The sequence below is a fragment of the Bacillus sp. FSL R9-9410 genome, assembly GCF_038050385.1.
Lineage (GTDB): Bacteria > Bacillota > Bacilli > Bacillales > Bacillaceae_G > Bacillus_A > Bacillus_A cereus_U.
On sequence record NZ_JBBOTV010000001.1, the window covers coordinates 3,571,507 to 3,629,177 of the forward strand.

Sequence of the window (57,671 nt, forward strand, 5' to 3'; positions counted from 1 at the left end):
AGCTCGTTCATGCCCATAACGGAACGATCTCCATTGATAGTGAACTTGGAAAAGGAACGACGATTATACTTGTGTTTCCCTTTAGTTCATAGAAAAAGGTGCTTTATAAAAGTACCTTTTCCTTTTCGGAGTAGCGTGCTAGTAAATGAAATTATATCGACCTAACTACAAAATACAACAATAGTAGCAACCTATTAATAAGAGAAGACCGTCCAAAAATACCTTTTGGACGGTCTTTCTTTCTATTATTTCTTCTTCACCGGTATCCAAAGTTCAATTTGAGCAAATTCACTTTTATCTGCATGGCAACGCTCATCGTATTGTTCAAATTCTGTAACTCCGCAATGTTCATATCCTGAATGTGGGAACCATTCTGAGAATACTGCATTCCATGTTTGATGAATAGACGATACCATTTCTTCATGAGGAACTTTCGGCGTTGTAAATACTGCATACGTTGCGGATGGGAATGTACGCTTTGCAATTGCATTTGGTACATTTTCAAAATCTGTAACTTCCATTCCAATAATATAAGTGAAGTCCCCTGTTTCTAAATTAAAATCAGTACATAATCCAAGCTCTACCCATTGGCTCGTATCTTTACGATTCGGAATCGTCGTTCCAAGATCCTTTTGTAAATATTCTTGCCAAAAGGCCGGGATATCTTGATGGTTTTTCCCTTCTTTACTCGTCGTCTTCAGCTCATAACCCGCCATTAAAAATTCTGGTTTATTTACAATACGATATTCCATTTGTATGCCCCCTAAATATGGATTTAATTTTCTTTGTTTTACATTCACTCTATAATACATTGGTGTTTCAATTTCTTGTTTTCGATATTCACTTGGTGTCATTTGAAATAATTTTTTAAAGGCTCTCGTGAACGTTTCGTGGGATTGAAAGCCATGTTCAAATGCGACATCAATAATTTTTTCATCCGTATGAGAAAGTTGATAAGCTGCCCGGGCTAACCTCCTCTTCCGAACATACTCCATTACTGTATCGCCTACTAACGCCTGGAATACACGATGAAAATGCGATTCTGAAAAACATGCAATGCGAGCTAAATTACGCAGCGTTTGTTTTTCCATTACATCCTCTTCAATATAATCAATTGCCCTTTGAATTTGAGTTTCATAGCTTTCCACCTCTGTTCACCCGCCTTATATGTATTATGATAAAAGAGAATCCTATCCAATTCTTGACGTTTTTTACTATAATTCCATAAAATTTGTAACTTTTTTATATGTATTTCGTTGTTATGTATGAAGGGAGGGAAATGTAGTGAAACAAAGTCAATCATTAGAAGACATTTACTCAGAGTACATGCAAGATTTATTTCGCTATCTTCTCTCCCTAACCGGAGATCCCCACTGTGCTGAAGATCTCATGCAAGAAACTTTCTACCGAATGCTCGTCCATATTGACTATTATAAAGGAGCAGAAATTAGGCCGTGGTTATTTACAATTGCCTACAACGCCTTTATCGATTGGTACCGAAAAGAAAAGAAGTATAAAACAACTACACTTGAAGAATTCCATTTACCAAACGTGCCAAGTACAGAGCACTCTTATTTCGTAAAACACGAGATTACTAGTTGGTTACAAAGCATATCCTCACTTCCGCTCGAAAGACGAAATGTGTTGCTACTACGAGATTACTACGGATTCTCCTATAAGGAAATAGCAGAAATGACCGGTCTCTCGTTAGCAAAAGTAAAAATTGAATTACACCGAGGACGAAAAGAAACACGAAGCATAAAGGAGTGATACAGATGGTTTGTGCAGAGTTTAAAAAACTGTGGGAGAAATATGAAAACGGAACACTCACACATGACGAACAAAAAAAGTTAGAAAGTCATATTGAGACTTGTGAAGAGTGTGAAGCTCATTTGGATGCATTATTAATAAAAACAGAACCCGTTAAGAAAAAGTTACCACCAAAAGATCTTAAAGTTCCTTTTTGGAGGATTAAATGGAAACATCGTTTACAAACGCTCGGTTTTATACTATCAATTTGCATCATTATATATATGATCGGCGGGGTATTGTCTGCCTTTTATTTTCAAGCTAATAATGATAAAAAACTAAAAGAAATAAGAGATGTTCCCTCTCTTGCACTTGAAGCAACTATCCCAAATAGCCGTGTTATGGGGGGCGGAACAAGTGTAGAAGCTTTCTTTCGTACGAACAGCCAATTTGATTTAGTGAAAACGATTGGTAAAAAAGAAATGCCACTCGGGACCGTAGAAACAAAGAGCTTCTTATCATCTTTAGATGTCACAAACAAGTCTTGGATGAATACATTCTATCAGCCAAAACTTTTCTTTGTTCATCCAAAAACGGAGCAGGGTGATTATTTAAAGGAATCTTCAAAAAAAGTATGGGATACACTTGCAAAAGTACATGATGGAACTGTTGCAGAAGTAGCAATTTCTTTTGACAAGGCTTACACTTTAAAAGAATTAGAACCACTTTTATATAGCGTATTTGAAGCACAAGAACTCCCTCCAACTCCTGTATGGTACGCTTTAGATACGGGCCAAGAAAAAACAACTGCAGGAGATTTCATCCTAACTGGTGGGAAAGCTATAGGATTTCCAGAACATGTAAGATTCCTTAATAGTGAAACAGACACGCAGAAAACACCAGAAGATAAAGTAATTGAAATGATGCGTATTCTTTCTACACATAAAAAAACTGTAAGTACAGTTGCTATGCTTCCTGAAAGCGAACTAAACTTAGATAAACGTTATAAATATGTAAAAGATAACGGAGTAAAAGTATACGGCATTGTCATTACTGGACCGTCAAAAGAATTATTAAAATTACAAAACTCGCCTCACATACGTTATGCGACTCTTGGAGATATTGCGGTTTGGAATTGGTTTGATTGATAATGAAAACGGTAACTTTCAAAATCTTAATGATGGTCATTAATGCTACATTCACTAGCGTAATACCGATTAATAAAAGTGCGACCATAAATTCGCCCATTCCGTTATTATATAGAAAAAGAGAATAACAACTAATGGCTAATATGGCTGAAATAATTGCTGGCATACCTGTAATAATTTTTTCTGGTGTGATTTTTTAGAAAGGATTATTGTTGCGATTAAAGTTATGGGGAAGAAGAAATATAGAATGATTGAGAAGATCACTTGCTCACCTCCTTATAAGTTAAATTATACAACCTTCCATTTATTGTATGTAGTTGTTTTTATTAAAAATAAAAGGTTACCTTACTAGTAATAACTACTTTCAAGGTAACCTCTGCATTAATTAGAAATCACTTTCACATACATCCCTCTCACCGCTTTTTCATAAGCGACATCACTCATCTGTCTTATTTTTTCTGATATAACAGACGACTGAACGATTTTCCCTTCACGAAGTAACGGCGGGTCAATGAGACGCACTTTATTTTTTTGATGTAAATCATAATCTTTTCTATCTTCTTTTACTTCTATACTTGGATGAACTTTTCTTAATAAAGCTTCCACTTCTGGATCGTTACATAGCTGTAATTTCGATATAAGCGAATCATCTTCAAGAAGAAAGTCATCTGGATGGATTATCTTTTTATGAAGAGCTAACTTTAACGTTTTGGCTAACATATCATTTCCATAAATATTAAGTGGTTTCATAAAGAAGTCGATTACTTCTTTGTAATACGTCTTCGTAAACCATTCAGCAATCTCGATATTTTGAAGAACCATTTTTCCATTCACTGCGATTAAATCATCTAAAAAATTTTGAGCTTCTTCTAAAGAAATGTATCCATATGTATACATATCTCTCAATGTATAATCCACTCGGTCTGCACATAATTCTGGCGCGGATCTTTCAAGCAATGTCCACTTCGAATCATCTAACAAAATATCTTCATAGTTATAACCATGTTTTGAAAGAAGCGCCGGGATTTCCGAGTTTTTAACGACAGAACTAAATATTTCTTCATGATAACTTTCATTTTCGTTATCAAAAACATAATCAATCACATGAGAAAAAGCAGTGTGCGATACATCATGCAGTAAACCAGCAATTTGTTCTTCTACTGAACCACCAAGTTTTTTAATTAACAACATAGCACCAACTGAATGATCAAAGCGCGTTACATTCCATTTCTCATTCATTAAGTAACTTGCTCCGGCCTGATGAACCCCTTTCAGCCTTTGCACAGGTTTACTTAAAATTAATTCTTCTAACACTTTATCTACTTTAAACTCACTGTATATTACATCTGATATGATCACTTATAATCCCCCTTTTCAAGCAGAGTCTTCTTATAGTATCTCTTTTTTCAGAGAGTAAATAAAGAACTTCACTCGAATATTTTGTACCTTTAAATTAAAAAATAGAGAGCACTCAGCTCTCTATTTCACATACCTATTCAAACGTAACTTCCACCTGCACAATCTCAGATCTACTTCCAAGTCTAAGCGGTGGTCCCCAAAATCCAAATCCAGAAGAAACAATTGCGTGGAATGCACCTTTTTGTGCGTATCCCCAGTCTAATTCGTACATTCTTCTCGTCACAATATGATTCGGCGCCATTTGTCCACGGTGCGTGTGACCGGATAATAGCAAATCGACGCCAGCATCCGCTGCTTGTTTTAATTCAAATGGCTGGTGATCCATCGCGATAACAGGAAGCGATAAATCCACCGTACTCATTAAACTTTCAAAGCTTTGACGATCACGCTCTGTTTTATCCCTTCTTCCAACGAGATAAAAATGATCTTCAATTGTAATGACTTCATCTAAAAGAATACGAATATCAATCTTATCCATCTCTTGTAAAAACTCAGGAACAGCTCTGCCGTAATATTCATGGTTTCCTAACACACCATATACGCCTAATGGAGCTTTCATCTGTTTCATGATTGGTCCCATATTTTTTTGAATGAATACACCTGGATGATCATCGATAATATCACCCGGCAGTAAAATAATATCTGGTTTCATTTCATTTACGTGACGAACAAGTCTCTTTAAATGAGCAACACCAGACAGTTTACCGAAATGCATATCAGAAGCCATCGCAATGCGTAAACTTTTACGCCCTTCTACCTTTTTCGGTATGTGCACTTCGTATTTTCTTACTACTGGACTATATGCATTAAATACCCCATATGCGAAGATAAAAACGAACACGAGTAAAACGACCGTTCCTGTCCAAATAATTGCCGTCTCTTTCTCCACTGAAAACTGTAATAATAAGACGGCAATATCGGCTAACGGCAATAACATAATCGCGTATTGTATAACTGCAAACCAAATTGAACCGACCGTTCGCAGGAAAGGAAGGAATTTAAACACTTGTACGAGAATGTACGCATATGAAATAAATCCGACTATGAAAGCGTAATACCCCCAAGATTCCCAGCCAAATACCGTACTGAGCCAAACCCATCCGTTCCAGCCGATGTAAAACATGAGTAGTGTGTATACAATTAACATAGTAAATATATTGAAATAACGAAGATTCTTCACAGCCAGCCTCCTTATTGATTTCTTCTATTATATCTTGTTATGTGCCAATAACGTAAATATTAAGCACATCAATCTTCACAATAAAAACCCCTAATTGCTAGATGCAAACCTAACAATTAGAGGTGCAATTCATTCTGCATTTATAGAAATGTTAATTGCAGATGGTTTTGACGAAATTACAGTAAAAAACATTACGGAAAAAGCAAATATCGGGAGAAAAACCTTCTACCTTCACTACCTAGATAAATACAATTTATTAGACAAAATTGTGGACGACCATTTAAATCAATTAAGAGAAATATGCGATATGAAACAAACTAAAGGTTATATAGAAGGAACCATCATATCGTTTGAATACTTCAAAGAACATAAACCATTTTTCGCAACGTTATTTAGAAGTAACAGCACATTATCATTTCAGAAGAAGTTACTAACTTTTATCATGGGTGAACTAGAGAAAAAACTAAATACGAATACGTCAGTAAATAAAAACATTGATAAACACATCGTTTTAAAATTTTTAGGTACTGCTGTAATGGGCATTTTAGAATCTTACGTATTAGACGAAATTGATAATGATATTGAATATGTTGCGGCGCAGGTTGGGGAATTGATGAGGAGGAATATATAAAGGTTATGTTTTGTGGCTTTTATTCTAATCTATAATACTCTTTCATATAGCATCAGAAGCACACATAAGGTTTGCTGTTTATTTAAAATAAAAAAGTGTATCTCAAATCAAACTATCTGTTTAGATTTTAAGATACACTGAATCGACTTTACTTTTCTTTTTCAAAAATACCAGCTAAAAACAAACTAATTCCTAGAAAAATAAATATCAATATGTTAATTTTGTAACTCAAGAGCGACATATATGAAGTAAAACTTATTAGAACGGCATATATTAGACTTACTACTAACACTGTTACCACTTTATATTGTCTCTTTTTTAACATAAACACCTATACAGCTACAATTAAAACAATATTATATACACCAATCATTATATGTGTCGTCTCCATTTTACTAATTACCTCCCCCTTTTCTTAGAATTAGTTTTTTTCAGTCTATAATCCGTATATCCTTTTTTATACCCCTTATAATATCTATCTACAAAAAACGCCGCGTCCGGAATCAGTCCTATTGCCCCAACAGCTTTAGTACCAACGAATAGTATTCCTTTAGCCGCTGATTTCACTGTGTTTTTATTATTTTCACTTAATTCTAAGAACTACTTTTCTTTTATAAAATCCCACTGGCTATATCCACACACATACATAGAAAAACAGTCCGTAAGAACGATAAGTGGTGAGTAGTTCACTAACCAGAAGTTTCATAATCAAACATAATACATGATAGCATTATCAAAAATACTACACCACCATATTGTATTGTAAGAGGAATACTATTTAAAACAGACGCTAATATGTCTGTAAATGTAATAATAAAAAGTAGTGTAAGTATCGTTAACATAAGTGCGGCTGAAAAGAAGAAACCTTGTTTGATACATTTAAAAATCCAGCCGATTCCAATACATATTAAAATTATACGTACTGGATACTTTAAAAGTATCGAAAATAAATTATCTACACTATTAAAACTCATCATCATATTCACCAAGATCCCTTTCTAGATTTTTTATTATCTACATCATACCTAATTGTTTATATAAAATATATGTAGAAAAAGAAGAGCCGATATCAGCTCTTCTTTCAACAAATCCATTATGCACCCGAACCATTAAGGAAGTAAATCCCCAAATATATCAATCAATTTCTCTAAATCCCTACCAAAATCATTAATATTATCTTGTTCATCAAAGCCTTTTTCAATTAATTCATCTGCTAGGATCTCTCTCAACTCATGTATCGTTTCAATTTCTAATATACGAAAGTCCTTACAATTTACAATCCATAATAAATCAGGTTGCCTCCCCTTTAATATCCTTTGCAATAATACTTGCATATCGCTATCAAATTTACCCACGTCTAGCTTCTCCACCAAATCTTTAATAATTTTCTTCCACCGCTATGCAAAACGAGATGCTACATTTTTAAGTATTATCTCAGTATATTTTTTATAACAGAACCCGAGTCCCTAAAATCCCTGCTTATTATAACGTTTTCTCAATATATTACTTATTTTTTCTTGATCTCTTGTAACTAAAAGCGTACAAAATTCATTACAAACTATTAAAAGATTACCTACTTCACTTTTCAGTAGAATTCCCGTTCCACATTTAGCCGTATACAATACTTTTTTTAAAGAGAGATCCACCTCTTGATCTTCTTCCATTAATAGTTCACATTGTATATTCCCTTTAATATTAAAAAATGTTTCAAAAACCTTTTTCTTTTCAGGATTTCCACTTGTTATAAATGGAACCTCTTTATCTAGCGTCATCTGAAGGTACTCCACCTCATCCTGATAATTCATATCAGTTCTATCAACAGATATATTTAAATACAAATCACTTCTTAATTTAATAGATATATCTGAACTTATTATCGTTTGATTCATATCATTTTCTGATACAACTGGTGTTACGCTTAGTACATTTATATCTTTCTCCTTCGTTAAAGTATCTATTGCATAGGGATGAACCTGTACTGGAATTGTATAATGCGGTATTCCTATCATCTTTTACGCCTCCTCAGAATTTAAATAAAACATTATTAAAAATGAATATCTTCATAATCTTCATTTGGAAAAACCACATTTAAAATCAAAATTCCGAATTATAATCATTTAAATCCCTAGCGTCTTTAAAGTAATTTCTAAATTTATCATCAATATTTATATCGTTGCTCAATAGCAACATCAAACTGGAATCCCAACAAACAATTTCAAGTGTTGCTTGAGGATGTTGAATATTTGGACTTGGTACCCAGAGTCCTTCGTTTCCATTTGCATAGGGTTCTACAAGCAAATTATTAATATCAATGTTTATAGACTTATCAAACGCAGATAGTACTCCCCAAATAAATTGAGGATTATATTTTTTTACGAGATTTGAAAGATCTTCACCTGCTATCCAGACTATTGGATGAGACATTTTAGGATAATCTCGTATAAGTTTCTCATCCTGAAGTGTGGCAATCTCCAGGTCTGTTATAAGCCAATTAAATTCTTTTTCCCTACCTTGAAATGAGTCAAAAATGGAAGCTAAAACTGTATGTTCAGATCCATGTAAAATGAAGTTCATACAATCCCTCCAATTAGTAATAATCGATAAATATCCATCGATGGTTTAACGCATTAATATAAACTATATTTTTATTATCTTCATTACTACTCGTACCAAATACTTGTTTGAACACGGCCCATCTCTCCTTATTATATCTATAACAAACTTCCCACTACATTTCACATAAGAAAAAACTATCACAACAAACAAAGAGGAAGTCTCCCAAAATATATGTTAGGGGACTTCCTCTTATTAATAGATTGCTAATATGAGCGCTTTTCACTGTTAATTCAAGTGAATTTCAGCTCTCTTAAATAACAAAATCCTCCGGAATAAACACCTTCACTTCTCTCGGATGTACGTATACAAACTCACCCGTTTGAATGCCTAGTTGTCTAAACTGTTCTTTACTAATTTCCGCCTCTAAATACTCATCTGTTCCGTCGCGCTTCAATTCTACATATACGACAGGGCCAACTGCATGTGAGTATGTTACTTTCGCCGGGATGGCATCTATACTTTGTTTCGTACGATCGATTGATAGGTGATGTGGTCTTACGTATCCCACTCCGTCTACGTTTGAAACGTGCTTATGCTCTGGTGCTTCTAGTTCCACCGATCCTACATTTAGTTTACCTTTATGAACGCGGCCGTGAAATAAATTCACGTTTCCTAAAAAGTCATATACGAACGGACTTGCTGGTTTTTCATATACTTCTTCCGGCGTTCCCATTTGTTCAATGCGTCCTTCATTCATTACAACAATGCGGTCCGCAACGTCTAACGCTTCTTCTTGATCATGCGTTACGAATACGCTCGTAATTTGAAATTCGTCATGTAGTTTCCGGAGCCATCTTCGCAATTCTTTCCGTACTTTTGCATCAAGTGCACCGAACGGTTCATCTAACAATAAAATTTTCGGCTCGACTGCAAGCGCCCTGGCTAGTGCGATACGTTGGCGTTGTCCGCCAGATAATTGCGCTGGATAACGTTTTGCGAAACCATCCATTTTTACTAGTTTCAATAGTTCTGTTACTTTTTCTTTTATTACTTCAGCTGAAGGTCTTACACTTTTCCTTCTTACTTTTAAACCGAAAGCGACATTTTCAAATACATTCATATGTTTAAAAAGTGCATAGTGCTGGAAGACGAAACCGACTTGCCGGTTTTTCACGTGAATATCAGTTAAATCTTCTCCATCAAATGAAATGGAGCCTCCATCCGCTTCTTCTAGTCCTGCAATAATTCGTAATAACGTCGTCTTCCCAGAACCTGATGGGCCTAATAAAGCGACCAGTTCACCTTTTGGAATATCCAAATGAATGTCTGTCAGCGCTTGAAATGTACCATATTGTTTTGATACATTTTGAATTTGAATACTCACCGCACTCACTCCTTATTGTCGTTTTTCCATTCTCCATTCAATCCAGTTTTTTATAACGAGCGTAAAAACTGCGATGAGTGACATTAAAGTCGCCACAGCGAACGCTGCTGAAAATTGATATTCATTGTACAAAATTTCAATATGAAGCGGCATTGTATTTGTCATGCCGCGCACGTGACCAGACACAACGGAAACTGCTCCGAATTCACCAATGGCCCGGGCATTACATAAAATCATACCGTATAATAGACCCCATTTTATATTTGGCAATGTGACGCGCCAAAACATTTTCCAGCCGCTTGCGCCAAGTGATAGAGCTGCTTCTTCTTCACTTTTCCCTTGCGCCTGCATAACCGGGATTAATTCACGCGCAACGAATGGAAACGTAACAAATATCGTCGCAATGATAATGCCAGGGACAGAGAAGATGAGCTTTATCCCGTGTTCCATTAACCATCCGCCAAGAGCAGCACGAGGTGTGAAAAGTAAAACGAATACTAATCCTGCGATAACTGGTGATACAGCAAACGGCAGTTCAATAAGAGATAATAATACTTGCTTTCCTTTAAACTGAAACTTCGTAATAAGCCAAGCTGCTGCTATTCCGAATATCGTATTCAGCGGCACAACAATTACTGCAACGAGAAGCGTTAACCTGATTGCCAAAAATGCTTCTTGATCTGTTACAGCGGCAATATATACATCAATTCCTCGTTCGAACGCTTTCATAAAAATTGTCACGAGCGGCAGTAATAGAAAGAGAGATAAAAATAAAATTGTTATCGTAATGAATAGAATTGGTACAAACTTAGATTCTTTTTTAACTGATACGCTTTTTACTATTTTCTTTTCTAATAATGTTGGTTCCATTTTCTCCCCTCCTATTCGCTTTTCAATTCATGCCTTCTGCTCCAAGTTTGAATCATATTAATAAATAGTAGGAAAAGGAGAGAAATAATAAGCATCACAGCCGCTACAGCTGTTGCGCCTGCATAATCATATTGTTCTAGTTTCGTCATAATCATAAGCGGTGCAATTTCTGTTTTCATCGGCATATTACCTGCAATGAACACGACAGATCCATATTCCCCTAACGCCCTCGCAAAGGCGAGTGAAAAACCAGCAAGTAGAGCCGGGAATATTTCTGGCAAAATGATTTTCACAAATATTTGAAAGCGTGATGCCCCTAAACTAGAAGCTGCTTCTTCTACTTCTTTATCAATACTTTGCAGCACTGGTTGCACCATTCGAACGACAAATGGTAAGCCAATAAACGTAAGTGCAACAATAATTCCTAGCTGGGTAAAAGCTACTTTTATATGAAACACACTAAATATTTTTCCAATAAAGCCATTTTCCGCATAAAGCGTCGTCAGTGTAATACCTGCTACAGCAGTCGGAAGAGCGAATGGTAAATCGATTAGTCCGTCTAATAACCGTTTCCCTGGAAATGTGTAGCGAACGAGCACCCAAGCAATTAATAAACCGAAAATGGCATTTACGATTGCCGCTACAAGTGAAGTTGTGAAACTTACTTGATAGGAATGCAACACGCGCTCACTCGTTATAACTTGTGCGAACTTCTTCCAGCCTAGCTGCGAAGTTTGAATAAACACGATAGAAAGTGGTATAAGTACGAATAAACTCATATACAGCATTGTAAATCCAAGAGATAATCCAAACCCTGGTAATACGCGCCTCTTCCTCATATAACGTCACCTCATCCCCCCTTATTTTTTATACATTTGATCGAATACGCCGCCATCATTAAAATGCTTTTCTTGCGCTTTTTTCCAGCCTCCAAATAGTTCATCTACTGTAAATAATTGAACTTTCGGAAATTGTGACGCGTACTTTTCTGCTACTTTTTCATTACGAGGGCGATAAAAGTTTTTCGCCGCAATTTCTTGCCCTTTTTCTGAATACAAATACTCAAGATATCCTTCTGCTACTTTTTTCGTTCCTTTTTTATCAACGACTTTATCTACAACGGCTACTGGCGGTTCTGCAAGTATACTAATCGAAGGCGTTACAATTTCGAATTTATCTTTTCCAAGTTCTTTTTGTGATAATAATGCTTCATTTTCCCAAGCGATTAACACATCACCAATTCCTTTTTCAACGAAAGTCGTCGTTGCCCCGCGTGCACCAGAATCAAGCACTTCTACGTTTTTATAAATTTGGCCGACAAACTCTTTCGCTTTATCTTCACTATTGTTATATTTCTTTAGTGCGTATCCCCAAGCTCCTAAATAGTTCCACCGTGCTCCTCCAGATGTTTTTGGATTCGGTGTAATGACAGACACACCTTTTTTCGTTAAATCATCCCAGTCTTTAATCCCTTTCGGATTTCCTTTTCTCACAAGAAATACAATCGTTGATGTGTACGGAGTAGAATTATCCGCAAGTCGCTTCTGCCAATCTTCTGCTAGTTGTTTCTTCTTACTAATTGCGTCAATATCATAAGCGAGCGCTAATGTTACAACGTCTGCTTCTAAGCCGTCAATAACGGAGCGTGCCTGACTTCCAGATCCCCCGTGTGATTGCTTTACATTTACTGTTTGACCATGCTTCTCTTTCCAATACTTCGCAAAGTCTTTATTAAAATCTTGATACAACTCACGCGTTGGGTCATAGGAAACATTTAAAAGTTCAACTGTCTTCTTATCCCCGCCTCCTTCAGAATTACTAGTGGATGTTGCCGAACCACACCCCGATAAAAGAACAAATGCTGACAATAAGACACCTGTACTTTTCATAAGCGCTGTCTTACCCCACTGTTTCATATATAAAGCCCCCTTAGTTTGTACAATAGAAAAAGGCACACAATCTATTCACAAAAGTGAACGTTGTGCGCCTTCAGTTTCTCTGATGAGCTTCTATTGTATTCTGTTTGATTTCTTTTCATTTTAATTCCGTAATTCATATGTGTCAACTTGGAATTTGTTTTTTCTTAATAAACAAAAATCAGTGAGGATAATCCCCCACTGATTAAAGTTTCACTTTATTTCTTCAACTTATCTGTCTTCGCAATAAATTGAGCTGCTTCCGCGCGGCTTACCGCTTTATCTGGAGCCCAACCATTATCTGTTCCAACTGAAATATTTTCTTGGATTAAAATATTGGCATACTTCGCGCCCCAATGATTTTTTAAGTCCGCAAACTCTTTTGGTAGTTTAATATTTTCATTTCTTTCTAATTTATATGCATTTACTAGCATAGTAGCCATTGATGCACGGTTAATTAGTCCGCTCGGATTGAAGTTACCCTGCTCATCACCCTTTACAATACCAGCTTTTTCAACTGCTGCGATGTATGGTGTAGCCCAATGATTTTGCGCATCCGGGAATGATGGCTTCGCATCTTTATTAATTTCTAATCCTAAAACAGTAGCTAATATTTTTGCTGCTGAACCACGATCGATATTTTCAGCTGGTGCAAATGTACCATCTGGCTTACCGTGTACTGCCTCTTTATCTACTAAATATTGAACTGACTCTTGTGCCCAAGTCGGTACATCTGAGAACTTAGATTTCTTTTCAATTGCACTCGCATCGATTTCAAACTGCACTTGATATTTATGATCATATTTAATTGCTGGAATTAATATATGCATTTGCATATTATATTTTTTCGAGAACTCATCGATTTCAAATTGAATAACTTTCGTACCATTATTTGTTTTATCTTCAGAGATCACTTTCACATCATGGAACGTCCCTAATTTATTAGTATCTTCTACTTTAAGATATTGGAAATAGCTACTATCTTGAACTGTTAACGTAACGATTTTTTTGTCACCTTGAATTGTTACTTTTGCATTTTTTAAATATGTAGAAGCAACAGATGTTTCATTCGTTTGATCTTTATAAGTTTTTAAAGTAACGTCATATGTGCCATCTGCAAGTTTACTAGCTGCCTTCATCTCGATCACATCTGCTTTTGCAATTGGTGCATTGAAACCACTTAGTGGAACTGCTAAAGTTGCTGCTATAACGAATGCATTAATATATTTTTTCTTAATCATTATCAACATGACATCTCCCTTTATATAAATATACCCAACATAACTATCATATTGATAATGATTATCAATGTCAAATAAAAAATTAAACGAGTACTACCTACTTATTACATAAATATGCTTTCCGATCATTTTTAAACAATAAATAATGAGCAGTATGCACTTTTCTCTCTAAATAGTCTAATGAATACGTACCCGATGGATCCACTAAATCCCCAATCGCTCCTGAAAGGTGATCAATTACTTTTTGCAATGTTTCTAAGTTCTTCTTTTCATTCTCCATATTCATTTCATCCATAATGTCACAAATCAGATATTGCACTTTCCGTAAGCGTAATTCCTTCTGCTCCACGTATATCGCCTCCTTATTATTCATATTACGGTTTAAATATATGGGCTTATAGCTTAGCCAATTCTAAAAAATAAAGTGAAACTTTAATCAGTAGGGATTTTGTCCATCCACACGAATTGAGCTTTTACAGGACAAAAAGATATCCATCTCTAAACATGTAGTCATAGAGATGGATATCTTTTTTTTATACTTGCAATGCCTTCTCTCTCAAAGCTCTTCTTAACAATTTACCAGTTGTATTCTTCGGCAATTCTGTTAAAAACTCAATACTCATTGGCACTTTATATTTCGCTAAATGTAACGTGCAGTAATGCGTAAGCTCTTCTTCTGTTACGCTCTTTTGTTTCAGAACGACGTAAGCTCGCACTGCTTCTCCTAAGTTTTCATCAGGAACACCGATTACGACAACTTCAGCTACCGAATCGTGAGTATATAATACTTCCTCTACTTCACGAGGATATACGTTATAACCGCCAACTAAAACAATATCTTTTTTGCGATCGACGATATAGAAGTAACCTTCTTCATCCATTTTCGCTAAGTCTCCTGTATATAGCCAGCCATCTTTAATTGTCGCCGCAGTATCTTCTGGCGCATTGTAATAACCTTTCATAACGTTAGGTCCGCGAACAATTAACTCCCCAACTGCACCAACAGGTACTTCTTCCCCAAGTTCATTCACAATTTTATTTTCTACGTGCCAAATATTCGTGCCAATTGATCCTGGTTTACGAGGACGGTCTAACGGGTTAAAACAAGTAACTGGTGATGCTTCTGATAAACCGTACCCTTCTGAAACGATAACGTCAAAACGTTTTTCAAAGTTTTTTAGAAGCGCAACAGGCATCGATGCACCACCTGAAATACAAAGGCGAAGTGTCTTCACATCTTCTGCGCTCGCTTCTTCAAATAAATATAAGTAATTATACATTGTCGGTACACCCGCAAAAATCGTTGGTTCATACGTACGACAAATGCGAAATACTTCTTTCGGACTAAACTTCGGTAACATTAAAATTGTTGCCCCGTTCACAATCGGCGCATTTACCGCAACCGTTAAACAGAACACATGGAACATCGGCAGTGCCGCAACGACGCGATCATCCGCAGTATATCGTAAATACGACGCCACATCGCTAGCATTACTATATAAATTTTTATGCGTTAACATAGCGCCTTTTGGCTTTCCAGTTGTACCTGAAGTGTATAAAATAACAGCTACATCTTCTTCATCTAGTTCAGGACCTTCGTAAGTTACATCTCCAGTTCCTATAAAACTAGTAAACGTTTTCATTTTTTCGGTTTCTATATGGTTAAAATCTGATGAGGTTTCGCATATGATGATATTTTCAAGTGAAGGAAGTCTTGTTGTAAGAGATTGTATAACAGGTAGAAGGACGTCGAGTACGATGATTGTTTTTACATCTCCATTTTGTAATATGTAATGTATTTCGTCTGCTGTATAAATTGGATTAATCGGAATGACAGTTGCTCCGGCTTTCATTGTTCCGTATAAACCGACTAAAAAATGTGGTGAATTGCCTACAGCTAATGCGACATTGTCCCCTTTTCCAATGCCCATTTTTGCTAAATTACTAGAAAACCTAGTGACCATTTTGTTTAATTGGTCATACGAGACCGACTGATCCATAAATATGTACGCCGGTTTATTCCCCTTCGTTTTTGCCGTTTCAGCCAAAGATTGAACGAGATTCACACAAACCCCACCTTTATAAAATTTAGAATATTTAAAAATTCTAAATTAATTATATTAAAAGAAAATTAAAGTAGCAAGTGATATTCTATTAATCGAATATAGAGTAACCACTTTCTTCCAGAATACTTTAGTAAGATACGAGAATTGCATGTGAAAGAAACAGGTACAAACATATAGTTAAACTGTAGCTAAAATCATTGTAGGATAATATGCACTCATCTTTCCGCTAAGTTTTTCAACTTCCTCTTTATTTAAAGCCGCGTCCGCTCCATTTTCATGAACGTACACTGTAACATATAATGTCGGTAATCCCTTATTGTCTTCATCTATCGACAAGACAACATCTGGCGTTTTACCAACGCTACTAAACGTTTCATTTCTTTTCCATTTCTTATTTTGAAACATAGTTTGTATATCATTTATTTTTTGTTTGTTATCTGTATGCGTATAATATATGACATTATCCTCCGCTGGCTTTCCAATAGACAAAGTCGTACGGTTTGAAGAAGTTTCATCGTTACAAGCTGTCATTCCGATGACGAAGCTGAGCAATAATACAACGTACATTACTCTTTTCATTTTGATTCGCCTCCTTTTATCATATATATTCCTTTATAAGGAGCAGATGTCCTGTGAATATACGTTTTTCGGTAAGTGAAATTATATCGGCGATTTTTCGAATATATCGACCGTAAACCAATTTATATCAGCGATTCTTGAAATATATCGATTTACCGACAAAACCTGACAATCTATATACAAAGAAAGAGGCTGCCATTTGACAGCCTCTTCTGTTTAGAAGAATAAATGCAAGAAATCTTCTGTTGTAATATTACCGAAATAGCGTGCGATATCTACGCCTTCTAAAGCTACAGTGAATGTATCTTTATCAAATTGTACGCCTGTTAGACGTTCTTCAATGTCATGAACATCTAGTGATCCGAAGAAATCACCGTAAATTTTACATTCTGTTACTGTTCCTTTTTTCACTTCAAGACGAACATCAACTTGTCCAACTGGGAAGCGGTGTGAATGTTGTAAGTTGAACTTCGGAGACTTCCCGTAGTTCCAGTCCCAATTGCGGTAACGTTCTTCAGAAATTTTATAAATCTCTTTCCAATCAGCTTCTGTTAATTCGTACGTTGGAATTTCTGTTCCTCCTTCGAAAATTGTTTCTAGAAGAAGTTGTCTAAACTCTTCTGTCGTCATTTTTTCGTTTAAGAACTCTGTAATATTCGCAACGCGGCTACGGATTGATTTAATTCCTTTTGATTGAATCTTATCCATTTTTACTTTTAGTGCTGATACAACGTGATCGATTTCAGAATCAAATAGTAACGTACCGTGACTAAACATACGACCTTTCGTTGAGAACTGCGCGTTACCTGAAATTTTTCTACCTTCAGCTAAAATATCGTTACGACCACTTAACTCTGCATTTACGCCTAATTTACCAAGCGCTTTCGTTACAGGTTCTGTGAATTTTTTGAAGTTGCTGAAACTATCTCCATCATCTTTCGTAATAAAGCTGAAGTTTAAGTTTCCTAAATCATGATATACTGCGCCCCCGCCTGATAAACGACGAACGACATGAATGCCTTTTTCTTTTACGTAATCTGCATTAATTTCTTCCACTGTGTTTTGGTTTTTACCAATGATAATCGAAGGCTCATTAATGTAGAACAGTAAATATGTTTCGTTAATATCTAAATTTTTAACACAATATTCTTCAATCGCTAAGTTTATCGTAGGATCTGTAATCCCTTTATTATCAATAAATAACATCGTATCACCTCATGAATTCCAAACGTAACCACTATGCGCAAGCGTAATATGGCCACTGAAAATTTGTTTTGCTTCTGTTACTAAATCAGATGGATTGCCTGTATGCGGCAAATGCGTTAATAAAAGTTCTTTTACATTCGCAGTTTTCGCAATACTTGCTACTTCTGTACTATTCATATGCCCTGCTTTGGCAGCCTCTTGATTTGCATACATATTACATTCACAAATGAAAAGATCAGCATCTTTTGTGAACGGAATAAATTCAGGAATATAACTTGAATCTGCACTGTATACAACAACATCATCGCCAGCTGTAATACGCATCGCAAAGCATGTAACAGGATGAACAGTTTTTAAGAATGAAATGGAGAACGGTCCAATTTGAAGTGTTTCTTCTGGATTGTACGCGATTCCTTTCGTATGCGGTTCATGCGTTAAAGAATGGAATCCATTCTCATCAAACGAATGACCGTATATTGGTAACTCCGGTAGTTGTCCTTTTGTCACACTCGTAATTAATCTTGCATATTGCAATACTCCAATATCGGCAACATGATCGTGATGATAGTGCGACAATACAACTGCATCTATATCAGATGGTGTTATATATTTTTGAAGCTGTGCTAGTACACCACTACCACAGTCTACAAGTAAACGAAAACCATCGTGTTCAAACAAATACCCCGACGTTGCTTCTCCCGCTTCTGGAAAGCCGCCCCAAAAGCCGACAACAGTCATCTTCATATGTATCCATCCTTTCTAAAACCGTGTAGGAATGCCGTTTTTCTCCGTACTTGAGAAAGTTTTTTACTTACATCCTACATTGTTAACTATAATCCATTTCCTAAACTTTTTCATTAATTTTCAATTTTGTTATAAAACAGTTGTTGACTTTTGTTTTTTGTACTAATACAATGATAGTAAGAAATGGAAATGGAGGGATTGACATGATTGATCAACCAATGGAGTTTTTCCGAAATTTACCGACGAAAACTTGTGCACACTGCGGGAAGGAAATTGATGAGCAACACGAAGCATACCATAACAAATGTGACGATTGCGTTCACGAAGAATAGTAGTTTGTGAACATAAAAAAACCTAGCAGACATAGTCTACTAGGCTAATAACATCGTATCCTTCATCGTTGAACCTTTCACCAAGAGCTCCAGTTCAAACTCATACAATTCTTTTTGTCGATAATTTTTCGTATGGATTTTATCCATCATTAATTCAACAACTTTTCGGGCCATCTCGTCGATTGGCTGTTCAATTGTCGTAATACCTGGCTCTGTAATCTGCGCTAAAATTTGATTATCAAAACCGATCACAGCGAGATCTTCTGGAATACTCCAACCATGGCTTTTCGCCTCTGAGATAATTCCAGCTGCAACCTCGTCGCCTCCTGCCAAAATCGCGGTAGGATTTTTTTTGTCCTTTAATACTTCATGGAATATTCGTTTTCCATCGTCCCAAGAGAAAGCGTTTTCAAGAAAATCGATTGCTTCCACTTCTCTACTCTTTTCAGTAATCGCGCGTAAAAAGCCCATTTTTCGCTGTTGGCTCACTACTTTCGTTTCGTTACCACGGCAAAAAATAAGATTACGATATCCTTGTTCTAATACATGATTGGCAGCTATGTATGCTCCCTGTGCATGATCAAATTTCACTGTTGGAACATTTGCTTCCTCAATATATTCATTACATAACACGATTGGACCGTGTTGCAAGTATGGCTCCACATTCTCCCATGGATTTTCTAGTGAACATAGAATAATCCCATCTACTTGTTTCGTAGATAATAATTGTAAATACTCCATCTCTTTTTCCGGTAAATATCTTGTTTGACAAATAATCAGTTTATATTTATGTTCAGAAGCAGCAATCTCGATTGCTTCAATAAATCTACTAAAAAAAGGATTTGTAATCCTTGGAACAAGCACCGCAATTGTTTCTGTTTTTTGTTTACGAAGCCTTCTCGCCGCAGAATTAGGAACGAAGCCTAAATGCTTCATTGCTAATTGAACCCTTTTCTTCTTCTCATCTGAAACATATGGATGATTATTGATCACCCTAGAAACCGTTGTTCTTGATAACCCCGCTAATTTCGCCACGTCCTCGATAGTCGACACGAAATTTCCCCCTTTGCATGAAAACGTTTTCTTATCCTGATTATATAGTATATTATTGGAAACTGCAATATAGGTTCTTATGATTTTACTATATTAATATTATACATAGGGAAAAGTCTGTTAATGGCAGGAAATTACACACTACTTTTAGAATTTCACAATGGGCATATGAAAAAAGATGTACATACCATAACGTATATACACCTTCTTAATTAATAAGAATTCTATTCAATATAAAAACCCATCAATACGTCGTCTCCATATGATCCATCTTCATATTTAATTTGCTTTCTTTGCCTTCCTTCTTCTACAAAGCCCATACGTTTATACACTTTAATTGCCCTATCATTAATAGAAACTACGCCTAAGCAAATTTTCTCTAAACCATTCTGCCCTTTAGCCCAGCTAATAAGAAATTCAATTAGCTTCGTACCAATGCCTTGATTACAGTACGCCTCTCTAATCCCCATTCCCATTGTGCCTGCATGTCGTAAGCGTTCTAGTTCATATCGATTGAAAAGTAAAAAGCCAACGACCTTACTATCTACTTCATAAACTATGTAAAGATTGCCTTTCTCACTACTTTTCCGTATCTTTTCTCTTTCTAAATCAATATCATTTGGTAATTTATTTGGAGATACTACAAAAAATTTTGTAGTAGTTTCCGATAATATAATTTCTTTTCTAATATCCATCATTGATTCCGCATCAACCTCTTTTGCTAATCGTATCACCGAATCACCTCGTACCTTTTTCTTTTAAAAATAATATTGGAACTATCAAACTAAGAATCTCTAAAACGCTCAATATGCAACATTGCATATTGAGCATCTTTTCACTTTTGATACAATATCCTTACATCTATATAAAAGGAATGTATACAATGAATCCAATTTTAACAGCCGCAAAACAACTATTACATAACGAAGAAGTTATTGTAACTCTTCCCACTTCTTCCATACTTCTCTCCCGTTTATTTGGTATATATTATCCTCTCGATCCATAAACCCATGCACGATAAAGTGAAACTTTAATCAGTGGGGTTTTATTCATCCCCCACTGATTATTAGCCCTCACCAATCGGGCTTTTACGGGCAGCCCGACTCCCACCTATCCTTACGGTTTAGATATTTCCTGCATAAACCCAGCCATGCTCGCTAATAAACTAGTGAACACGAAAAGTACAATAATAAGAGGGATAAGTTTATCTTTATTTAAATTCGTAATCGTTTTCAAACCTATTCCTAATAAAACGTAATACCAAATATTAAATATATCTATTCTTTGAGCAATTGTATGCAGAATCATATTATCTGTCGCTATTGCACCTAAACCTGTATAAGATATCTCATATCCACTTAGAGAAAATGCAATTAATCCGTTTAAAATCATCCCTATCCTTAATACAAACGAAGCATAAATAATTACCGGGAATGTTTCTTTATAGTTAATATCAACTCCAAAAAAAATCATAATATTCTTGTAGAATATAGGGGCAAAAAATATAGCTACGATTCCACTAACTGCGGATATTCCAAATGTGGTAAAGAAAGTTATGTATTTTGGAACAGTAAATCCTGTTTTATCATGAAACATACTAAGTGCAGGATTGTTTAAAGTATTCCAAGACATTAAAGAACTTGAAATTATAATAAGTACCATTAAAAGAGCTAGTGGAAACAATATATTTCTTTGATTCTTCATCCTTTTGAATTGTAGTGTTGGCGAAGTAAATATCCCCAAAATCGATGGTTTTCCAGAAATCTCTTCATGCATAAGACTACTAGCTTGCAAGAAAATCCCCCTTCCTCATTACATTTATAACTCTTCCCATTTCCTCCATACTTCTCTCTCATTTATACGATACACATTATCCTCCCGATCCATAAATCCATGCACGATAAACTCTCGTCTAATCGTACAAAAATCATCATGATATTGTTTTATGAATGTATTAATTTCTTTTTCCGTATACTGATTTTCAGCGTTTAATTTGCTAATCAAATGCTCTAACAATACTAGTTTTTTCTTCTTTTGACCTGGAATCGATTTTAAGCGGTCCTCTTTATCAAAAAAGTTACGAATGGTTGTATCACGAAATTTCATTTCACTTTCGGTCATTTTGTTGCCCTCCATCAGTTTTTATGTAATAAAACCTTATTGTTTGTCCTTACCATTTTTCTTCATTCTTTCACTTACAACATCCATAAAGTAATACCCACTAATTAGCACATAGTAGACTAAAAGTATTCCTAGTGCATCTTTCATATTTATATATTTTTTCTTTATGAAACAAGATAGGTGAAAGGGCGTAAACAAGAAAGATGATTAGCGGATTTACGATAAAATAATAAGTAAGATTTCCTTTCATCATATCAACTCCTCTATTCTAGTTTTCTCTGTAAATTGTTGTAATTCCTTTTCACTTTTACTCCTCTCATCCACACTTTTTTAATTTATTTATCACCCTTATATTTGTAACTTATTATTCAAATTAATAATTCCATATGGTAAATTATGTTACAATCCATTTATACATACTTTGGAGGGTACATAGTGAAAAAAGCTATTATAGTATTAAGCATCCTATATCTTATTTTAACTGTACATACAGGAGCTGTTCTTTTAGGAAAAAAAGATTATAGAAGTGCTATCAATACATTACAAGAAACGAAAGAAGTCTCTTCTTTTCAATCTGCAAAAGATGGTGTAATTTTATTAAAAGGGACGTTAACTACTGCGCAACCTATTACAGAAGAAAAATTTCAAAATAAAGAATTCGCACTCCTTGAAATTAATACTTATAAACATCGAAAGGCAAATTGGATAAACATTGATACTGAGCAGCATATTGCAAAGCAACTCTTATTAAACAATGAGACTCTTCCTGCATTAAAAGAAATCCGTTTTTCAATGGAGCCAATTACACTGTTAGGAAAAGATATTTCCACCGAAGATTACTCACTAAAAAAGGATGATACTCAATTAACAATTAAAGGTAAGGGATACCGATATACAGGAATAGAAAACAAATCAGATACTCTTATTTTTGGTATAAAAAAAGGAGATACACTTGAAGGGTATAGTGGCTCAAAAATTCTAATAGGAAAAACAAAAGAGGACATTGCCAGTAACATGAAACTATATACTTTTGCTGAAAGATATGGTCCATTTGTTTGGATTGTAGCAACAATTATTCTTATAAGTATTGTTATATACTTGTTCCGTAAAAATAGAAAAACAAATGAACTTTCTCAACCAATAAAACAAGACCAATAAAAAAGGCACCATTTCGGTGCCTTTTTTTATTGGTCTTATTTAAGCTTCAACCGATTGATTCTCAGCAATATTTTTAAACTGTCGCTTATGCATCCAAGTTAATGAAGCAATTGTTCCAAGTGATAATAAAACGATAAAGATCATGAGTATCCCTATATTTTGCCACATGAAGTTAAAATCACCGCTTGATACGACTGCTTTAAATCCTGATACAGAGTATGTCATCGGTAGCCAAGCATTAAATGGTTGTAAATACTTCGGAATTAACTCTAGCGGGAATGTTCCAGCGCTTGTTGTAAGCTGTATAATTAATGTTAAGATCGCAATGAAACGGCCCGCATCACCGAATGCTGTTACTAAACATTGAATTAATGCGATGAATGCTAGACTTGTAACGATGCTAAAGAGTATGAAGTATGGAATGCTTTGTACTTCTACACCTAATCCAAACAGTAATATGACATCTGCTACTATTGCTTGAATAATACCGACTGATAATAAAACACCAAACTTACTAATAAACCAACTAAATCCTGATTTTGGAACGCCGACTGTATCGCGTAATGGGTATACGATAGATAATAGTAATGCCCCAACGAATAAACCGAGCGATAAGAAATACGGTGTGAATCCTGTTCCGTAGTTTGGAACTTCCGCCATTTTCTCCGTCTTCACTTTTACAGGACTTGCAAACATATCATACGTTTTATCCGTCCCTTTCACTTCACCAGTTTTCTCTGCCCCTTCACCAAGTTTCTCAGCAAGTTCACCTGAACCGTCGTTTACTTTTACGAGGCCATCTGTTACTTTACCAGATCCGTCTGCTAGTTTATTTACGCCGTCGATTAGCTGGGTTGAGCCAGTTGACAATGTACTTAATCCTGTTGTTACTTGGCCAGAGCCATTTGCTAATTGCGTTATTCCGCCTGACATTTGGCCCGCTCCTGCAGATAATGTACCTAAGCCGCCTGTTACTTGGTTTGACCCGTCTGCTAATTGATTTACTCCTACAGATAATGTACCTAAACCGCCTGTTACTTGGTTTGAGCCATCTGCTAATTGATTTACTCCTACAGATAATTGACCTAATCCTGCTGTCACTTTTCCAGATCCGCTTTGTAATTGCGTTACTCCATCAATTAATTGAACTGATCCATCTTTTAATTTATCGGCACCTATTTTTGCATTATCTAATCCCTCACCAAATCCATGAAATTTACTAACAAATTCATTTTGTACATTCGTTAGTTTCTCAATACCACCTGCTAGCGTTTTCACTCCTTCTGAATTTGGTAATTTGTTTTGCAGTCCATTTGTTGTTTGATGTATTTCGCCTTTTAATTGTTTTACTTCTTCATTTAATTTATTCGTTCCACCTGCTACTCCGACAGCTTTTTGCTGAACTGTCGCTGTACTTTTTACAGCACTTGTTATGAATGGTTGTAATTGCTCTTGATATTCTTTCGGTAAACTTTCAATTTGCTTTTGTAAATTCGCTACCTCTTGCGCTGCATTTTTTGCATCTCCTGCTGTTGATTGCGTAAGTTCATTTAACTGCTTTACATTCGCCCCAGCTCCATCTATTTTCTCATTTACTGTATTCAATATAGAAGGGCCTTTTGACTGCATTTCCTCTAAACCTGCAGCAGAACTTTTCACTTTACTATTTAAATCTTGCAATCCCTTTTGAATCGCTTGAGAACCTTTCTCTAATTGACTTTGCCCTTCAACAAGTTTCCCCATACCATTTGATAGGTCAGTTGTTCCTGTTTGTAATTCACCGGATTTACTTACTAGTTTGTTCAAGCCACCGGTCACTTTCTCAGATCCATCACGCAATTCACCCGTTTTGCTATTTAACGTATTTAAACCGTTCGTTACTTTTCCGGAGCCGTCTACTAATTTCCCAATACCCGCATTGCTATTTAGTACATGTAAACCATCTGTTACTTTTCCGGATCCATCTACTAATTTTCCGATACCTATTTGCATCTCACCTGTTTTACTATTTAACGTATTTAAACCTGCTGTTACTTTCCCAGATCCATCAAATAGTTTCCCTACACCTGTCTGTATCTCCCCAGACTTCCCTTGAAGTGTATGGAGCCCATCCGTCACTTTACTTGATCCATCATGCAACTCACTAGCTCCATCATGTAACTTATTTGCTCCATCCGCTCCATCTGCTAATCCTTTTGAGACGTCTTTAATGGAATCAAACATTTTCTCTGCATATGTTTTCGTTAACGTGCTTGATACTTCACCTTTAATTTTTTCAATGGCTGTTCCGCCAATTTGTGAAGATAAGAAGTTTAAACTTTCATTTGGAATATATTCTAAGTTCAATGGTTTCGGATCGTCTTTTAATAACGTTGTAGCGTTACTTGAGAAGTCATCTGGAATACGTACTAACATGTAATACTTTCTGCCTTCCATTCCCTCTTTCGCTTCTTTTTCACTTACAAATTCCCATTTAAAACTTTTATTATCTTTTAAGTTATCAACGAGCCCTTTCCCGACCTCAATTGGTTTCCCATCAAGTTCTGCACCTTTATCTAAATTGACTACCGCAACTGGCAAGTCATCTAGCTGTTCATACGGATCCCAAAAGGCCCATAAAAACATACCCGCATATAAAATCGGTACAAATAAAACCGCAATGATTGGGATTAATATTTTTTTACTTTTTATAATCTCTACAAATTCTTTACTAAGCAACTTATGCCATTTCATAATTTATCCCCCTTTTTAAAAATGACCAAAATTGATTTATGGTCATTTTTACCCAAATAAAAAGGCTATATCTGTTCATACATATGCCTTATCCCCGAATTTATACTATGCACATTTTCATCTACATGATTATATTTAACCATCCTCCTTATACGATTGACCAATTTGTTCAATTAGTCATTTTTTATAATATTAAAAGGATTATCTTAATTTGACAATCCTTTTAGTAAATAAAGTTCGAATAATTCCGATATTTTTTCTTTTTCTAACGGTTCATGATTTTTTTCCCAATCAAAAATAAGCGATACGTATAGGCGAAGCATAATAAACGCTGTAATTTCTGGATTACATTTGCTAATTTCACCCTTTTCAATCGCAATTTCTAAATACGATTGAATAACAGAAACGATTTCCACATCTACTTGTTGCATCACTTCTTGTACTTCTTTCGTTCCCATATCGCGCTCTTCTTGAATTAATTTAATCATGAGCTGATGTTCTTTTCTAAATTCTAATATGCTATATAATGCTCTATGTACATTTTCAAAAAATGAAATATCTGAACGAATTGCATTTTCTGCAACTTGCTTCATCTCTGTAATTAAATTAGAAATAATTTCACCAAATAGCTCTTCTTTATTTTTGAAAAAAGTATAAATCGTTCCTTTTCCTACATTCGCTAACTTCGCAACTTGATCCATCGTTGTTGCTTTATAACCGAACGCTGAAAAAGACTTTGTTGCAGCTTCAATAATAGAACGTTTTCGATCTATCGCCACATCGTCACCTCCAAAAATGACCAATTGGATAATATAGTCAATCAGTACATCTTTGATATTACCACACGCTTACATTCTATACAAGTTCTCTTTTTTATTATTTCCAGTATAAAAAATTCCAGTCAAGTTATATCATACTGTCCATAGTGTATCAAAAAGTATACTTGTATGGAAAGCAAGAATATATTCATAATAATTGCTGGCTAAATCACACTAGAAATCTAATTAAATAGACAGTGTTCTTAAAACCAAAAGTTTAAGAACACTGTCTTTTATTTTGACATAGAAAGTAATATTTTCTCCATCTCTTTCTTAGTTAGCTCATCATCGATTATCTCTTCGTATATCTTTGTATCTCTTGTAAAAATATCATTCACTATGACAATTTGATACTCACTATTCTTACCTTGTGCTGGTACAAACATTTTGATCCCTTTTAACTTACCCTCTCCATGAGAAGATTTATTATAGACCATTCCTTTCCCGTCTAAACTATAACTTTCTAAATTATCTTCTCCAGGCATCATATAGTGTAGTGGATCCTTATTACCACCTACATACATCCTTGACTGATAAATTGTAAAACCATATTTCCCTTTTGTATATTCTGATTTAATAACTAATTCTACATCTCTTCCAAAATATGAGTCAGCCCATTCTCTCTTTAACTCATAACCTTCAGTTATATAAGTCGGCTGCTTAATTTGAAATGGTACATGATCTTTCGCTTCTTCTATAGTATATGTTAAAGACTTCTCCAGCTTATCTCCAAGCGGTTTTAATTTCTTCTCAATAGTAGCTAGTCTTTCTTGATCAGCTTTCTTCAAACGTTCAGGTTTAAATTCCTTTGTATCTCCATCATAATTCTCAGGCACATTTTTCTTAACCATTGCTTTTTTATGAATTTCTTTTGCTTCCTTAAAGAATTGAACATACTCATCAAATTCTTCTTTTGTAAAATTCTTTTCTGCCAAATACAAAAAATCTGTATCTCTTTTATATGACTTTATTGACATACCCCATTCTCTACTTGCATTCTCTGGTGTACCTAATACTGTTTCTATCGCTTTTTCAAATGCTGCTTTAGATTGCTTTTTTTCTACAACCTTTTCTTTCTGTCTTTCATCTCCCTCAGTTATCCTTGCATTTAATAAGAATCCTCCTGCTATAGCAGCTATAGCAATAATCCCGAGTAAAGAAAGACGATACGATTTCTTTTGGAACTTTTTAATCATAACGATTCTCCTTTTTAGTGTTCGTTTATTTCTACTTAAATTTGCTAAGCTTGGTACTTGATAGGAATAATGTTCTAAAAGGGTAATAATTGTATGACCGTATGCAATTTGCTCCTCTTTATCTATAAAAGTAAGCGCATATGCATCACAGGCTAATTCTTGATCTTCTCGCATACAGAAATAAGCATACCAAAGAATAGGATTGAACCAGTTTAATATGAGTAAACTGTACATAATCCAATTTACAGCTACATCTTTTCTCTTAATATGGGCTAACTCATGATAAAAGACATATTGTAATTGTTGCTCAGTTAATACTTTCATATGTTTTTTTGATAGTAATAATTTTGGACGAAAGAAACTAAACACAGTCGGACTCGAAATCTTTCCTGCTAGACGTAATGAAACTGCCTTCTTCATTTTCATAGACTGCTTGCAGCGATTAAATACTTTAACGACCTGTTCATCCGTAATATCCGGTTGTTTCTTTATGTACGAATATAAACGTCTATTTGTAATAAACGTTATGAATGCTAATACGATTACCCCAGCTAGCCAAACATATAGAGCCAGTTTGTATAAAGAAAATGTAGTATGTTGTTCCACACTCGTACTTACTTTATGTTCACTATTTTTTGGCACAGTTTCAGAATTTGATTTCAATTCCACTGTATGGTCGCTTTCTATGTTCACTATATTCTCAGGAGACGGCGTATTTTGTTGAATAACTTCCGATACACTAGAACTATAGGAAAGTAATGAATAAATACTATACGAGCTATCTGGTGACCATGGCAAAAGAAGTCTTATCATTAATACGATCCACAGCATATATTGCCACCGGGGTGTTAACTTATTTCTAAATAGAACTTTTATACATAAAATAAATCCAACTAATATGCTAGCCATAAGTGATGTTTCTATAAGCCAATCAAAAAAATGAGGAAGGTATACATTTATAAGCATGTCTATCATTTTTATCTATCCTTCCTCTTATTCTCCTCTGTCTTCTCGTCTAAAATGCGTTTTAGTTCATTAATATCTTCTGAAGACAATTTTTCTTCTTTTAAGAAATTGACAAGTAACGGCTTAAACGCCGCGCCGCAAAAACGCTTTAGTAAAGATTTCGTTTCAACTTGTAAATAGTTATCTTGTGATACTAACGGATAATACGCGTACATACGCCCTTTATCTTGATGGTAAGAAACAGCTTCCTTTTGTACTAACCGATTAATTAATGTACGAATTGTTTTCGGTTTCCAGTCCATCGCATCTTCCAGTTCTTCTATAATTTCATTCGCTGTTTGTGGAGAATTCGACCACAACACTTTCATAATTTCTAATTCTGCTTCAGATATTTTAGGTAATTTATTTGTCATATTGTTTTCCACCCCTCGTATTACATTTGTAATCTACTTTTAAGATTACAAATGTAATACTTAATTGTCAACCATATTTTAGAAAAAACAACTTTTGTAAGTCTTGTATTGAAACCTTACCTGACAACACTTAAATTTCTCGTTTTCTAATAAACAAATAAAAAAACAAGAAAATCCTTACATTTAATAGTAATATAGAAAGTAGACAGATTTATAAAAATAGTGGAGGCTTTTTCAGTCATGATGCGTGCGCTTCGTTTAAATATAAGGCAAGCTTTTTGTAATCGTGTTTCTTTAATTATTATGTTTAGTGGATTAGCTCTTATTTCTATTTATCATTATTATTATGTAATTCGTTATTCAGGAGACACAGCGAATGGGGCTATAGCAACTGCTTTTAAATGGATCGGGTTTCGTAATAATGAAATGGAGATTTATTTATTATTAATGCCTGTTATTGCAAGTTTACCATTTAGTACGAGTTATAATTCCGATAAATCCGATGGTTTCAAAACTTTTATAAGTAAGGAAATTTCCCTATTCTCGTATTCCTTTACAAAGTATATCGTTACATTTTTCTGCGGGGGATTTCTTTATACTTTACCGTTCATTCTTTCTTTATTACTTTGCAAATTAACAATTCCAAATGGAGATCCAACCGTCGGTACTAGCATGATAAATGGCAACGGAATGTTCGCAGAGTTATATTTCTCTTCTCCCATCACTTATATTTATCTATATATTGGGATTAATTTTTTATTCGCTGGTTTAATGGCCCTCTTAGGTTTAGCAGCGTCCACATGGTCACAAAAGGATTACATGGCACTTCTATTCCCATTGGCAGTTACTTCCATTCCCTTCGTCCTGCTAAATACAATATTCCCTACAATAGGCGGAGCACCTATTCACTTATATGATCCAAAACAACCATTACACGGGATGTCACCGTACATTTTACAATGTACATTTTTCTTCCTTGTCAGCTTATTCATGTACATAAAAGGATTACAACGGGACAAAAAAAGATATATGAGAAGACTTCAAAAACGAGATCGATGTAGAAAGGCTTTTCAGCCATTATAAAGTGAAACTTTAATCAGTGGGGGTTTTATCCATCCCCCACTGATTATTAGCCTTCACTAATCGGGCTTTTACGGACAGTTATCTCCCACCTAACTTCTTTGCTCCAACTGAATTTTGAGGTGGGAGTTTTACTGCCCGGCGAATAGCGGGATAAAAACCTAATTTCCTCACGTTATCTTGGAAATTAGTTTTTTTTATATTCATTTACGGCGTACCAGCCAATCCCCACAAAATAACAACAGCCGCGAAGTAAATTGCTTTAATAGCTACCACTAAACATAATGAAATAATTGCATATTTACTTAATTCTCTTCTTGCACCGATTAAAGTAAAAATAACCGCCAAACTAAACGTTATATAGGAAGTTGCTGTATTTAGTAAGTAATACATACTATCTAGATTCTGTGTAAGCCCTGTTATATCAGCTACAAACTGAAGCATGACGATCGTACTAAAAAAAATTGCAAGCTGATTCATTAATTTTCCGTTTATTCGGGCTACCATATGTCTACACCTCCCTTGTATTAAAGAATGAATATTCAATCTATTTTACCATAAGAATTCCTAATAATGTAAAAGAACGCTTAGTATATTTCTAAGCGTTCTTTCTCTACTATTTAAGAAGCCTTCTTCAAATCAATTTGAGCAAGTACTGGATCGTGGTCACTTACACGTCCATGTTCTTTCATAATGTTTGAGTTTAAGTGTACTGGGTCTACAATTGTGTGCGGTGCAATGTTATTTGTTACTAAAATATGATCTAGCACTTGTGCGTTACCTTCATGAATGTACGTGTAACGATTCTCTTTCGGCACTGTGTTTAACATATCTTTTAATATCGTTCCCTCTAGTGCTTCTAAAGGTTTAGAGAATTCAAAGTCATTCATATCACCTAATACAACAACTGGTGCATTTGTATTCTTTTTCTGAATATCTTGTACGAAATGATTCACTTCTTGTGCTAATTGAACTCGTTTTTCTTCACTCTTTAATACGAGCGGCTGTACTTTTCCAAATGGCGTTGCATCTCCTATTTTTGAGTTTAAGTGATTTGCAACGACAACAACGTTTTGTCCTTGGAACGTAAATTCTGCCGCTAACGGTTTACGTGTACTTTCAAATAATGAATTTTCGTCTCCGATACGAACAACATTTTTATCAAGTAACTTCGGTACTGCTGCTAGTTTCACACGTGATGGGTTATAGAAGAAACCGACGCGAATGTTAGCTCCTGGTGCTCCTCCGTCTTGATTGTTGTTTGGAGCGATTTCTACATACTCATACTTCGGACCACGAATTTCTACCACTGCATCAATGATACGTTTTGCGCTTAATGAAGCATCTGTTGTACCGTCATTAAGCGATCCGTTATTATCTTGCATTTCCTCTACACCGATAATATCAGGCATTTTCAAGTTATATTTAATAGAATAAGCTAACGCTTTTACCTTTTCATCTGTTGTTTCTTTTTTGTTCGCTGAGAAGTTTTCAATATTATATGTAGCCACTGTTAACTTATCAAGACGCGGCTGAATATTTGCCCCTACTTGCTTAAACCCACCGTCCACTACAGATGGTAATTCCGTTACTGGCGAAATGCGGAACGCACCGTAGTCATATCCTACTACGCCTGTTATATTACCAGTGAACGTATCTCCTACTTTCGCGACATAATCACGAGGTACTTTTACAGAAAGACGCTCTGGGTTTAATTGCTCTTTATCTAATAGCGGTGTACCATACTTCGTTATAACTTTATCCCCACCATTTTTTACTGTTACATATAGGTTACCATTTTTCTGAGGAGCGATAATTTTTGGTGTTGGCATCGTAACGCGCATGCCTTCTACACTCTCATAAAAATCAATTGCATCTTCGTTCGGATCAAATAGACCAAATCCATCATTATCAATAATTTGATCTGGGATTTTCACTCCGTTTTCTCCTAATACAATCGCTTCTGGTAAAGTCTGATTTTTTGCGATTATACCAATGCGACTCGCTTTAATTTCTGTCGTCGTTAAGTCTGTTTCAAATCGTTCTGCATATCCAGGTCCAACATATTCTTCTACTGCTCCATCAACTTGAATAAGATCTCCTACTGCTACATTCGCATCTTTTTTGTATACGTAAATACCTTCTGAAGTAGCTGGATCATTATCTGGCTGATTATCTTCTATATAAAAACCATTTTTATCAAGCGTTGTGACAACGCCTTCCACATTGTTTACTTTCTTCCCATTGTAAGGAGAAATATGTGATTTCCCTTGAATATCATGAATACGAACTGGTTCATTGTTTACGATAATAAATGAAAATGTTGAAATCGCTGAAGAAGTAAGCCCTTCTTTTTCTGCGATTGCTTTCACTACACTATTTTCATTCACTACAATTTGTCCGTTATAACGAACACTTTTATTTGTAGGATTAGAGCCATCTAACGTATAGTAGATTGTTGCTCCTTCTGTGTTCGTTGTTAAAGTTACCGCTGTTCCTTTTGCAACTTCCCCGCCATTTGGTGATGCCACTACATCGCTAACACGGTTTTGTTCTTCTCCTTGAAACTTATGAGCTGTTACTGATTTTAAACCTGGGCTACCGAAATATAACTCAAGCGTCCCTGTTAACCTAACTTTCTTCCCGATATTTTCAGGATGGTCTTTCACATTTACAGCCGATCTCACATCACCTTTTGGCAACTGAACAGGCATGATCTTGTCTGGATTTGTTTCGTTTGGCGAATCGGCAATTGCCACGTTTGTGTCGTCAAACTTAGCCGGATCTTTCGTGTATTTAGAAGGACTTTGCGTATACCCAACGATATATCCTTCCACTATCCCCTTCGTTTTCCCTTGCTGCTTGAATACTTGAATTGCTTTTTCTACTGACATAGAAGTAGTTTCTTCCGCTTGTGCTAAAGTTCCAGTAAATGAAAGCAATAGCAAGAATGATAAAAAGACACTTAACAATTTCTTCACAGCCATCTCCCTCTCCCTATTTCATATTTTCTCAGCAAGTCTATCATATCAAATGATTCGTTATATAGAACTATATTTCGACAACTTTTACACAAAATTCATCTAATTTACAAGTTTTCAAACTATAATACAAAATAATAATTTTACAGCTTCTACGAATGCGCTCTATAATGTTAGGGAGAGAAAACAGAAAATACCGAATTTTTTATTAGCATGTAAAATGTATTCATTTGAATTGGAGTTGATTGGATGGAAGTACAAACAGAAACATACCGTGCAGCTATGAATGGAACATTAGAACGGCATTTTTCAGATATGATTGCTGTTATACCAACTAGAATTACAATTGATCAGCTAAAACAGCGGCTAGAAACTCTCTCTACTAAAGTTGATGAATTAAAAATTGTTTATAGTGATGAGACAAGCCTTATTGTTGAGTTACATATGGATGAAAAAGTCATACCGTATGAACTGCATATTGATGAAACGAATGATCCAGAAGAATATAAAATGTACAATAGACAAGATTCCACAATAATAGACCGTACTTTTGAAGATGCGGCTTTCGGCACTGAAATTTTCACTCGTACGCTATTTGTAGGCGATGTACTCAGCTGCTTTTTCCAGCAGGTACAATTTTTATGGCACCTCGCACCAGATTTGTTATTTGTAATTGATTCAAGTGCAGCAATGAAAGTGATATCTAGAAACTATATTGAATATCACGTTGAAAATGAGTTGTTACCTGACATTCCTGACTTATACGTTATTCATTCCGTTTATGAAGACGATACAGAAGACGAGCCCACACAATATTGGTTTCATACACACGGCCTTTTAAGAGCAGGCGTAACAGAAATAGAATTAATTATTCCAAATCGTATTTCTTCCTACTACGGCATTGGCAATCTTTTTCAAACATTTGCTAATAATGCCGTTGAGAATGGCCAAGTCCCAATGAATGAGCCTATCGTTATCGCACATAGTCAGCAAGGTTCCATACATACAGTAGCTGTTCCGTGGGAAAAAGGTTTATCTTATATTGGACGTAAAACGAGTATGGATCAATTATCTTCAATTAAAGATGAAGAAGTGAAATTACAACCAATAGATGCACAAAACGTATTCCTTGGCGGGATGGATGCCCGAGATGAGTACCATCAATCTCCATCTGTTCTCTTGTTCCAATATAATACTTCCGGAGAATATATAGAAAGCTTTTTCAAAGAACATGAAGAAGCTACAGGGCTCATGTTCTATAAAACAAATAGTGAAACGGCTCGTATGGCTTATAATGCAAAAAATACTTTCGGGTATTTCAGCAACATTTTTCAAATTGAACAATCAAATGAAGATTTCCGTTTCCTCGCTAAGTTTGGTGTCTCTTACGAAGAAGGGAAAAGTGAACATATGTGGTTTGAAATGCAAGACCTTACGGAAGATCTCATTCAAGGAATACTCATTAATGAACCGTATTTTATAGAAGAGATGCATGAAGGGAATTCTTATCATTTAGATTTTGACAACTTAACAGAGTGGGTTATTTATGCGGGAGATGCCGTTATAAAGCCAAATAACTTATATATGTTTATTGGTTAATAAGTATTTTATATAATAAACGAAACACCTTCAATATGATTGAAGGCGTTTTGTTTGAAATATTTTATTGTGCTACTAATTCATTCTCTATAACTTTCTCAAAATGAGATAACACACACTTCGCCGCTAACTCACCTTGCTCAATACAAGCCGGAAGACCAGAACCAGCGTAAGAACTACCTGCCAAATACACACCTGGCAACTCATTCTCCATAAATGTTGTGAGCTTCTTCATTCGCTCTTTATGGCCAACTGTATATTGAGGCATCGCTTCTTTCCAGCGGCTTACAATTGTAAACTCTGGATCCTCTGTAATATCCATTGTCTTTTGTAAGTCTTCGAGTACAAGCTGCACAATTTCTTCGTCAGTTTGTTCAACAATCGCTTCATCACCTGGGCGTCCGACGTAACAGCGAAGAAGCGTTTTTCCTTCTGGCGTTGTATGTGGCCATTTTTTATGTGTCCACGTACACGCTGTAATCGTGTAATCACTATTTCTTGATACGACAAATCCCGTGCCTTCAATATCACGCTGAATTGCAGACTTCGGGAAAGCAAGTGCCACGTTTGCAACAGATGTAGACGGAATGTTACGGAAGAAACGAAACTGCTTGTACTGCGCAAACATAGACGGCAATACTTTATGCGGTGCTGTAACTACAATCGCGTCTGCTTCCATTTCTTTTCCGTTACTAAGAGTAATCGTATAACTATCACCAAGTTTTATAACTTTTTCAATACGAGTTCCCTTCATTACCATATCATTAGGAATCTTCACTTCAAGAGATTCTACTATAGATTCTAAACCGGTTTTCACAGTTTTAAAGATTCCCTTTTTCAATTCAGCCTTCTCTTTCTTTGGAGCGAGCGTACGCATACCGAGTGAAATGCTACGGTGCTCCTGTTCAATTTGATAAATTTGAGGGAATGTTGACATTAAACTCATTTCATCAATATCCCCTGCATAAATACCAGATAATAATGGCTCAATTAAATTTTCAACGACTTCATTTCCAAGACGATGCCTGAAAAACTGCCCGAGTGATTGATCAGATACTGTTTTTGATCTAGGCATTAACAGATCAAAACCAGCTCTTAATTTACCAATTGGGGAGAACAATCCGGAAAATAGAAACGGCGTAATTTGCGTTGGAATTCCCATCATTGAACCGCTCGGCATTTTATGTAACCGATTGTTTACAAGGATAAATGATTGACCGGCCTTATTATTTACAAGTTCATCGCCAAGTCCTAATTCTTTCACTAATTTAGCTGCACTCTCTTTTCTTGTTAAGAAAGAATCAGGGCCACGTTCAATTGTAAATCCATCTTTTTGAACGGTTTGAATTTTCCCGCCAAGTTTACCGGACGCTTCTATAAGCAATGCATCTATCGGCAAGTTTTTTTCACGAATTTCTTTTTGTAAGTTATACATTGTTGTTAATCCTGTGATGCCACCGCCGATGATCACAACTTTTTTCCTCAAGTAAGCTCCCCCTTTCTACTTACATTACAGATTCTTTTTTCTTTAATACAACATCTGCTAAACAGTCGATAAATGCGTCCGATGCGTTTGGCATTTCTGGACGATAATATTTCGCGCCAATTTCATCCGTTACAACTTTACACTCAAAGTCATTGTCATATAAAACTTCTAAATGTTCCGCAACAAATCCAACTGGTGCATATACGAATGAACTGTAGCCGTACTTTTCATTTAGTTCTCTCGTTAAATCTTGTACATCTGGACCAATCCAAGGATCTGGTGTATTTCCGGCACTTTGCCAGCCAACTGCATAATTTGCTACTTCAGCACCGCGTGCAATATAGTCAGCTGTTTCATTTAATTGATCTGGATATGGATCGCCAAGTGCGATAATTTTTTCTGGTAAGCTATGTGCAGATACGATTAACACAGCTTTTTCACGTTCTGCTTCTGACATACCGTTATATATACCTTTCACTGCATCAACCCAATACTGAATAAATTTCGGTTCTTTATACCAGCTATCGATGCCGTGAATTGTTAAGTTTCCAAGTTTTTCTGCTTCTTCTTGCGCTCGTCCTACATACGACTTCACGCTAAAAGTAGAATAGTGAGGGGCAAGAACGAGTGCAATTGCATCTTCTATTCCATCTTTATGCATAGCTTGTACTGCATCTTCAATGAACGGTTCAATATGTTTTAAACCAAGGTACATGTGGTACTCTACTTCATCTTGCATTTCATTTAAACGCGTCTCTAACTTTTTAGCTTGCTCTAATGTAATAGTAGCTAAAGGAGAAATACCACCAATTGCACGGTAACGCTCTGTTAAATCTTCTAGCATTTCAGGACTTGGTTTTCTTCCTCTGCGAATATGTGTATAGTAACGTTCAATATCTTCTTCTTTATATGGCGTTCCGTATGCCATTACAAGCAAACCAATTTTCTTTTTCATACAGACAATCTCCTTTACTTCGCTAACTGTTCTTTAGAGTACTCATGAATAAATGTAGTTAAGCGTTTTAATGTATCTGGATTTACTTCTGGGAATACGCCGTGACCTAAGTTAAAGATATAACCTGGCTGCTTCATCCCTTGATCTAAAATACCTTTTACATGTTCTTCAATAACAGGCCAAGGTGCTAGTAAGAACGAAGGGTCCATATTTCCTTGTACCGCCTTATGAACGCCGCGCGCACGTGCTTCTTCGATCGGTAAGCGCCAATCTAAACCTACTACATCAAGAGGCAAGTCGTGCCATTCATTCACTAAGTGTGCAGCACCAACACCGTGCATAATCATTGGAACACCCATCGTGCGAACTTCTGCAAAAATACGTTCCATCGCTGGTTTAATAAATATGCGGTAATCCGCTACATTTACTGTTCCAACCCAAGAATCGAAAATTTGAACAGCTTTTACTCCTGCGTTAATTTGCGCTTTTAAATATGTAATAACCATATCTGCAAGCTTATCCATTAAAGCGAACCAAGCTTTCGGCTCTGCATACATAAACGCTTTCGTATTATGATAGTTACGAGAAGGACCGCCTTCAATCATATAGCTCGCTAACGTAAATGGAGCTCCTGAAAAACCGATTAACGGTACATCTAACATTTCTGTCGTTAATAAACGAATTGTATCTAATATGTAAGGTACATCATCTTCTGGACTGATTTCCCCTAATTTTTCTACGTCTTGTAAAGAACGGATTGGCTTATCGATAACTGGACCAATGCCAGATTTAATTTCCACATCAACACCAATTGCAGGTAGTGGTGACATAATATCTTTATAAAGAATTGCTGCGTCTACGTTATATTGATCAACTGGCAACTTCGTAACGTAAGCGCACAACTCTGGATTATGTGTAATTTCAAATAAAGAATAGTTCTCTTTTATCTTTCTATATTCCGGCTGTGAACGACCTGCTTGACGCATATACCATGCTGGTACATACTCTGTACGTTCCCCCCTACATGCTTTTAAAAATGTCTCATTTATAGTTCTTACCAAGACCCTAGCTCCCTTCCTTACCAATGCTTTTTCTTTAAATATGCTCTATTCCAATATTTATCTTTTTTTACTATACAGCTTGTAAAAACAAAATGCATAACATTATGTACGTTGTTCATTAAATTGACACAAACGTTCGTAAAACCGTTTACTATTTTCACAACATTCTTATTATAGCACAGAGAAAAACTACGGTTTAGCTACTTTTGACTTTTCTCCTTCACGGTTCGTTTGTGTGTTATATGGCACAACGTAAAAACTTGGTTTTGAGAATATATTAATAAACTTTTCCTCATATTTACCTGTTCCTTTTACCGTTCCAACGTGCGTATGAATTCCTTTTTCAACTTTATAAATCCGGTACATAATTCTCTCATCAGAAAGCGGCGTCCAGCTTAGTTTCATCGCAAATAAACCGAAAGGACTAAATGCTAGTTTTGCTTCCACGTTTTGAATCTTATCTAAACGAATTGGCAGTCCAATTGTTTCAACACCTTTTGGCCTATGAAAACTCGCTTTATCTTGTATATTTGCTTTCGTTAAAATCTTTTTAAATAACATCGTTGCAGATGCATTTCCATCTTGTAATTGATGCTCTTTATCGGTGCGGTCATAGCCAATCCAAACTGCACCTACTAAATTCGGTGTATATCCAACAAACCACATATCACGCGCTCCCCGGTCATCATTCGGCAGTGAAGTTGTGCCTGTTTTTCCAGCTAAAGCTCCATTATATACACCAGCTTTCGCCGTACCTTCTTTCACAACTCCTTCAAGCATCTTTGTCATATACCATGCCGTTTGCTTCGAAAAGACTTTCGTTTCAGCTTTTGATGATTCTCCAATGACTGCCCCGTGTCTATTTAACACTTTATCGATAACGTGCGGTTCGATAATATTCCCGTTTGCTAAAAAAGATCGGTACATTTTGACAAGATCAAATGGAGAAACACCATTTTTTAGCCCGCCAAGTGCTGTGCTTAAACCTGAGTCCGCAATATGAACATTCCCTTTCTCTAAATATTGCTTTCCCTCATCTACCCCTAATTCATTTAATAAAGATACAGCTGGCACATTTGCTGATTCTAATACCGCATCGTACATCGTCATCTCTTGCGTATACTCATGATTATAATTTCGAGGTTCATAACCTTCAAACGAACTTTTTTCATTCGTTAATAAAGAATATGGATTATATTTCTTCGTCTCGAGTGCTGGTCCGTATACGATAAGCGGCTTTAAAACAGAACCCGGCTGCCGCTTTGCAAAAACACGATTAAGCCCTCTCGGAACATACTCTCTTCCGCCAATCGCGGCTTTAATTCCGCCAGTCTGGTTATCCATTAATAAAAATGCACCTTGCGCCCCGTTTTCTTTACCAGGGAAATTTTTCGCATCTTGAAACTGGTTATATGCTACCTTTTGAACTTTTTCATCCATCGGTACGACAAACGTATATCCTCCGCGTAGTACCTCTTGATGCGATAAACCATATAAACGTGCTGCTTCATCTATAACCATATCGATATACGGCATATATGCGAGTTCACGTTCATCTGCATTTTTATAAAGAGCGATTGTTTTTCCTTGGTAACGAACGCTATCTTCCGCTGTTAAATAGCCTTGTTTATGCATTAGTGACAAAACAAGATCACGGCGTTCCTTACTCTTCTCAGGAGATAAGTACGGTGAATAGCCATTTGGCGCTTTCGGAAGCCCTGCAAGCATCGCCCCCTCTTCCACTGTTAAATCCTCTACATTTTTATTAAAATACAATTTAGCCGCCGCTTGAATACCATATGCCCCGTGACCAAAATAAATATGGTTCATATACATTTCAAGAATTTGCTGCTTCGTATATTTTTGCTCTAATTGAAGAGAAATTGCGACCTCTTTCAATTTACGCGTAAATGTTTTTTCGCGAGTTAAAAAGACATTTTTAGCTAGTTGCTGCGTAATCGTACTACCGCCTTCTACCTTCTCTCCAGCTAACGCGTCTTTATAAAGCGCCCGAAATATAGAAGGATAATCAATTCCTTGATGCTCATAAAAACGAGAATCTTCCACAGCAATAAATGCTTGCTGCACATACTTTGGAATTTCTTCGATCGGCACGAGCTCTCTATTTTCTACATATAACTTCGTAATTTCTTTTCCTTTCTGGTCAACGATACGTGATGAAGAGTGGAAAACAAGCTGCTTTTCATCCATCATATAGCCACCAGTTAACACAATAAGTTTATAGAGTACAATCGCTACTACGAACGTTGCTACCCCGCCTAATAAAGTCCACTTTGCTTTCTTCATACATCGGCCTTCTTTCCAAATGATGGTACATTTATTATTTGAAAAAGAAGTATCTTTATGTATATAATCTTCGAAGTTTTTCACAAGAGTTGATATAATAGAGACAAACCATAAAGGGGGCATTAAAATGAAGGCTATTATTTCATACGAAACACCTCTAGAACAAGCGCATTTCACTGCAAAAAATAACGAAAAAGATATGTTTTATAAAGAAAACACTGAAGAATCTGTAGAATCCACACTTCAGTATGACGTATTAGACGCTGTTGGAGAATTTAAAGGACAACCTGGCTACATCGTTTGTAACAACATTTCTGTAACAGACGAAGGTCGCCCTGTATTTGAAAACCGCTTTAAAAACCGCGCTGGCCTTATTGAAAACGAACCAGGTTTCCAGGCAATCCGCGTTCTTCGCCCATTAAGTAACGATACATATGTCATTTTAACGATGTGGGAAACAGAGCAAAACTTTAAAGACTGGACAGAATCACGTTCATTCGAAAACGCTCATAAAAAACGCCCTGCACAAGCAGAAGGACAAGCAAAAGCACAGGCGCATCCACATGCAGAACAGCAAAAAAGCATTTTCTCTCGCCCGTCGTTCGTGACTACTTTTGATGTGTTAGTTTAGGTTTCTTGTGGTTCCTCCAGGGCTACGGTACATGAAAGTATATTAGCGATTTTTCGAATATATCGACTTATCGACAAATCATGACACAAATAAAGGAAACACCATTACACGGTGTTTCCTTTTTCTTTGTACCAATTATATACGTGAAGCGCGTCTTCTTTTCGCATATGCTTCACTTTATACCTATGCCCCGCTACCGATACCGCAGCTGTACATAGCTCGTCTTTCTTTTGAAAATGCGACTGATTGTATCCTACTACTTGAACATGCCTTCTTCGCATGATTCCTGTATATTTCGCAAGGCCTCGGTACACCATTACTAACTGATTTTCTCGTATCATATATCCACCACTTTTATACTTAGCATATGCAAGTAACGTAAATACAATAAATAGCGGTATAAGAACGAACAACGCAGTATGTTGTTTAAAATATATACTCGCACCGGCGATCGGCACAGCGAGCACAGCACTTGTAATCCAGCCCATTACGACATAACGGCGCAATGCAACCTTCGGGAAATGAACGATTTCTTCTTCTATTTCATACGGCAACTGTAAATAGGCAAGTAACTGCTGTACATCTTTCTTCTTCATAAAAGGATGTAACATCACTTCATTCCCGGCAGATTCTATACTTTGAATGACTTCCACTTCGACAGAACAATAACCGAAAGGCTGGCGGAGAATTCCTTCTTTCACAGTAATCGCTTGAATGCGGTGTAGTTTTAAAACAAACTCTTTCTTATCAAATAATCCTTGTACAATGCGAACTTCATTTCCTTTTCGCTCTATTTTAAAATTAGCATATTTTAACGCATAACCAGCTGTCGAAACGACCCACGAAACCGCCATTAAAATCGCGGCCATAACGATTAATTCATATACACCGTTATCCATCACATACGCTTCCACTTTACTTATGAGCCATTTTGGAAGAAATTCATTAAACTCTGTGTAAAGGATTACTAACATAGAAAACACTAAACCAAATCGGCCAGATGTAATAGATGCGAATAAAATTTCTTTCGCTGTTAACTGATAAACCGTCTTACTCTCTTCTTCTGCGGGCGCCTCTTCACTCAAAACGCTGCTCTCTTTATGTAATAAAGCAATCAGTTCCTGCGCTTTATCTTCTCTAATACCAGCTAACATCACTTCTGGCTCACTACCGCCGCCCGCTACTTCTATATTTAATTTTGTAAGTCCAAGCATTTGATAAATGATATTAGAAGATGTACTAATATTTTGCACACGGTCTTTATTTAAATAACTTTCCTTCTTCACAAAAACACCGTGTTTTATATGTAAAATATTACTCTCAATCCAGTACACTTTGAAATACCATTTTACAGCTGAAAAAATAGCCATAATAAATAATATAGCCAAAAGAACAAGATGTAAGAAATACCAAGGCTCTACTTCACCATCTGAACGAAATAGAACAAGAAAAATAAAAGGCAACAAAGTCGCAATTCTAATACCTAATAAAATCGTGATTGGATGCTGCCTCTTATACATCCTCATCACTCACTTTCGCAAGCTCTCCAATTTGTCTTTTCAACTGCTCTGCTTCTTCTTTCGTTAAGCCTGGAATACTATGCGAAGTTGCCGCTGTTGAAATATGTAATTCTGCTAAATTATACTTTCTCATAATCGGCCCTTGCTCAATCGTTACGTGCTGCACGCGAATCATCGGAATAAGTACGCGTTTTACAACGAACATTCCCTTTTGAATCTCAATCTCTTCTTCATTTAATCTGTAACTATAATAACGTTGACGTAAATTTGGAAATACAAAATAGTCGAGTGGTATGTATATAACCGCTCCTGTCACTAACAATCCAAACAACCAGCTCCACCAGTTAAAGTTAATCATAAAAAAGAAATACGCAATTACGACTGCTAGTATAACTGCGGCCCCAATTAAAGTATGAATCCTCCACACTTTTAGCATATTAGAATGAATCTCCCTTTCTAACGGCTGCATCTCATCACTCCAATTATATGAATTTATTAATTATATATTAGCAGAAAATAAGGCTTTATATACAGTTTTGTAAAATTATAGTTATCACATCGTATCGAGCATTTCTTTAAAATTCCCTTCATTAATGGAATACACTTGAAACTGAATGTAATCTAGTTCATTCGTATTAGGACGAGCAAATGGCAAAATATTAAATTTGGAAGCTGATCTTCCTAACATATCCGTAACCATAAGAGCAACATCTATATACTCAAAATCTATACGGAATACTACCGCTTCGCCTGTAAATTCATACTCTTTAATCGCATCATAAGACTTATTCGCACTAATCAGCATCACTTTTAATAGTCGGTTTAAATTTTCTGGTTTGAAATTAATCATGGACATAACTCCTTTTCTTAATAAAACACTATGAAAATAGTGTAATCTTTTACTTTCATAGCTTCACACATTCATTATATTAAAAATAAAGCTAGTTTTTTATAATTTTTTTGATATAATTACTTACGGGAAACGGGAAGAATTTTATCTTCCCTTGTGTTTTTATTTGCATCTAGTACTTTTGCTAGATGCTTTTTTTTATTATGCCAAATAATATAAAAAAGGTATCCTCAAATACTTTGAGGATACCTTTTCACTTTCATTATCTCTGTTTTTTTCTACCTAATGCAAGTAAGCCAAAACTCATCATTACAAGAAGTGCTCCCATATATGGTTCCACAGGCATTTTCTGCCCTGTCTTCGGTAATTCTTTTTCAGGTTTCTCTGGATCTGTTGTTCCAGGCTTCTCTGGATTCGTTGTTCCAGGTTTTTCTGGATCTGTTGTTCCAGGCTTCTCTGGATTCGTTGTTCCAGGTTTTTCTGGATCTGTTGTTCCAGGCTTCTCTGGACCTGGTGGTGCTAAAGAAATCAATTTGTTTAATACTTCTAATTGAACTGAACTTATCATTCCTTTTGTAATTTCAAATGGAATTGGATTAGTTAATTTTTCATATCCTTTTGGTGCTTCTACTTCTACAAGTGTGTAGTTACCTACAGATAGATCTGAGACTTTTGCTTTTCCTTCTTTATCTGTTGTTACTCTCGCGACTACTTTACCTTTTTCATCATGAACTTCAAACACAGCTCCTGATAATATATTCTTGCTTTCAGCAGCCATTTTTGTAATTTCCACTGAACCTTTGTCTAACTGTTCATTCTCTACTTTCAATGATAAGACTTTCGTCATACCTTTTTTAATTTCGAATGATACTGGTTCTGTTAGTTTTTTGTAACCTGGTAAGCTTTCTTTCTCTACTAATTTGTACTTTCCTACAGATAAATCTGAAATTGTTGCTTTTCCATCTTTATCTGTTGTTACTTCTGTTACTACTTTTCCTTGCTCATCTTGCACTTCGAAGACCACGCCTTCTAATGCTTTTTGGCTATCTTTATCTACTTTTGTGATTTCCACTGATCCTTTGTCTAACATTTCGTTTTCTACTGTTAAAGCAAGAGATTTTGTCATGCCTTTTTCAATTTGGAAAGTAATCGGATCTACTAATTGTTTATATCCTTTTGGTGCTTTTACTTCTACTAACTTGTATGTGCCAACTGATAAATTAGTAACTTTTACTTTTCCTTCTTTATCTGTCGCTACTTTTGAAACTACGTTTCCTACTTCATCTTGAATCTCAAATACGGCATCAGCTAAAGCGTCTTTATTTTCTTTGTCTACTTTTGTAATTTCTACATTTCCTGTATCCACTAATTCATTTTCGACAGTTAACTTTAATGCTGTTATTCTACCCTTTTCAATTTCGAATGAAATTGGTTTTTCAAGTGGTTTGTATCCTGCTGGTGTTTCTACTTCTACCAACTCATACTTCCCAATAGATAAATCTGAAACATTTGCCTTTCCAGCTTTATCAGTTGTTACTTTCGCTACTACTTTGCCTTTTGAATCACGTACTTCAAATACAACACCTTCTAATGGCGCTTTACTATCTTTATCTATTTTTGTAATTTCTACATTCCCCGTATCCACCATTTTATTTTCTACAGTGAACACTAGAGATTTCGTCATACCTTTTTTAATTTCAAACGGTACCGGCTTTTCTAATTTTTTATAGCCTGGTAAGCTCTCTACTTCTACTAGTTTGTACTTTCCTACAGATAAGTCTGAAACGTTTGCTTTTCCTTCTTTATCTGTCGTTACTTTTGTTACTACTTTTCCAGTTTCATCTTGCACTTCGAAGACTACACCTGCTAACGGTGCCTTATTATCTTTATCTATCTTCGTTATCTCTACATTTCCCGTATCTATCATTTCATTTTCTATTTTTAATGATAGTACCTCGGTCATGCCCTTTGTAATTTCAAACGATAATGGCTCTGTTAGTTTCTTATAGCCTGGTAAGCCTGCTTTTTCTACTAATTTGTACTTACCTACAGATAGGTCAGAAACTTTTGCTTTTCCTTCTTTATCTGTTTTTACTTCTGTTACTACTTTTCCTTGCTCATCTTGTACTTCGAAGACTACGCCTTCTAATACTTTTTGACTGTCTTTATCTACTTTTGTAATTTCTACAGATCCTTTATCTAACTGTTCATTCTCTACTTTCAATGATAGGACTTCCGTCATACCTTTTTTAATTTCGAATGACACTGGTTCTGTTAACTTCTTGTAACCTGGTAAGCTTTCTTTCTCTACTAATTTATACTTACCTACTGATAAATCTGAAATTGTTGCTTTTCCATCTTTATCTGTCGTTACTTTCGTTACTACTTTATCTTTTTCATCTTGTACTTCGAAGGTTACGCCCGCTAATGCTGCGCCACTTTCTTTGTCCACTTTTGTAATTTCTACTGAACCTTTTTCTACTAGTTCGTTCTCTACTTTCAATGATAAAACTTTCGTCATACCTTTTTTAATTTCGAACGATACTGGTTCTGTTAGTTTCTTATAACCTGGTAAGCTTTCTTTCTCTACTAATTTGTACTTGCCTACAGATAAATCAGCAATTTTTGCTTTTCCATCTTTATCCGTCGTTACTTCTGTTACTACTTTGCCTTGCTCATCTTGCACTTCGAAGGTTACGCCCGCTAATACTGCGCCACTTTCTTTGTCCACTTTTGTAATCTCTACTGAACCTTTATCTAACTGTTCGTTCTCTACTTTCAATGATAAAACTTTCGTCATACCTTTTTTGATTTCGAACGATACTGATTCTGTTAGTTTTTTGTAGCCTGGTAAGCCTGCTTTTTCTACTAAATTGTACTTGCCTACAGATAAGTCTGAGACTTTTGCTTTTCCATCTTTATCTGTCGTTACTTCTGTTACTACTTTGCCTTTTTCATCTTGCACTTCGAAGACTACGCCTTCTAATACTTTTTGGCTTTCTTTATCTACTTTTGTAATTTCTACTGAACCTTTATCTAACTGTTCGTTTTCTACTTTTATTGATAAAACTTCTGTCATACCTTTTTTAATTTCGAACGATACTGGTTTCGCTAGTTTTTTATATCCTGGTAAGCTTTCTACCTCTACTAGCTTATATTTCCCTACTGATAAATCTGAAATTGTTGCTTTTCCTTCTTTATCTGTTGTTACTTTTGTTACTACTTTATCTTTTTCATCTTGCACTTCGAAGGTTACGCCCGCTAATACTGCGCCACTTTCTTTGTCCACTTTTGTAATCTCTACTGAACCTTTATCTAACAGTTCGTTCTCTACTTTCAATGATAAAACTTTCGTCATACCTTTTTTGATTTCGAACGATACTGATTCTGTTAGTTTTTTGTAGCCTGGTAAGCCTGCTTTTTCTACTAAATTGTACTTGCCTACAGATAAATCAGCAATTTTTGCTTTTCCATCTTTATCCGTCGTTACTTCTGTTACTACTTTGCCTTGCTCGTCTTGTACTTCGAAGACTACGCCTTCTAATGCTTTTTGGTTCTCTTTATCTACTTTTGTAATTTCTACTGAGCCTTTGTCTAACATTTCGTTTTCTACTGTTAAAGTAAGCGATTTTGTCATGCCTTTTTCAATTTGGAAAGTAATCGGATCTACTAATTGCTTATATCCTTTTGGTGCTTTTACTTCTACCAACTTGTATGTTCCAACTGATAAATTAGTAACTTGTGCATGCCCTTTTTTATCTGTCGTTATTTTAGCAACTACTTGTCCTGCTTTATCTTGAATCTCAAATACGGCATCAGCTAAAGCATCTTTATTTTCTTTGTCTACTTTTGTAATTTCTACATTTCCTGAATCCACTAATTCATTTTCGACAGTTAATTGTAATGCTGTTACTCTACCTTTTTCAATTTCGAATGAAATTGGTTTTTCTAGCGGTTTGTATCCTGCTGGTGTTTCTACTTCTACCAACTCATATTTCCCAATAGATAAATCTGAAACGTTTGCTTTTCCATCTTTATCCGTTGTTACTTTAGTAACTACTTTCCCTTTTGAATCACGTACTTCAAACACAACACCTTGTAATGGTGCTTTACTATCTTTGTCTATCTTTGTGATCTCTACATTACCTGTATCTACCATTTCGTTTTCTACAGTGAATGTTAAAGACTTCGTCATACCTTTTTTAATTTCAAATGATACTGGTTTTTCTAGTTTTTTATAACCTGGTAAACTTTCTACCTCTACTAATTCATACTTTCCTACAGGTAAATCTGAAACATTTGCTTTTCCATCTTTATCTGTCGTTACTTTTTTAACTTCATTGCCCTTTTCATCTTGGACAACAAACGTTACTCCCGCTAACGGTGCCTTATTATCTTTATCTATCTTCGTTATCTCTACATTCCCCGTATCTACCATTTCATTTTCTATTTTTAATGATAGAACTTCTGTCATACCTTTTTTAATTTCAAACGATATTGGCTCTGTTAGTTTCTTATAGCCTGGTAAACTTTCTACTTCTACTAGTTTGTACTTTCCTACTGATAGGTCTGCAACTTTTGCTTTTCCATTTTTATCTGTTGTTAATTCCTTTACTACTGTTCCAGCCTCATCTTGCACTTCGAAAACTACACCTTCTAATGCTTTTTGGCTGTCTTTATCTACCTTTGTAATTTCTACTGAACCTTTGTCTAACTGTTCATTCTCTACTTTTATTGATAAGACTTCTGTCATACCTTTTTTAATTTCAAATGATACTGGCTCTGTTAGTTTTTTGTAACCTGGTAAGCTTTCCGTCTCTACTAATTTGTATTTTCCTACGGATAGATCTGAGACATTCGCTTTTCCATCTTTATCTGTCGTTACTTTTTTCACCACTTTACCTTTTTCATCTTGCACTTCGAAGACTACGCCTTCTAATGCTTTTTGGCTGTCTTTATCTACTTTTGTAATTTCTACTGAGCCTTTGTCTAACTGCTCATTTTCTACTTTCAATGTTAAAACTTTTGTCATACCTTTTTTAATTTCAAATGATACTGGCTCTGTTAGTTTTTTGTAACCTGGTAAACTTTTCGTCTCTACTAATTTGTACTTTCCTACTGATAGATCTGAAACGTTTGCTTTTCCATCTTTATCTGTTGTTACTTTTCTTACTACTTCACTTTTCTCATTTTGGACTTCAAATTCGACACCCGCTAATACTGCACCGTTTTCTTTGTCCACTTTTATAATTTCTACATTACCCTTGTCTACCATTGCATTTTCTACTTTTATTGGGAATATGCCGTCCCCTGTTACATTTACTTCGAACTCTGTTTCTTTTAATTGGTATCCTTCAGGCGCTTTCGTTTCTTTTAAAATATATTTTCCTGGTACTAACGGTTTAGAGATTGCCTTACCATCTTTATCTGTAACAATATGTTCAACTACTACACCATCTTTTACTATATCAAACTCTGCATTTGCTAATGGTTTTTCACCATTTTCCGAATCAATTTTCTTTAATTCAATTTGACCCTTTTGCATAGTATTTTTAATTTCAATTGTTTTTGTTTCTCCAACTTGAAGTGTAACCTCTACCGGAATTGTTAATTTTTGATATCCTTCTGGTGCTACTGTTTCATAAACTTTATACGTCCCAGGAGCTAAAGTTTGAGGTACTGAAAAACCGTTTTCGTCCGTTTTCAGTTTTGCAACAACTTCATTTGCACTATTTCGAACTTCAAATTCGGCACCTTTTAACCCTTTATTCGGATCCTCAGCATCTATTTTATGAATAGATACTATACCGTCTTTTGGAGGTTCAGGCGGTGTAACAGTTACTTCTTTCGATGTTAATTTTTTATCATCAAAATGTAATTCTGCTTTATTAGGAATCTTCTTATCTACGTAAGAAGATAAGTCTGCACCAGCTTTAATTTTCGCCTTAATATTCAAGTTAATTATCTGGTCTTCATATGACTTATAGTCAAAACTCTCACCGAACGTAAATGTTACTTCACTTTTTTGTTTATCTATCTTTAGTGTTCCTTTAGAAGTAATATCTTGGCCATTTTGATCATACACTTTTGCCTCTAATACTTCTAATACATCTTCTAAATCATCACTAATTACCATAGATGTGTATTTAGGAGGATCGTTTGGTATACGTGTACCAACTTGATATTGAATAGGTTGATCCATTTGTGCTAACTGCTGATTCTCTACAAGCTTACCATTCTCATCAACTATATTCTTTTCAATACTAGGTGGATTATCTTCGCCTGAACCGGTTCCTCCCCCACCACTTACGAATACTTCTCCTACTTTTTCTTCAGTTTTAATATTTTTGCCTTCTAATTTCACTGTATTTTTATGAGGCTTTGCAGCGGGATTGGTAATCTTTGTTTTATATCTTAAAATATAACCTTTTGAACTGTCTGGAAATTCAATTGTAAATCCAGTCTTCGTTGCATTGATTTTAATTTTAGATAAATCTGCTGGCTTAACATTTGTTGGTGCATAACCATCTTCAAATACAGCCTCTTCTAATACTACGCTGTCTGTAATTAACTCATGCCCAGGTCCTAATGTATCTGTTAATTTAAGATCTTGCATTTCTGTTCCAGTTGCATTTACATATACAAGCCATTCTGCAATTGAAGGATCTTCCTGATTATAAGAACCCCATTTCAATAGATTATCTGTATTTGGCTGTGGCTTCGGTCTCTCCGTCGTATTACTTACACTTACTTCTTTATTTACGATTTGACCATCAACGTTAAATTCTAATGGAATTTCTTTGACACCATCATATGCTTCTAGACCAAAGTAGAATTCTACGAATAAAGAACCTTTAACGTTATTCTTTCCTTCTACATAATCACCCATAGTACACGTCAATAGACCCTTTTTCATCTCACATGCACCAACTGTTTTGCCTTCGGCATCTTTTAAAGGAAAACTCAGATTCATAAGATCTTTTCGAAATTCTTTTGGCATATCAATTGTGAATTGATCTCCACTCTTTATCTGTTCTTTAGCAGACCACTTCACTTCTACTTTCATACCATCTGAAGCCTGATATGGTTCAGATGTCGTGCCATCAGTACGGGAAATGTTAATCTCATCTACTGGATTTTGCATCACAGCAGCTTGAATCACTGGAGCCCATACATTCAGCACCGAAAATAATACTAGAAAAACTAATGAAATCATTGAAACGTATCTTTTAGTACTCTTCGTTTGCATATTTTCCTCCTTGATTATTATATTTATATAATAAAAAAGATCGTCTGGTTGCATCAAAATGTGCAACCAGACGATCTTAGTAACCAATATATATTACCGTAGACTCTAAGCTTTGCGGCCTATCCTTTCGAATAGTGTGCTAAAAATATTTTCTATTATTTTTTTGTTTCATTTTCCTTTTGAACCAAATATTACTATACCGTCTGGACGGTTATAATTCAACACCCTATACAATTGTTCTATTATTCTAATAAAAAAATAATTCCCCACCGGATTAAATAAACCAATGGGGAATTATTTTTCATTCTATAGTTTATATATTCTATTTATAGGAAGCGTTAATAAGGGCTTGAATCACTTTTTCTCTTAATTCAGGACTTAGTCTTCCGATCCCTAAATATTCCGAATACCATAATCCATCAGCTGCTAATCTAATAATTGTGGCACAAACAGAATCCATTTCATCATTTTCTATTTTAGTTTGCAATTGCTGAAATGCTTGTTGTAATGGCTCAAGTAATTCAGGTTTTAGCATTAATGCTGCCATCATACTACTACACAACTCTTCTGTTCTTTTCTCATTACTTAATCTTTCCTCTACAAAAGAACGAACCCACCTTCCTTTCTTCTCTGTGTCTTCCGTTACCTTATTATGAATAGCACCATGATACTCCTCTGTCCCTTTAAGTATCATGCCTTCTATTAAAGCTTCTTTATTTGAAAAGTGATACAATAATCCACCTTTACTTACACCTGCCTCTTTTGCTACTGCTTCTAAAGTTAACTTAGCTACTCCTTTAAATTGAACAATTTGAGAAGCGGCGGCTAAAATTTTTTGCCGTGTTATGCTCGTGTTCATTCCTTTTTAAACCCTCATTTCTACTAATTCTATCTAAATACGTATTTTATTTTTAATATTGTTGAGTACTACTAGGTATTTTTTTATTCAATATAGGCTTCATTACCTTTGAATTGTTAGTTGCTTCTTCTATTAAAAATTTCCATATCATCCAATATGATAACATTAAATACACTCTGTAGACTATACATCTATACATTTATATCAATTCCTAATATATCCATAAATGTGAAATGCAATTTTAACTAGTTGATTTCCTATCCTTTAGTTTTCAAGCATTTTTCGAAGCTGATCTTCCTACCACCCTATCAGCTTTATTGTTTTATTTTATAAGACGGTGCCAATTCTTTAAACACTAAATAAAAAATGTTATTACTTGTCTTTCTATAAGTAATAATATTTTCTACTTATAAACCACTTAACAAATTTGCTTCCAACTAGCATCCTTCACATCTTCACTAGTCGGTTTTCTAACTAATCTCACACAACATTCCTCGCAAGCACCAAATGCAATGAAATTTTTCTACGCTTGCCTTAGCGAAACTTCATTTGCTCCGCCTTCATAGTCAGGATCGTTAAACTGAACAGGATCATCTTCCCAATAACATATGTTACAAATTTCATATGTACCTGGTGGTTCTTCTTCTAATGTTTTATCCCGCTATTTGCGGGCAGTAAAACTCCCATCTCAAAATTCGGCTGGAGCAAAGGATTTAGGTGGGAGATCAACTGCCCGTTAATGCGGGATAAAAAAATAACCCTCTATGATAAAACATAGAGGGAAGAATTTCTATATAAAAGCCTATACCTTATCCTGAAGTGACCCCCGAAAGCAGAACACATATCAAAACACCTAAACCATCTGTTCCCTATATTCTTTAGGGGGATAAGTGGTTTAGGTGGTTTATTAGAAGGTAGTACCTTCTTTTTTATAATATTCTTTTGAAATCTCTTCATAAAATGCTGCCGATGTCGCGTAGAAATAAGGTGCTAACCATAAGAAACCGATTCCTAACGTAATAATACTTAAAAGGAACCAGCCAAGGAAACTTAAGCATAGTAAAAAGTAATCCATTTTATGTCCATTCATCATACGGCGACTTTCGGTAATTGCTTGATTCGCTGTGTATTCTGGATGATCATTCAAAATAAAATACGTCATAGAATAAGAAAATGATTTAATTATACCCGGAATAATAAGAAGTAATGTCCATAGAATCAAGTATACATACATTAATAAATATGTTGAAAACGACTTCAGAAGCTTACTTCCATCGCTAAACCATCTAAATATATGACCAATGCGAACACTAGTCCCACGGATTGCATTTAAAACAAGATAATAGGCGCCTATTGTTAACGGACCGATAACAAGCATTGCAATAATACTTACTGTAAGCGAATCACTTGCTTCTTCCCAACCCCAAAACATTGAGAAAACACCCGTGATTAGAAGTTCAACAGCTCCAATAAGGATTCCAAGTAATAGAGTTGCACCTACCGCTAATCCCCATTTTCCTTTTAATGCATCAAGTGCTTCTCTTTTCAACTGACTTATCATATATAACCTCCTAATATTATTTCTATATTAGTATACCATTTATAACAAAAATTTCACGAATTTCCCTGAAATAGAAGGGTACAACCTTTTTTCTGATACGTATTGATAAATGTGCGCTGTATTTGCACCCATATATAAATTACACTAAAGAAAACCTAGTCCAATTGCAAACTACTCATTTTTCTATAACAAAAAAGCCTGCCCTTCATACTAGGCAAGCCATTTCAAATTAATTCTCACTTATTCTCTTCTTATACCAATCCTGCATTCTCTCCGCATCTTCTACTCTCGTATGCTCTAGTTTATAATTCGATGATGCACTAGAAAACGTATACGTACATAAATCCGCTCGGCGCTGGAAATATGATTGTGTCTTTTCAATTGATTGGACGTGTCTTCTTCTTACAAGTCCTGTATGTTTCCCAATACTACGATGTACCATTGTAATTTGCTCTCCGGTTACACCATAACCGTTTGTTTTAAATGTTGCGTATCCAAGTGTAAAGATAAGGATAGCGAGTGGTAGTAAAGCCCACATAATGTAATACTTTTCAAAGTATATGCTTATCCCAGTAAGCGGGATTGCTAGCATTGCGAAGAAAATGAAACTATCAATTAAGTAACGACGCAGCGCGGCTTTTGGTAATGATGTAATGTTTGTATTCAGTTCATATGGTAACTGTAAATGTGCGAGTAACTGTTGCACACGACTCTTTCGAATAATCGGATGCAGTGTAACTTTGTCATTCTCTTCTCCCAGTCCCTTACTTTGAATGACTTCCACTTGCACAGCACAATAACCGAATGGTTGACGTAAAATACTTTCTTTTATCGTAATCCCTTGAATACGGTGCAATTTTAGTACAAGTTCTTTCCTTTCAAGTAACCCTTGCGAAATACGAACTTCATCATTTTTTCGATTTACTGTGAAATTACCATGTTTTAACGCATATCCAATTGTGGATATAATCCAAGAAACGACGAGCAAAATGGCTACCATGTAAATCCAGCCATATATATCATGATCCATTACATACGACTCTACGCTATTTTTTATCCATTTCGGAATGTACTCATCCACTTGGTTATAAACGACAAATATTAAAGAGAATAATAATCCAAATTGACCAGATGTAATAGACGCTAATAAAATTTCTTTCCACGTTAACTTGTACTCTGTCGCTTGTTCTTCCTCTGTAATAATTTCTGTTTCTACTACTTCTTCTGATGTTTCTTCTGCTTTCACTTCTGGAGTTGGCTCATTTAGCATTGCAATAAGCTCAGTCGCCTCTTCTACTGTAATACCAGCTAAGCTAACTTCTGCATCATCGCCTCCGCCAGCTGTTTCGATTTTAATTTTCTTTAGTCCTAACACTTGATACAGCATGCCTGAACTCGTATTAATCGTTTGGACACGTTCTTTATTTAAGTAGCTCTCCTTCTTCACAAAGAGCCCTTGTTTCACATGTAATACGTTATATTCAACCCAGTATGTTGTGTAATACCATTTTTCAAACGCTGAAAAAACGGTGAGTAAACCGAATCCAGCGGGAATTAAATACCAAAATGGGAACTTTCCGTTTAAACTAAACATGAAAATAATTAGTGGTATAAAATCTGTTAATTTTAATTCTAATAACATCGTGATTGGATGCTGCCTCTTATACATCCTCATCACTCACTTTCGCTAATTCTGCGATTCTCGTTTTCAGCATTTCTGCTTCATACATTGTTAAGCCGGGAATGCTATGAGAAGTTGCTGCCGTTGCAATATGTAATTCTGCTAATCCATGTTTTCTCATAATTGGTCCTTGTTCAATTGTAACGTGCTGTACACGAATCATCGGTACTAATACACGCTTTACGACGAAAAGACCGTGCTGAATTTCAAGCTCTTCTTCATTTAATTGATAGCTATAATAACGCTGACGTAGTTTCGGGAATACGAAGTACGAAAATGGTGCTAGCGCAACTGTTAACCCAACCATCACATACAAAATCCACGCCCACCAATCAAACTTTATCATGAGGAAAAGGTATACTAAGATGACGAGAATACCTATCCCTTCTTCAATTAATGCCCGAACTTTCCACACCTTGATCATGTCAGGGTGAATTTCATTTTTCAATGCCTCCATATAACCACTCCAAGTCTAGTAATCTAATATATGAATACTCTCAATCTATATTTTACATAACTTTACATAAAATTGAAAATTTATTATTTATCCGTTTTTTTCTCAGGAATAAAATATCCGAACCAAAGGAGCCAAACTAAACTAATTAATGCGAACCAACCTTTATCCGCTTGAAAAGCTTCAATCATACCTGGAATTTTATAAATCCCAATGAATCCAAGAAAACCGAGCCACCAGTTTTTTTGCATTTTCACCTTTATCCCTCCTTCATTACGTTTTTCACATTTTGAATCCAAATTTCTTTATACTTTAACTGGAATCCTATTAATATGTAATTACTCATATTATCAATAACGAGCGCTAACGTATGCGCGTTTTCTTCTGTTGCATGTTGTGACACAACACCAAGTTCCACACCTTGCTTTAATAAATCGTGGAATCCATTTAAGAAATCTTTTTGTATTTCAAATAAGCGTTTCTGGTACTTTTCATTTCGCGTCGCAGTTACGATGAATTCATTTATGACGCGTAATATGCCTTCTTGACCTTTATACTCAGACAACATATGTAAACCATCTGCAATTAACTTTTCTGCAAAGTTTTCTTTCGTATATTGTTCTTTATCGAAGTAATTGACGAAATAATATCCAGAAAATATTTCTTCAAATAAAAAGTCAACTAAAGCTTCTTTAGACGGAAAATGATAATAAATAGCTGGCTTTGATATGCCTACTTCTTTCGCAATCATTGAAAGACTCATCTTCTCAATGCCATGCTCTGCCATGAGTTTAAATGATGCCTCTACGATGTGCTGCGATGTTTGTAAATTTTTTGTCATACTGTACCTCTTCTATTTTTACTTACCGGTCGGTAAGTAAATTGTAAAATGAAAATGAATGATTTGCAAGTTAATTAGAGTTTTAAAAGGAACTTCTTGATGAACCTAGAAAAATATAAAGTAAAAACAATGTATAACGATAAGGAGGATTTTCATATGGGATCTGGCGGTAAAGGTGGTAGCGGCGGCGGTGAAGATGGTAAGAGCGGTAGTAGTGGGCTTTTATTAATCATTCTGCTCTTTATCGTATTCATTATAATTGGAGCTAGCTATAGTGTGCTTAGCTTCTAAGAAAAGGCACAATTCAGTTAGTTATAGTAGCGTAGAAAACTGAACCAGATTACATTTTTCCTTTATAGGATTTCTCCACCAGTTGTCTGCCAGCTACTAGGCGACTGGGCACGCAAAATAAAAAGCCCCGGTTATATTTAACAGCCAGCGCTTTCTATTTTCAGTACTCTTATAATGTTTCAGCTATATTTCGCGCTCTGTCGCAAACGTAAATCATTATTGATCATCCACAATAATATACGCTGTTCTAATTGGCCCATGTACACCTACGACAAGGTTCATTTCAATATCCGCGCTATTTGACGGACCAGAAACGAAATTCACACAAGCGGGCAGTTTTTCTCCCGCTTTATTTTGATCATGAATCAGTTTTGTAGCATGGGTTAATCTTGGTACAATCGTACTTTTAGGAACGATTGCAATGTATGACTCTGGAAGCAGACTAACATGCCTTCCTTTTAACCCATCATTAAATAGTACAATGGTTCCTGATTCTGCCAGAGTCATATCACTGAATGTAATGCCAAGGTCAGCAGCTTTCGCAAATGCTATGTCCTCTTCTTTATGATCTAATCCCCATGTACGAAAATGTGTTGTACCTTCATTGCTGAAACATGGCGTAAGACCATACTCATTAAAGCGCTCATCATTCGAACATATAACAGATTTGATATTCCAATCTGTTATAAAAGATTGAAATGTTTCAACAAGGTTTTCCTTTGTTGTTCGCTTTACTTCTGTATGAATTACTTCGCAGTGCTCTATTAACTTTAATACAAGTTCATC

Annotated in this window: 52 protein-coding genes, 3 pseudogenes and 1 riboswitch (2 of these 56 only partly in view); of the genes and pseudogenes, 10 read left to right on the top strand and 45 right to left on the bottom strand. The window is 35.5% G+C overall.

Annotated features, from left to right (window positions below):
* Positions 1-92 carry the 3' portion of an ATP-binding response regulator gene (locus MKX77_RS18600; RefSeq protein ID WP_341307443.1) on the top strand. The gene continues 1,651 nt to the left of window position 1, outside the view, so 92 of the gene's 1,743 nt are visible here — the last part of the coding sequence; the start codon falls outside the window, past its left edge; it ends in the stop codon at positions 90-92.
* Between the two features lie 153 nt (positions 93-245).
* Here the strand turns inward: MKX77_RS18600 and MKX77_RS18605 are convergent, their stop codons facing one another.
* Positions 246-1,148 (bottom strand): AraC family transcriptional regulator, encoded by a 903-nt coding sequence (locus MKX77_RS18605; protein WP_341307444.1) that lies wholly within the window; start codon positions 1,146-1,148, stop codon positions 246-248.
* A gap of 136 nt (positions 1,149-1,284) precedes the next feature.
* On the opposite strand from MKX77_RS18605, the gene MKX77_RS18610 reads away from it, so the two are divergent.
* Complete coding sequence (locus MKX77_RS18610; protein WP_341307445.1) at positions 1,285-1,770, top strand: RNA polymerase sigma factor; 486 nt, start codon at positions 1,285-1,287, stop codon at positions 1,768-1,770.
* Between the two features lie 5 nt (positions 1,771-1,775).
* On the top strand, positions 1,776-2,897 hold the full coding sequence (locus tag MKX77_RS18615; protein WP_341307446.1) for an anti-sigma factor: 1,122 nt from the start codon (positions 1,776-1,778) through the stop codon (positions 2,895-2,897).
* Between the two features lie 381 nt (positions 2,898-3,278).
* On the opposite strand, the gene MKX77_RS18620 is transcribed toward MKX77_RS18615, so the two are convergent.
* On the bottom strand, positions 3,279-4,256 hold the full coding sequence (locus tag MKX77_RS18620) for an HD domain-containing protein (RefSeq protein ID WP_341307447.1): 978 nt from the start codon (positions 4,254-4,256) through the stop codon (positions 3,279-3,281).
* 133 nt (positions 4,257-4,389) lie between these two features.
* Positions 4,390-5,496 carry a metallophosphoesterase gene (locus tag MKX77_RS18625; protein ID WP_341307448.1) on the bottom strand — a complete coding sequence of 369 codons (1,107 nt, stop codon included), beginning with the start codon at positions 5,494-5,496 and terminating at the stop codon, positions 4,390-4,392.
* A gap of 94 nt (positions 5,497-5,590) precedes the next feature.
* Here MKX77_RS18625 and MKX77_RS18630 point away from each other — a divergent pair, with 94 nt between their 5' ends.
* Positions 5,591-6,127, top strand: a complete 537-nt coding sequence (locus tag MKX77_RS18630) for a TetR/AcrR family transcriptional regulator C-terminal domain-containing protein (RefSeq protein ID WP_341307449.1) — start codon at positions 5,591-5,593, stop codon at positions 6,125-6,127.
* Between the two features lie 689 nt (positions 6,128-6,816).
* Here the strand turns inward: MKX77_RS18630 and MKX77_RS18635 are convergent.
* The 14 genes from MKX77_RS18635 to MKX77_RS18700 form a co-directional block, all read right to left on the bottom strand.
* Positions 6,817-7,104, bottom strand: a complete 288-nt coding sequence (locus MKX77_RS18635; RefSeq protein WP_341307450.1) for a hypothetical protein — start codon at positions 7,102-7,104, stop codon at positions 6,817-6,819.
* 132 nt (positions 7,105-7,236) lie between these two features.
* Positions 7,237-7,482 (bottom strand): hypothetical protein, encoded by a 246-nt coding sequence (locus tag MKX77_RS18640; RefSeq protein WP_215555514.1) that lies wholly within the window; start codon positions 7,480-7,482, stop codon positions 7,237-7,239.
* Positions 7,483-7,593: 111 nt separating this feature from the next.
* Entirely contained in the window at positions 7,594-8,136 is a 543-nt protein-coding gene (locus MKX77_RS18645) for a hypothetical protein (RefSeq protein ID WP_215555513.1), read from the bottom strand.
* An 85-nt stretch (positions 8,137-8,221) separates the two neighbouring features.
* Positions 8,222-8,701, bottom strand: coding sequence for a hypothetical protein (locus MKX77_RS18650; RefSeq protein WP_215555512.1), 480 nt, complete (start codon positions 8,699-8,701; stop codon positions 8,222-8,224).
* Positions 8,702-8,993: 292 nt separating this feature from the next.
* Entirely contained in the window at positions 8,994-10,067 is a 1,074-nt protein-coding gene (locus tag MKX77_RS18655; RefSeq protein WP_002188697.1) for a sulfate/molybdate ABC transporter ATP-binding protein, read from the bottom strand.
* A 12-nt stretch (positions 10,068-10,079) separates the two neighbouring features.
* A complete protein-coding gene (gene cysW, locus MKX77_RS18660) occupies positions 10,080-10,937 on the bottom strand; it encodes a sulfate ABC transporter permease subunit CysW (RefSeq protein WP_341307451.1) in 858 nt (285 codons plus the stop codon).
* A gap of 11 nt (positions 10,938-10,948) precedes the next feature.
* Positions 10,949-11,776, bottom strand: a complete 828-nt coding sequence (cysT, locus tag MKX77_RS18665; RefSeq protein WP_341307452.1) for a sulfate ABC transporter permease subunit CysT — start codon at positions 11,774-11,776, stop codon at positions 10,949-10,951.
* A gap of 21 nt (positions 11,777-11,797) precedes the next feature.
* Positions 11,798-12,853, bottom strand: a complete 1,056-nt coding sequence (locus tag MKX77_RS18670) for a sulfate ABC transporter substrate-binding protein (RefSeq protein WP_002158956.1) — start codon at positions 12,851-12,853, stop codon at positions 11,798-11,800.
* Between the two features lie 218 nt (positions 12,854-13,071).
* Entirely contained in the window at positions 13,072-14,094 is a 1,023-nt protein-coding gene (locus MKX77_RS18675; RefSeq protein WP_341307453.1) for an S-layer homology domain-containing protein, read from the bottom strand.
* A gap of 97 nt (positions 14,095-14,191) precedes the next feature.
* A complete protein-coding gene (locus MKX77_RS18680; protein ID WP_002064161.1) occupies positions 14,192-14,443 on the bottom strand; it encodes a hypothetical protein in 252 nt (83 codons plus the stop codon).
* A gap of 184 nt (positions 14,444-14,627) precedes the next feature.
* Positions 14,628-16,160 carry a fatty acid--CoA ligase family protein gene (locus tag MKX77_RS18685; protein WP_341307454.1) on the bottom strand — a complete coding sequence of 511 codons (1,533 nt, stop codon included), beginning with the start codon at positions 16,158-16,160 and terminating at the stop codon, positions 14,628-14,630.
* Positions 16,161-16,337: 177 nt separating this feature from the next.
* Positions 16,338-16,739 carry a hypothetical protein gene (locus MKX77_RS18690; protein ID WP_215555505.1) on the bottom strand — a complete coding sequence of 134 codons (402 nt, stop codon included), beginning with the start codon at positions 16,737-16,739 and terminating at the stop codon, positions 16,338-16,340.
* 216 nt (positions 16,740-16,955) lie between these two features.
* The gene (locus MKX77_RS18695; protein WP_215555504.1) at positions 16,956-17,945 is read right to left on the bottom strand and encodes a lipoate--protein ligase; all 990 of its coding nucleotides are present in this window, start codon (positions 17,943-17,945) and stop codon (positions 16,956-16,958) included.
* Between the two features lie 9 nt (positions 17,946-17,954).
* Entirely contained in the window at positions 17,955-18,689 is a 735-nt protein-coding gene (locus tag MKX77_RS18700; RefSeq protein WP_341307455.1) for an MBL fold metallo-hydrolase, read from the bottom strand.
* A gap of 203 nt (positions 18,690-18,892) precedes the next feature.
* Here MKX77_RS18700 and yhfH point away from each other — a divergent pair, with 203 nt between their 5' ends.
* Positions 18,893-19,021 carry a protein YhfH gene (gene yhfH / locus MKX77_RS18705; RefSeq protein WP_000567010.1) on the top strand — a complete coding sequence of 43 codons (129 nt, stop codon included), beginning with the start codon at positions 18,893-18,895 and terminating at the stop codon, positions 19,019-19,021.
* A gap of 39 nt (positions 19,022-19,060) precedes the next feature.
* Here the strand turns inward: yhfH and MKX77_RS18710 are convergent, their stop codons facing one another.
* The 6 genes and pseudogenes from MKX77_RS18710 to MKX77_RS18735 form a co-directional block, all read right to left on the bottom strand.
* Entirely contained in the window at positions 19,061-20,074 is a 1,014-nt protein-coding gene (locus tag MKX77_RS18710; RefSeq protein WP_215555502.1) for a LacI family DNA-binding transcriptional regulator, read from the bottom strand.
* 224 nt (positions 20,075-20,298) lie between these two features.
* Entirely contained in the window at positions 20,299-20,808 is a 510-nt protein-coding gene (locus tag MKX77_RS18715) for a GNAT family N-acetyltransferase (protein ID WP_341307456.1), read from the bottom strand.
* A 198-nt stretch (positions 20,809-21,006) separates the two neighbouring features.
* Positions 21,007-21,108 (bottom strand): annotated as a pseudogene (locus MKX77_RS18720) (DUF2087 domain-containing protein); the annotation flags it as partial.
* 82 nt (positions 21,109-21,190) lie between these two features.
* Positions 21,191-21,868, bottom strand: a complete 678-nt coding sequence (locus MKX77_RS18725; RefSeq protein ID WP_341307457.1) for a Yip1 family protein — start codon at positions 21,866-21,868, stop codon at positions 21,191-21,193.
* 24 nt (positions 21,869-21,892) lie between these two features.
* Positions 21,893-22,195: a DUF2087 domain-containing protein gene (locus tag MKX77_RS18730; protein WP_141535390.1), complete on the bottom strand. Its 303-nt coding sequence runs from the start codon at positions 22,193-22,195 to the stop codon at positions 21,893-21,895.
* A 36-nt stretch (positions 22,196-22,231) separates the two neighbouring features.
* Positions 22,232-22,448, bottom strand: a pseudogene (locus MKX77_RS18735) (hypothetical protein).
* 143 nt (positions 22,449-22,591) lie between these two features.
* Between MKX77_RS18735 and MKX77_RS18740 the strand changes: the two are divergent.
* The gene (locus MKX77_RS18740; RefSeq protein WP_341307458.1) at positions 22,592-23,353 is read left to right on the top strand and encodes a hypothetical protein; all 762 of its coding nucleotides are present in this window, start codon (positions 22,592-22,594) and stop codon (positions 23,351-23,353) included.
* Between the two features lie 39 nt (positions 23,354-23,392).
* On the opposite strand, the gene MKX77_RS18745 is transcribed toward MKX77_RS18740, so the two are convergent.
* The 4 genes from MKX77_RS18745 to MKX77_RS18760 form a co-directional block, all read right to left on the bottom strand.
* Positions 23,393-26,086 (bottom strand): YhgE/Pip domain-containing protein, encoded by a 2,694-nt coding sequence (locus MKX77_RS18745; protein ID WP_341307459.1) that lies wholly within the window; start codon positions 26,084-26,086, stop codon positions 23,393-23,395.
* A gap of 206 nt (positions 26,087-26,292) precedes the next feature.
* Positions 26,293-26,865, bottom strand: coding sequence for a TetR/AcrR family transcriptional regulator (locus tag MKX77_RS18750; RefSeq protein ID WP_341307460.1), 573 nt, complete (start codon positions 26,863-26,865; stop codon positions 26,293-26,295).
* Between the two features lie 272 nt (positions 26,866-27,137).
* Positions 27,138-29,075, bottom strand: a complete 1,938-nt coding sequence (locus tag MKX77_RS18755; RefSeq protein ID WP_341307461.1) for a M56 family metallopeptidase — start codon at positions 29,073-29,075, stop codon at positions 27,138-27,140.
* A 2-nt stretch (positions 29,076-29,077) separates the two neighbouring features.
* Positions 29,078-29,479: a BlaI/MecI/CopY family transcriptional regulator gene (locus MKX77_RS18760; protein ID WP_341307462.1), complete on the bottom strand. Its 402-nt coding sequence runs from the start codon at positions 29,477-29,479 to the stop codon at positions 29,078-29,080.
* Positions 29,480-29,719: 240 nt separating this feature from the next.
* Between MKX77_RS18760 and MKX77_RS18765 the strand changes: the two genes are divergently transcribed.
* On the top strand, positions 29,720-30,562 hold the full coding sequence (locus MKX77_RS18765; protein ID WP_215555496.1) for a hypothetical protein: 843 nt from the start codon (positions 29,720-29,722) through the stop codon (positions 30,560-30,562).
* Positions 30,563-30,766: 204 nt separating this feature from the next.
* Here MKX77_RS18765 and MKX77_RS18770 read toward each other — a convergent pair whose 3' ends face one another.
* Together MKX77_RS18770 and MKX77_RS18775 are read right to left on the bottom strand one after the other, a co-directional pair.
* Positions 30,767-31,066 (bottom strand): hypothetical protein, encoded by a 300-nt coding sequence (locus MKX77_RS18770; protein ID WP_215555495.1) that lies wholly within the window; start codon positions 31,064-31,066, stop codon positions 30,767-30,769.
* Positions 31,067-31,179: 113 nt separating this feature from the next.
* Positions 31,180-33,546, bottom strand: a complete 2,367-nt coding sequence (locus MKX77_RS18775) for a DUF6359 domain-containing protein (protein WP_341307463.1) — start codon at positions 33,544-33,546, stop codon at positions 31,180-31,182.
* A 243-nt stretch (positions 33,547-33,789) separates the two neighbouring features.
* Between MKX77_RS18775 and MKX77_RS18780 the strand changes: the two genes are divergently transcribed.
* Entirely contained in the window at positions 33,790-35,139 is a 1,350-nt protein-coding gene (locus MKX77_RS18780) for a DUF4026 domain-containing protein (RefSeq protein WP_341307464.1), read from the top strand.
* 64 nt (positions 35,140-35,203) lie between these two features.
* On the opposite strand, the gene hemY is transcribed toward MKX77_RS18780, so the two are convergent.
* The 4 genes from hemY to MKX77_RS18800 all read right to left on the bottom strand — a co-directional run bounded on the left by hemY (position 35,204) and on the right by MKX77_RS18800 (position 40,948).
* Positions 35,204-36,625 (bottom strand): protoporphyrinogen oxidase, encoded by a 1,422-nt coding sequence (gene hemY, locus MKX77_RS18785; RefSeq protein WP_341307465.1) that lies wholly within the window; start codon positions 36,623-36,625, stop codon positions 35,204-35,206.
* 19 nt (positions 36,626-36,644) lie between these two features.
* On the bottom strand, positions 36,645-37,580 hold the full coding sequence (hemH, locus tag MKX77_RS18790) for a ferrochelatase (RefSeq protein WP_002158974.1): 936 nt from the start codon (positions 37,578-37,580) through the stop codon (positions 36,645-36,647).
* 14 nt (positions 37,581-37,594) lie between these two features.
* Positions 37,595-38,641: a uroporphyrinogen decarboxylase gene (gene hemE / locus MKX77_RS18795; protein ID WP_341307466.1), complete on the bottom strand. Its 1,047-nt coding sequence runs from the start codon at positions 38,639-38,641 to the stop codon at positions 37,595-37,597.
* Between the two features lie 189 nt (positions 38,642-38,830).
* Positions 38,831-40,948: a transglycosylase domain-containing protein gene (locus MKX77_RS18800; protein ID WP_341307467.1), complete on the bottom strand. Its 2,118-nt coding sequence runs from the start codon at positions 40,946-40,948 to the stop codon at positions 38,831-38,833.
* Positions 40,949-41,075: 127 nt separating this feature from the next.
* Between MKX77_RS18800 and hmoB the strand changes: the two genes are divergently transcribed.
* Positions 41,076-41,579: a heme-degrading monooxygenase HmoB gene (hmoB, locus tag MKX77_RS18805; RefSeq protein WP_341307468.1), complete on the top strand. Its 504-nt coding sequence runs from the start codon at positions 41,076-41,078 to the stop codon at positions 41,577-41,579.
* A 104-nt stretch (positions 41,580-41,683) separates the two neighbouring features.
* On the opposite strand, the gene MKX77_RS18810 is transcribed toward hmoB, so the two are convergent.
* The 11 genes and pseudogenes from MKX77_RS18810 to MKX77_RS18860 all read right to left on the bottom strand — a co-directional run bounded on the left by MKX77_RS18810 (position 41,684) and on the right by MKX77_RS18860 (position 56,594).
* A complete protein-coding gene (locus tag MKX77_RS18810; RefSeq protein ID WP_341307469.1) occupies positions 41,684-43,099 on the bottom strand; it encodes a PH domain-containing protein in 1,416 nt (471 codons plus the stop codon).
* On the bottom strand, positions 43,092-43,568 hold the full coding sequence (locus MKX77_RS18815; protein ID WP_341307470.1) for a PH domain-containing protein: 477 nt from the start codon (positions 43,566-43,568) through the stop codon (positions 43,092-43,094). The genes MKX77_RS18810 and MKX77_RS18815 overlap by 8 nt, the downstream gene beginning before the upstream one ends.
* Before the next feature lie 84 nt (positions 43,569-43,652).
* Positions 43,653-43,949: a protoporphyrinogen oxidase gene (locus tag MKX77_RS18820; RefSeq protein WP_341307471.1), complete on the bottom strand. Its 297-nt coding sequence runs from the start codon at positions 43,947-43,949 to the stop codon at positions 43,653-43,655.
* 262 nt (positions 43,950-44,211) lie between these two features.
* Positions 44,212-51,198 carry a SpaA isopeptide-forming pilin-related protein gene (locus MKX77_RS18825; RefSeq protein WP_341307472.1) on the bottom strand — a complete coding sequence of 2,329 codons (6,987 nt, stop codon included), beginning with the start codon at positions 51,196-51,198 and terminating at the stop codon, positions 44,212-44,214.
* 58 nt (positions 51,199-51,256) lie between these two features.
* Positions 51,257-51,349, bottom strand: a riboswitch (cyclic di-GMP riboswitch).
* Between the two features lie 171 nt (positions 51,350-51,520).
* The gene (locus MKX77_RS18830) at positions 51,521-52,057 is read right to left on the bottom strand and encodes a TetR/AcrR family transcriptional regulator (protein ID WP_002030232.1); all 537 of its coding nucleotides are present in this window, start codon (positions 52,055-52,057) and stop codon (positions 51,521-51,523) included.
* A 418-nt stretch (positions 52,058-52,475) separates the two neighbouring features.
* Positions 52,476-52,712: pseudogene (locus tag MKX77_RS18835) on the bottom strand (CPCC family cysteine-rich protein); the annotation flags it as partial.
* Between the two features lie 252 nt (positions 52,713-52,964).
* On the bottom strand, positions 52,965-53,618 hold the full coding sequence (locus MKX77_RS18840; protein WP_341307473.1) for a DUF975 family protein: 654 nt from the start codon (positions 53,616-53,618) through the stop codon (positions 52,965-52,967).
* Positions 53,619-53,847: 229 nt separating this feature from the next.
* A complete protein-coding gene (locus MKX77_RS18845) occupies positions 53,848-55,287 on the bottom strand; it encodes a PH domain-containing protein (protein ID WP_341307474.1) in 1,440 nt (479 codons plus the stop codon).
* Positions 55,280-55,756, bottom strand: coding sequence for a PH domain-containing protein (locus MKX77_RS18850; protein ID WP_341307475.1), 477 nt, complete (start codon positions 55,754-55,756; stop codon positions 55,280-55,282). The genes MKX77_RS18845 and MKX77_RS18850 overlap by 8 nt, the downstream gene beginning before the upstream one ends.
* Positions 55,757-55,839: 83 nt before the next feature.
* The gene (locus tag MKX77_RS18855; RefSeq protein ID WP_341307476.1) at positions 55,840-56,010 is read right to left on the bottom strand and encodes a hypothetical protein; all 171 of its coding nucleotides are present in this window, start codon (positions 56,008-56,010) and stop codon (positions 55,840-55,842) included.
* A 2-nt stretch (positions 56,011-56,012) separates the two neighbouring features.
* Positions 56,013-56,594: a TetR/AcrR family transcriptional regulator gene (locus MKX77_RS18860; protein ID WP_341307477.1), complete on the bottom strand. Its 582-nt coding sequence runs from the start codon at positions 56,592-56,594 to the stop codon at positions 56,013-56,015.
* Positions 56,595-56,750: 156 nt separating this feature from the next.
* On the opposite strand from MKX77_RS18860, the gene MKX77_RS18865 reads away from it, so the two are divergent.
* Positions 56,751-56,885 (top strand): sporulation protein YjcZ, encoded by a 135-nt coding sequence (locus tag MKX77_RS18865; RefSeq protein ID WP_335470906.1) that lies wholly within the window; start codon positions 56,751-56,753, stop codon positions 56,883-56,885.
* Between the two features lie 216 nt (positions 56,886-57,101).
* On the opposite strand, the gene MKX77_RS18870 is transcribed toward MKX77_RS18865, so the two are convergent.
* Positions 57,102-57,671: the 3' portion of a LutC/YkgG family protein gene (locus MKX77_RS18870; protein WP_341307478.1), read on the bottom strand. The gene runs 132 nt beyond the window's last position; the window shows 570 of its 702 coding nt (coding positions 133-702); the start codon falls outside the window, past its right edge — the gene reads right to left on this strand; it ends in the stop codon at positions 57,102-57,104.

What these genes read in the sequence shown, in the direction of transcription:
- MKX77_RS18780 (WP_341307464.1), top strand. Translation starts at nt 33,790, where the DNA reads ATGGAAGTACAAACAGAAACATACCGTGCAGCTATGAATGGAACATTA.
- MKX77_RS18765 (WP_215555496.1), top strand. Translation starts at nt 29,720, where the DNA reads ATGATGCGTGCGCTTCGTTTAAATATAAGGCAAGCTTTTTGTAATCGT.
- MKX77_RS18740 (WP_341307458.1), top strand. Translation starts at nt 22,592, where the DNA reads ATGTTACAATCCATTTATACATACTTTGGAGGGTACATAGTGAAAAAA.
- MKX77_RS18800 (WP_341307467.1), bottom strand. Translation starts at nt 40,948, where the DNA reads ATGAAGAAAGCAAAGTGGACTTTATTAGGCGGGGTAGCAACGTTCGTA.
- MKX77_RS18615 (WP_341307446.1), top strand. Translation starts at nt 1,776, where the DNA reads ATGGTTTGTGCAGAGTTTAAAAAACTGTGGGAGAAATATGAAAACGGA.
- MKX77_RS18830 (WP_002030232.1), bottom strand. Translation starts at nt 52,057, where the DNA reads ATGAACACGAGCATAACACGGCAAAAAATTTTAGCCGCCGCTTCTCAA.
- MKX77_RS18840 (WP_341307473.1), bottom strand. Translation starts at nt 53,618, where the DNA reads ATGATAAGTCAGTTGAAAAGAGAAGCACTTGATGCATTAAAAGGAAAA.
- MKX77_RS18815 (WP_341307470.1), bottom strand. Translation starts at nt 43,568, where the DNA reads ATGCAGCCGTTAGAAAGGGAGATTCATTCTAATATGCTAAAAGTGTGG.
- MKX77_RS18645 (WP_215555513.1), bottom strand. Translation starts at nt 8,136, where the DNA reads ATGATAGGAATACCGCATTATACAATTCCAGTACAGGTTCATCCCTAT.
- MKX77_RS18760 (WP_341307462.1), bottom strand. Translation starts at nt 29,479, where the DNA reads ATGACAAATAAATTACCTAAAATATCTGAAGCAGAATTAGAAATTATG.
- MKX77_RS18745 (WP_341307459.1), bottom strand. Translation starts at nt 26,086, where the DNA reads ATGAAATGGCATAAGTTGCTTAGTAAAGAATTTGTAGAGATTATAAAA.
- cysT (WP_341307452.1), bottom strand. Translation starts at nt 11,776, where the DNA reads ATGAGGAAGAGGCGCGTATTACCAGGGTTTGGATTATCTCTTGGATTT.
- MKX77_RS18825 (WP_341307472.1), bottom strand. Translation starts at nt 51,198, where the DNA reads ATGCAAACGAAGAGTACTAAAAGATACGTTTCAATGATTTCATTAGTT.
- MKX77_RS18690 (WP_215555505.1), bottom strand. Translation starts at nt 16,739, where the DNA reads ATGAAAAGAGTAATGTACGTTGTATTATTGCTCAGCTTCGTCATCGGA.
- MKX77_RS18770 (WP_215555495.1), bottom strand. Translation starts at nt 31,066, where the DNA reads ATGGTAGCCCGAATAAACGGAAAATTAATGAATCAGCTTGCAATTTTT.
- MKX77_RS18820 (WP_341307471.1), bottom strand. Translation starts at nt 43,949, where the DNA reads ATGATTAATTTCAAACCAGAAAATTTAAACCGACTATTAAAAGTGATG.
- MKX77_RS18635 (WP_341307450.1), bottom strand. Translation starts at nt 7,104, where the DNA reads ATGATGAGTTTTAATAGTGTAGATAATTTATTTTCGATACTTTTAAAG.
- MKX77_RS18695 (WP_215555504.1), bottom strand. Translation starts at nt 17,945, where the DNA reads ATGTTATTTATTGATAATAAAGGGATTACAGATCCTACGATAAACTTA.
- yhfH (WP_000567010.1), top strand. Translation starts at nt 18,893, where the DNA reads ATGATTGATCAACCAATGGAGTTTTTCCGAAATTTACCGACGAAAACT.
- MKX77_RS18845 (WP_341307474.1), bottom strand. Translation starts at nt 55,287, where the DNA reads ATGTATAAGAGGCAGCATCCAATCACGATGTTATTAGAATTAAAATTA.
- MKX77_RS18775 (WP_341307463.1), bottom strand. Translation starts at nt 33,546, where the DNA reads ATGGCTGTGAAGAAATTGTTAAGTGTCTTTTTATCATTCTTGCTATTG.
- MKX77_RS18650 (WP_215555512.1), bottom strand. Translation starts at nt 8,701, where the DNA reads ATGAACTTCATTTTACATGGATCTGAACATACAGTTTTAGCTTCCATT.
- MKX77_RS18730 (WP_141535390.1), bottom strand. Translation starts at nt 22,195, where the DNA reads ATGACCGAAAGTGAAATGAAATTTCGTGATACAACCATTCGTAACTTT.
- MKX77_RS18700 (WP_341307455.1), bottom strand. Translation starts at nt 18,689, where the DNA reads ATGAAGATGACTGTTGTCGGCTTTTGGGGCGGCTTTCCAGAAGCGGGA.
- MKX77_RS18850 (WP_341307475.1), bottom strand. Translation starts at nt 55,756, where the DNA reads ATGGAGGCATTGAAAAATGAAATTCACCCTGACATGATCAAGGTGTGG.
- MKX77_RS18810 (WP_341307469.1), bottom strand. Translation starts at nt 43,099, where the DNA reads ATGTATAAGAGGCAGCATCCAATCACGATTTTATTAGGTATTAGAATT.
- MKX77_RS18675 (WP_341307453.1), bottom strand. Translation starts at nt 14,094, where the DNA reads ATGATTAAGAAAAAATATATTAATGCATTCGTTATAGCAGCAACTTTA.
- MKX77_RS18860 (WP_341307477.1), bottom strand. Translation starts at nt 56,594, where the DNA reads ATGACAAAAAATTTACAAACATCGCAGCACATCGTAGAGGCATCATTT.
- hemH (WP_002158974.1), bottom strand. Translation starts at nt 37,580, where the DNA reads ATGAAAAAGAAAATTGGTTTGCTTGTAATGGCATACGGAACGCCATAT.
- MKX77_RS18755 (WP_341307461.1), bottom strand. Translation starts at nt 29,075, where the DNA reads ATGATAGACATGCTTATAAATGTATACCTTCCTCATTTTTTTGATTGG.
- MKX77_RS18865 (WP_335470906.1), top strand. Translation starts at nt 56,751, where the DNA reads ATGGGATCTGGCGGTAAAGGTGGTAGCGGCGGCGGTGAAGATGGTAAG.
- hmoB (WP_341307468.1), top strand. Translation starts at nt 41,076, where the DNA reads ATGAAGGCTATTATTTCATACGAAACACCTCTAGAACAAGCGCATTTC.
- cysW (WP_341307451.1), bottom strand. Translation starts at nt 10,937, where the DNA reads ATGGAACCAACATTATTAGAAAAGAAAATAGTAAAAAGCGTATCAGTT.
- MKX77_RS18670 (WP_002158956.1), bottom strand. Translation starts at nt 12,853, where the DNA reads ATGAAACAGTGGGGTAAGACAGCGCTTATGAAAAGTACAGGTGTCTTA.